At 66.1% G+C, this 42,700-nt stretch carries 38 protein-coding genes, 1 tRNA gene and 1 pseudogene; 9 read left to right on the top strand and 31 right to left on the bottom strand.

Features of this window, described 5'->3' with window-relative positions:
- Window positions 1-1,372, bottom strand: a pseudogene (locus Q0O97_RS11650) (excinuclease ABC subunit A); the annotation flags it as partial.
- Between the two features lie 100 nt (window positions 1,373-1,472).
- A complete protein-coding gene (gene moaA, locus Q0O97_RS11645) occupies window positions 1,473-2,483 on the bottom strand; it encodes a GTP 3',8-cyclase MoaA (RefSeq protein WP_294929204.1) in 1,011 nt (336 codons plus the stop codon).
- A gap of 128 nt (window positions 2,484-2,611) precedes the next feature.
- On the opposite strand from moaA, the gene Q0O97_RS11640 reads away from it, so the two are divergent.
- The gene (locus Q0O97_RS11640) at window positions 2,612-3,115 is read left to right on the top strand and encodes a hypothetical protein (RefSeq protein ID WP_294929195.1); all 504 of its coding nucleotides are present in this window, start codon (window positions 2,612-2,614) and stop codon (window positions 3,113-3,115) included.
- A gap of 96 nt (window positions 3,116-3,211) precedes the next feature.
- Window positions 3,212-3,841, top strand: a complete 630-nt coding sequence (locus Q0O97_RS11635) for a DsbA family protein (RefSeq protein WP_294929192.1) — start codon at window positions 3,212-3,214, stop codon at window positions 3,839-3,841.
- Here Q0O97_RS11635 and Q0O97_RS11630 read toward each other — a convergent pair.
- Window positions 3,830-5,551 (bottom strand): NAD(P)H-hydrate epimerase, encoded by a 1,722-nt coding sequence (locus Q0O97_RS11630; RefSeq protein ID WP_294929189.1) that lies wholly within the window; start codon window positions 5,549-5,551, stop codon window positions 3,830-3,832. The two genes, Q0O97_RS11635 and Q0O97_RS11630, sit on opposite strands and share 12 nt — an antisense overlap.
- Window positions 5,552-5,704: 153 nt before the next feature.
- Between Q0O97_RS11630 and Q0O97_RS11625 the strand changes: the two genes are divergently transcribed.
- Both Q0O97_RS11625 and glnA read left to right on the top strand, forming a co-directional pair.
- A complete protein-coding gene (locus Q0O97_RS11625; RefSeq protein ID WP_294929187.1) occupies window positions 5,705-6,043 on the top strand; it encodes a P-II family nitrogen regulator in 339 nt (112 codons plus the stop codon).
- 36 nt (window positions 6,044-6,079) lie between these two features.
- On the top strand, window positions 6,080-7,486 hold the full coding sequence (gene glnA, locus Q0O97_RS11620) for a type I glutamate--ammonia ligase (RefSeq protein ID WP_294929184.1): 1,407 nt from the start codon (window positions 6,080-6,082) through the stop codon (window positions 7,484-7,486).
- A gap of 51 nt (window positions 7,487-7,537) precedes the next feature.
- Here the strand turns inward: glnA and Q0O97_RS11615 are convergent, their stop codons facing one another.
- From Q0O97_RS11615 to coxB, 11 genes are all read right to left on the bottom strand, one after another.
- Window positions 7,538-8,443 (bottom strand): DMT family transporter, encoded by a 906-nt coding sequence (locus tag Q0O97_RS11615; RefSeq protein ID WP_294929181.1) that lies wholly within the window; start codon window positions 8,441-8,443, stop codon window positions 7,538-7,540.
- Window positions 8,444-8,518: 75 nt separating this feature from the next.
- On the bottom strand, window positions 8,519-9,913 hold the full coding sequence (locus tag Q0O97_RS11610) for an FAD-binding oxidoreductase (RefSeq protein WP_294929178.1): 1,395 nt from the start codon (window positions 9,911-9,913) through the stop codon (window positions 8,519-8,521).
- 5 nt (window positions 9,914-9,918) lie between these two features.
- Window positions 9,919-10,500 carry a GNAT family protein gene (locus Q0O97_RS11605; RefSeq protein WP_294929175.1) on the bottom strand — a complete coding sequence of 194 codons (582 nt, stop codon included), beginning with the start codon at window positions 10,498-10,500 and terminating at the stop codon, window positions 9,919-9,921.
- A gap of 1 nt (window position 10,501) precedes the next feature.
- Window positions 10,502-11,710, bottom strand: a complete 1,209-nt coding sequence (locus Q0O97_RS11600; RefSeq protein ID WP_294929201.1) for a pitrilysin family protein — start codon at window positions 11,708-11,710, stop codon at window positions 10,502-10,504.
- A 53-nt stretch (window positions 11,711-11,763) separates the two neighbouring features.
- Window positions 11,764-13,152 (bottom strand): threonine synthase, encoded by a 1,389-nt coding sequence (thrC, locus tag Q0O97_RS11595; RefSeq protein WP_294929173.1) that lies wholly within the window; start codon window positions 13,150-13,152, stop codon window positions 11,764-11,766.
- An 8-nt stretch (window positions 13,153-13,160) separates the two neighbouring features.
- Window positions 13,161-13,832, bottom strand: coding sequence for an SURF1 family protein (locus tag Q0O97_RS11590; protein WP_294929171.1), 672 nt, complete (start codon window positions 13,830-13,832; stop codon window positions 13,161-13,163).
- Between the two features lie 151 nt (window positions 13,833-13,983).
- Window positions 13,984-14,811, bottom strand: a complete 828-nt coding sequence (locus tag Q0O97_RS11585) for a cytochrome c oxidase subunit 3 (RefSeq protein WP_294929168.1) — start codon at window positions 14,809-14,811, stop codon at window positions 13,984-13,986.
- A 36-nt stretch (window positions 14,812-14,847) separates the two neighbouring features.
- Window positions 14,848-15,414 carry a cytochrome c oxidase assembly protein gene (locus Q0O97_RS11580; protein WP_294929165.1) on the bottom strand — a complete coding sequence of 189 codons (567 nt, stop codon included), beginning with the start codon at window positions 15,412-15,414 and terminating at the stop codon, window positions 14,848-14,850.
- On the bottom strand, window positions 15,411-15,653 hold the full coding sequence (locus Q0O97_RS11575; RefSeq protein ID WP_294929162.1) for a hypothetical protein: 243 nt from the start codon (window positions 15,651-15,653) through the stop codon (window positions 15,411-15,413). Before Q0O97_RS11575 ends, Q0O97_RS11580 begins: the two co-directional genes overlap by 4 nt.
- Window positions 15,653-16,570: a heme o synthase gene (cyoE, locus tag Q0O97_RS11570; RefSeq protein WP_294929159.1), complete on the bottom strand. Its 918-nt coding sequence runs from the start codon at window positions 16,568-16,570 to the stop codon at window positions 15,653-15,655. The genes Q0O97_RS11575 and cyoE overlap by 1 nt, the downstream gene beginning before the upstream one ends.
- Before the next feature lie 9 nt (window positions 16,571-16,579).
- On the bottom strand, window positions 16,580-17,476 hold the full coding sequence (gene coxB, locus Q0O97_RS11565; RefSeq protein WP_294929156.1) for a cytochrome c oxidase subunit II: 897 nt from the start codon (window positions 17,474-17,476) through the stop codon (window positions 16,580-16,582).
- 161 nt (window positions 17,477-17,637) lie between these two features.
- Between coxB and tldD the strand changes: the two genes are divergently transcribed.
- The 3 genes from tldD (at window position 17,638) to Q0O97_RS11550 (ending at window position 22,344) form a co-directional block, all read left to right on the top strand.
- Entirely contained in the window at window positions 17,638-19,059 is a 1,422-nt protein-coding gene (tldD, locus tag Q0O97_RS11560; RefSeq protein WP_294929153.1) for a metalloprotease TldD, read from the top strand.
- 87 nt (window positions 19,060-19,146) lie between these two features.
- The gene (gene dprA, locus Q0O97_RS11555) at window positions 19,147-20,238 is read left to right on the top strand and encodes a DNA-processing protein DprA (protein ID WP_294929198.1); all 1,092 of its coding nucleotides are present in this window, start codon (window positions 19,147-19,149) and stop codon (window positions 20,236-20,238) included.
- A 105-nt stretch (window positions 20,239-20,343) separates the two neighbouring features.
- Window positions 20,344-22,344 (top strand): OmpA family protein, encoded by a 2,001-nt coding sequence (locus Q0O97_RS11550; RefSeq protein ID WP_294929151.1) that lies wholly within the window; start codon window positions 20,344-20,346, stop codon window positions 22,342-22,344.
- Window positions 22,345-22,678: 334 nt separating this feature from the next.
- Here the strand turns inward: Q0O97_RS11550 and Q0O97_RS11545 are convergent, their stop codons facing one another.
- The 17 genes from Q0O97_RS11545 to metH all read right to left on the bottom strand — a co-directional run bounded on the left by Q0O97_RS11545 (window position 22,679) and on the right by metH (window position 41,082).
- The gene (locus tag Q0O97_RS11545; RefSeq protein ID WP_294929148.1) at window positions 22,679-22,951 is read right to left on the bottom strand and encodes a transposase; all 273 of its coding nucleotides are present in this window, start codon (window positions 22,949-22,951) and stop codon (window positions 22,679-22,681) included.
- A gap of 23 nt (window positions 22,952-22,974) precedes the next feature.
- Window positions 22,975-23,667, bottom strand: coding sequence for a phosphate regulon transcriptional regulator PhoB (gene phoB, locus Q0O97_RS11540; RefSeq protein ID WP_294929145.1), 693 nt, complete (start codon window positions 23,665-23,667; stop codon window positions 22,975-22,977).
- Between the two features lie 5 nt (window positions 23,668-23,672).
- Window positions 23,673-24,398, bottom strand: a complete 726-nt coding sequence (gene phoU, locus Q0O97_RS11535) for a phosphate signaling complex protein PhoU (protein WP_294929142.1) — start codon at window positions 24,396-24,398, stop codon at window positions 23,673-23,675.
- Window positions 24,399-24,412: 14 nt separating this feature from the next.
- Entirely contained in the window at window positions 24,413-25,210 is a 798-nt protein-coding gene (gene pstB / locus Q0O97_RS11530; RefSeq protein ID WP_294929139.1) for a phosphate ABC transporter ATP-binding protein PstB, read from the bottom strand.
- Window positions 25,211-25,230: 20 nt separating this feature from the next.
- Window positions 25,231-26,574 (bottom strand): phosphate ABC transporter permease PstA, encoded by a 1,344-nt coding sequence (gene pstA, locus Q0O97_RS11525; RefSeq protein ID WP_294929136.1) that lies wholly within the window; start codon window positions 26,572-26,574, stop codon window positions 25,231-25,233.
- Window positions 26,571-28,034, bottom strand: coding sequence for a phosphate ABC transporter permease subunit PstC (gene pstC, locus Q0O97_RS11520; RefSeq protein ID WP_294929132.1), 1,464 nt, complete (start codon window positions 28,032-28,034; stop codon window positions 26,571-26,573). The genes pstA and pstC overlap by 4 nt, the downstream gene beginning before the upstream one ends.
- Before the next feature lie 69 nt (window positions 28,035-28,103).
- Window positions 28,104-29,126 carry a substrate-binding domain-containing protein gene (locus Q0O97_RS11515; RefSeq protein WP_294929129.1) on the bottom strand — a complete coding sequence of 341 codons (1,023 nt, stop codon included), beginning with the start codon at window positions 29,124-29,126 and terminating at the stop codon, window positions 28,104-28,106.
- A 259-nt stretch (window positions 29,127-29,385) separates the two neighbouring features.
- Entirely contained in the window at window positions 29,386-30,489 is a 1,104-nt protein-coding gene (aroC, locus tag Q0O97_RS11510; protein ID WP_294929126.1) for a chorismate synthase, read from the bottom strand.
- Window positions 30,490-30,561: 72 nt separating this feature from the next.
- A complete protein-coding gene (locus tag Q0O97_RS11505; protein ID WP_294929123.1) occupies window positions 30,562-31,629 on the bottom strand; it encodes an FAD-binding oxidoreductase in 1,068 nt (355 codons plus the stop codon).
- Window positions 31,622-32,308, bottom strand: coding sequence for an ABC transporter ATP-binding protein (locus Q0O97_RS11500; RefSeq protein ID WP_294929120.1), 687 nt, complete (start codon window positions 32,306-32,308; stop codon window positions 31,622-31,624). The genes Q0O97_RS11505 and Q0O97_RS11500 overlap by 8 nt, the downstream gene beginning before the upstream one ends.
- A complete protein-coding gene (locus Q0O97_RS11495) occupies window positions 32,302-33,048 on the bottom strand; it encodes an ABC transporter ATP-binding protein (protein WP_294929117.1) in 747 nt (248 codons plus the stop codon). The genes Q0O97_RS11500 and Q0O97_RS11495 overlap by 7 nt, the downstream gene beginning before the upstream one ends.
- Window positions 33,045-33,977 carry a branched-chain amino acid ABC transporter permease gene (locus tag Q0O97_RS11490; RefSeq protein ID WP_294929114.1) on the bottom strand — a complete coding sequence of 311 codons (933 nt, stop codon included), beginning with the start codon at window positions 33,975-33,977 and terminating at the stop codon, window positions 33,045-33,047. The genes Q0O97_RS11495 and Q0O97_RS11490 overlap by 4 nt, the downstream gene beginning before the upstream one ends.
- Window positions 33,974-34,891, bottom strand: a complete 918-nt coding sequence (locus Q0O97_RS11485; protein WP_294929111.1) for a branched-chain amino acid ABC transporter permease — start codon at window positions 34,889-34,891, stop codon at window positions 33,974-33,976. The genes Q0O97_RS11490 and Q0O97_RS11485 overlap by 4 nt, the downstream gene beginning before the upstream one ends.
- Before the next feature lie 16 nt (window positions 34,892-34,907).
- Window positions 34,908-36,071, bottom strand: a complete 1,164-nt coding sequence (locus Q0O97_RS11480; RefSeq protein ID WP_294929108.1) for an ABC transporter substrate-binding protein — start codon at window positions 36,069-36,071, stop codon at window positions 34,908-34,910.
- A gap of 119 nt (window positions 36,072-36,190) precedes the next feature.
- Window positions 36,191-37,036, bottom strand: a complete 846-nt coding sequence (locus Q0O97_RS11475) for a hypothetical protein (protein ID WP_294929105.1) — start codon at window positions 37,034-37,036, stop codon at window positions 36,191-36,193.
- A 132-nt stretch (window positions 37,037-37,168) separates the two neighbouring features.
- Window positions 37,169-37,255: transfer RNA gene (locus Q0O97_RS11470), tRNA-Leu, on the bottom strand.
- A gap of 83 nt (window positions 37,256-37,338) precedes the next feature.
- Entirely contained in the window at window positions 37,339-41,082 is a 3,744-nt protein-coding gene (gene metH / locus Q0O97_RS11465; RefSeq protein WP_294929102.1) for a methionine synthase, read from the bottom strand.
- Between the two features lie 142 nt (window positions 41,083-41,224).
- Here metH and lipB point away from each other — a divergent pair, with 142 nt between their 5' ends.
- Both lipB and Q0O97_RS11455 read left to right on the top strand, forming a co-directional pair.
- The gene (gene lipB / locus Q0O97_RS11460; RefSeq protein WP_294929099.1) at window positions 41,225-41,872 is read left to right on the top strand and encodes a lipoyl(octanoyl) transferase LipB; all 648 of its coding nucleotides are present in this window, start codon (window positions 41,225-41,227) and stop codon (window positions 41,870-41,872) included.
- Window positions 41,873-42,018: 146 nt separating this feature from the next.
- Window positions 42,019-42,700: cbb3-type cytochrome c oxidase subunit I (locus tag Q0O97_RS11455; protein ID WP_294929095.1), on the top strand; the 682-nt coding region annotated here is incomplete at its 3' end.

Below are 42,700 nucleotides of genomic sequence, written 5' to 3'. Positions count from 1 at the left end.
TCTCGGCCTTTTGTTTCGAGAGGTTGGCGGGCACGGCCTCGATCCAGTCTAGCGCCTCGCGGATGGAACGCTCGACCACCTCGCCGACATGGTTGCCCGAGATTTTCACCGCCAGCGCCTCGGGTTTCAGGCGATAGCCGTGGCAGGCACCACAGGGGCGGTTGTTCTGGTAACGCTCGAACTCCTCGCGGACCCATTGCGAATCGCTTTCGCGCAGGCGCCGTTCCATGTTGGGGATGACGCCCTCGAAGGTGCGGCTGATCTCATAGATGCGGCCGGCATCGTCGAAGCGGAACTTGATCTCGTCACTGCCCGAGCCGCGCAGGAACAGTTCCTGCACCGCTTCGGGCAGGTTCTTCCACGGAGTCTTCTTGTCGAAACCGTAATGCTTCGCCAGCGCGTTGACGGTCTGGGTCAGATAAGCGGATTTCGACTTGGCCCAGGGCGCGATGGCCCCCTGCGCCACCGAAAGGCTTTGATCCGGCACCACCAGCCGGTCGTCGAAGAACAGTTCCACCCCAAGCCCGTCGCAGACCGGGCAGGCGCCAAAGGGTGCGTTGAAGGAAAACAGGCGCGGCTCGATCTCGGGGATGGTGAAGCCGCTGACGGGACAGGCGAAATTCTCGGAAAAGGTGATGCGCTCGGGCTCATCGCTGGCGGTTTCCAGCACGGCGATGCCGTCGGCCAGATCCAGCGCGGTGCGGAAACTGTCGGCCAGCCGCGTCTGCATGCCCTCGCGCACGACGATGCGGTCCACCACCACGTCGATGTCATGGCGGAATTTCTTGTCCAGCACGGGCGGCTCGTCCAACTCGTGGAACTGGCCGTTAACCTTGACGCGCTGGAAACCCTGCTTGCGCAGTTCCAGAAATTCCTTGCGGTATTCGCCCTTGCGGTCGCGCACGATGGGGGCCAGCAGATAGGCGCGGGTGCCCTCGGGCATCTCCATCACGCGGTCCACCATGTCCTGGACCTGCTGCGCCTCGATCGGCAGGCCGGTCGCGGGACTGTAGGGCGTGCCCGCGCGGGCGAAGAGCAAGCGCAGGTAGTCGTAGATTTCCGTCACCGTGCCGACGGTCGAGCGGGGGTTCTTGCTGGTCGTCTTCTGCTCGATGGAAATCGCCGGGGACAACCCGCTGATCCGGTCCACGTCCGGCTTGCCCGCCATGTCCAGGAATTGCCGCGCATAGGCGGACAGGCTTTCGACATAGCGGCGCTGCCCTTCGGCATAGATCGTGTCAAAAGCAAGGCTGGACTTGCCCGACCCCGACAGGCCGGTAATCACCACCAGCTTGTCGCGCGGAATGTCCATATCCACGTTTTTCAGATTATGCTCGCGCGCGCCGCGCACCTCGATGAACTTCTGTTCCATCGCCGCCTTCCAGTTCCGCCAAGCGCATCAGATAGGCAGCAATTGCGAAAACACAACCAAAAAATAAGAACGCATCGGGAACAGGCGCCCTTTTGCGGATTCAGCCGCCGGTATGGCTCATGTGGCGGGTCACCTGCCCGCCGATGCCGCGCGAATAGTCGAAGTCGTGCCCCTTGGGCTTGCGCGTGATCGCCTCGCGGATGGCGGCGGCCAGATCGGCATCGCCCGATGCGCGCAGGGGCGCGCGCAGATCGGCGCGGTCCTCTTGTCCCAGGCACATGAACAATTCGCCCGTGCAGGTCAGGCGGACGCGGTTGCAGCTTTCGCAGAAATTATGCGTCAGCGGGGTGATGAAGCCGATCTTCTGGCCGGTTTCCTCGATCCGCGCATAGCGGGCGGGGCCGCCGCTGCGCTCGGGCAAGGGCGTCAGGGTCTGGCGGCTTTCCAGCCGGGCGCGCAGGTCGGACAGCGGCCAGTATTGGTCCAGCCGATCCTCGCCGCCGATGTCGCCCATCGGCATGACCTCGATGAAGGTCAGGTCGTGGCCCTGATCGGCGCACCAATCGACAAGGGTGAACAGCTCATCCTCGTTGAAGCCCTTGAGCGCGACGGTATTGATCTTGACGCGCAGCCCGGCATCCTTTGCCGCACGCAGCCCGTCCAGCACCTGCGGCAGGCGGCCCCATCGCGTGATCGCCGCGAATTTGTCGGCATCCAGCGTGTCCAGCGAGACGTTGATCCGCCGCACCCCGCAATCGGCCAGCTCATGCGCGAATCGGGCAAGCTGGCTGCCGTTGGTGGTCAGGGTCAGTTCGTCCAGCCCCATCTCAGGGCCTTGGTCCAGATGCCGCGACATGGCACGGAAGAATCCCATGATGCCGCGCCGCACCAAGGGCTCGCCCCCGGTGATGCGCAGCTTGCGCACGCCAAGGCCGACGAAGGCCGAACACAGCCGGTCCAGTTCTTCGAGCGTCAGAAGTTCGGCCTTGGGCAGGAACTGCATGTGTTCGGCCATGCAATAGGTGCAGCGAAAATCGCAGCGGTCGGTGACCGACACCCGCAGATAGGTGATCGGTCTGGCGAAAGGGTCGATGAGCGGCGCGATCTTCATCAGCGAAACATAGGGCCGGGCCGGGCCGGGCACAAGTCGGCCCATTATCGCTTGCATTTTCGCGGTATTCTGGACAGCGCGGCGCGGCGCCGCTAGCCTTGCCCGAAATCACCGAAAACGAGGCTTGCATGGCATCCCGCATCCACCACCTTGCACCACTCGCGGCCCTGCTGGCGCTGGCGGCTTGCGGCGGCGATTCCGCATTGCTGCCCTCGCGCCCGGCGGATGCGCAGGCCGGGCAGGCAGCGGTTGCGGCGGCGACATCGGTCGCGCCAACGCTGACCGCGCCGGTTCCGCGCCCCACGGCGCGCACGGCGGACGAACTGAACACGACATCGCCCCAGCAGCGGGCCGAGGCCGCCGCCGCGCCTGCGGGCCGGCAGGAAAGGCTGGGCACCACCGTCGCCTCGCTTGGCGATCCGACACAGCCGGGTTTCTGGATCAAGACGCCGCTGGTCAGCGCCGCGGGCAAGGGCCGGATCGTGAACCCGGCGAACGGCAAATCCGCCAATGTCGAAATGCTGCCCCTGCCCGGTCCGGCCTCGGGGGGCAGCCAGGTCTCGCTGCCCGCGCTGCAACTGATCGGGGTCAGCCTGACCGACCTGCCCCGGATCGAGGTTTACCGGCAGTAACCCGCTGACAGCAATGTGACGCGCCTGCCCCGGTTGCGCGGTTCAGTTTCCCCGGATTTTCGCGATAATGCGGAAAATTTCCTGCCGGAGGCCGAAATGCTGAAACGCCGAACCTTCCTTGCCAGCGCCACGGCAACCGGCCTGACCCTTGCCGCAGCACACGCGCAGCAGCCCGACCGGCCCAATCCCATGCCCGAGGAATTGCGCCAGTCGCTGGAACGCGACCCGACCGCGCCGGTCCTTGCCAATGCCCAGGGCAACATCACCCTGACCGAGTTCTTCGATTACAACTGCCCCTATTGCCGCAAGGTGGTGCCGGTGATCCAGCGCCTGATCTCGGCCGATCCGCAGTTGCGCGTCGTCTATCGCGAGATCCCGGTCTTCGGCGAAGGATCATGGTTCGCCGCCCGCGCCTCGCTCGCGTCGCTGAAGCAGGGCAGATACTGGCAGTTCCACGCCGCGCTGATGGGGATGCGGGGCCGGGCCGAGGAACCTTCGGTCATGCGCATCGCCCGCCAGGTCGGGCTGGACGAGGCGCAGCTTCGCCGCGACATGGAGGCGGCCAGCGTGGCCGAGCATATCGAGACCTCGCAGGCGCTGGCCGATCACATGGGCCTGTTGGGCACCCCCACCTTCATCGCCGGAGACGAGGCCCTTTTCGGACATCAGAGCCTTGACGACCTGCAAGGGCTGGTGGCGCGGGGCCGCAGCGCGCTAGGCGTCTAGGACCTTGACCAGCAGGTCGGGCAGGTCGTCCGCGATCAGTCCCGGCCCGTGCAGCCGCGCCGCCTGCGCATGAAGCCGGACGCCCGTTGCCGCCGCTTCCGGCGCCGGCAGGCCGCGCGCCAGAAGGCCGGCAATGATCCCGGCCAGCACATCGCCCGCGCCCGCAGTGGCCAGCCAGGGCACGTCGAATGCGGAATGGATGAAGGCGCGCCCATCGGGCGCCGCGATCACGGTATCGGGACCTTTCAGCACGACCACGGCACCGCAGCCCCCCGCCGCCTCGCGGGTCGCATCCAGGCGCGAAAAGGCGGGGCCGCGCATCCCGGCAAGCGCGTTGCGGTATCCCTGCGATTGCGCATGGCGCGCCTGCGGCTGCTGCGGATCGGACAAATCGTCACGGCTGACCGGCGCCGGGGCTTGGGGCGCGCGCAGCCGGGCCGCAAGGTCGGGAAAGAGGCGCGCGAATTCGCCACCATGCGGGGTCAGCACGCAATCCTCGTGCAGCAGCGCGATCAGGCCGGGATCGCGGGACAGGGCGGTCAGGGCATCGGCGTCCAGCACCACCCCGCGCCGTGTCGCAAGGATCGCGGGCAACAGCGCGGCCGCCCGCTCGATCCCGCAGCCGGGGCCGATGCAAAGCGCGTTGATCCGATGGTCCTCAAGCATCTCGCGCAGGCTGGCCGGATCGTCGATCCCCCGCCGCATCAGCGCATCCGGCGGCCCGGCATGTTCGGCCAGCGCGCCGGTGGGCGGACCAAGCGTCACCAGCCCCGCCCCGATCCGCAGCGCCGCCCGCGCGGACAGCCGCGCAGCCCCGCCACGAGCCACACCGCCGGCAAGGACCAGCGCATGGCCGTGGCTGAACTTGTGGCCGCCGCCGGCCTGCTGCTTGCGCAGCCAAGGCGCCCGCTTGCCGTCCATGACCGGATCGCGGCGGGAATCGGGGATAGGGAACTCGGGCCATATGGCCTGGACGGCGGGGCGGCGGATGCTGTCCGCGGGCGTTCCGTCCCTGTTCGGATTGCAGACCCGCCAGGGGGCCAGGCCGATATCGGCAATCACCAGTTCGCCGCACAGGATCGGCCCGCGTTCCAGCAGATGGCCCGGTTTGGGGCTGTCGAAGGCCACGGTCAGCCGGGCATGGGAATCGAAGGCGCCACCCTCGCGCGGGCTGCCCAGCATGATCCCGCTGTCCATGCACAGCCCGCTGGGGCAATCCACCGCCACCAGCCTTTCGCGAAAGAACGCCCGATCACCGCCCGAGCCGCCGATATGGGCCAGCAGTCCGGCGATCTCGCCCTCGGGCGGGCGGGTCAGGCCGGTGCCGAAGATCGCATCGACGTAGACCTGGCTATCCGGCCCCTCGTGCAAGCCCTGGACCGTCAGCGGCGCGACCGGCCCCATCGCCGCCCATTCCGCGCGGACGGCCTGCGCATCCGGCCCGGCGCGGCCCTCGGCGCCCAGGACCCGCACCCGCCACCCGGCCAGGGCCAGTTCGCGCGCGATGACATAGCCGTCGCCGCCGTTGTTGCCCGGCCCGCACAGTACCACCGCCCGCCCCGGCACCGGCCAGCGCAGGCGGATATGGCCCGCCACCGCCTGCCCGGCCCGCCGGATCAAGGTCAGCCCGCTGACCCAACCGCTGGCCATGGCGGCAGATTCGATCCCCCGCATCTGCGAGGTAGTCAGGATTTCGCTGCCGCCTAACATAATTCTTGCCTATAATAAGGGCGACATGCACAATATTTGTGCATAATACCGGGATATGCCACGCCTTTGCCCCCTTTGATCCGGCCCATGATTTACGCCACGCATCAAAGCGGCCAATCAGGTGACAGACAAGCCGCGAGGAAGGATCAGGCGATGAAGAAAGTCGAGGCGATCATCAAGCCGTTCAAGCTGGACGACGTGAAGGAGGCCCTGCAAGAGGTCGGCGTCCAGGGTCTGTCGGTCACCGAAATCAAGGGTTTTGGCCGCCAGAAGGGCCATACCGAACTGTATCGCGGCGCGGAATATGTCGTGGACTTCCTGCCCAAGGTCAAGATCGAGGCGGTCCTGCCCGACGACATGGTCGATGCCGCCGTCGAGGCGATCGTCAACGCCGCGCGCACCGACAAGATCGGGGATGGCAAGATCTTCGTCTCGCCCGTCGAACAGGCCATCCGCATCCGCACCGGCGAAACCGGCGACGACGCGCTCTGATCCGCCCACGCGCATAGCTTTACCAAGGGAATACCAATGACAATCAACGACGTTCTGAACCTGATCCGCGAGGAAGACATCGCCTATGTCGATGTCCGTTTCACCGATCCCAAGGGCAAGTTGCAGCATGTGACGCTGGCGGCCGAGCTGGTGGACGAGGACTTCTTCGAGGAAGGCTTCATGTTCGACGGCTCTTCCATCGCGGGCTGGAAATCCATCGACCAGTCCGACATGAAGCTGATGGCAGACCCCGCCTCGGCCTATGTCGATCCGTTCTATGCCGAAAAGACGCTGTGCCTTCATTGCGACGTGGCCGAACCGGACACGGGCGAGCGTTACGCCCGCGACCCGCGCGGCACCGCCCGCAAGGCCGAGGCCTATCTGAAAGCCAGCGGCATCGGCGACGTGGCCTATTTCGGTCCCGAGGCCGAATTCTTCCTGTTCGACGACGTGCGCTATGCCGTGACGCCGCAAAAGGTCGCCTTCGAGATCGACAGCGTGGACGCCGCCTGGAACACCGACACCATCTATGAAATGGGCAACCAGGGCCACCGCGCGGCCCACAAGGGCGGCTATTTCCCGGTCAACCCCATCGACGCGGCGCAGGATATCCGCGGCGAGATGCTGACCACCATGAAGCGCATGGGCATGAAGATCGACAAGCACCACCACGAGGTCGCCAGCGCCCAGCACGAATTGGGGCTGATCTTCGGCCAGTTGACCGAACAGGCCGACAATATCCAGAAATACAAATACGTCATCCACAACGTCGCCCATGCCTATGGCAAGTCCGCGACCTTCATGCCCAAGCCGATGAAGGGCGACAACGGCTCGGGGATGCACGTCAACATGTCGATCTGGAAGGACGGCAAGCCGCTGTTCGCGGGCGACAAATATGCCGATCTGTCGCAGGAAGCCCTGTGGTTCATCGGCGGCATCCTGAAACACGCCAAGGCGCTGAACGCGCTGACCAACCCCTCGACCAACAGCTACAAGCGGCTGATCCCCGGTTTCGAGGCCCCGGTGCTGCGCGCCTATTCCGCACGCAACCGCTCGGGCTGCGTGCGCATTCCGTGGACCGAATCGCCCAAGGCCAAGCGCGTCGAGGCCCGCTTCCCCGATCCCGCCGCCAACCCCTACCTGTGCTTTGCCGCGCTGCTGATGGCGGGTCTGGACGGGATCAAGCACAAGATCGACCCCGGCCCCGCCTCGGACAAGGACCTCTACGACCTGCCGCCCGAGGAACTGGCCGAGATCCCGACCGTCTGCGGCTCCCTGCGCGAGGCGCTGGAGGAACTGGAGAAGGACATGGACTTCCTGCTGGCCGGCGACGTCTTCACCCGCGACCAGCTTGAAGGCTATATCAAGCTGAAATGGGAAGAGGTCTATGCCTATGAGCATACCCCCCACCCGGTCGAATACGCGCTGTATTATTCCGTGTGACATGGACAGGCGCCCCGCGGGGCGCCTTTTCCGTCCCGCCGCAGGCCCCGCTCATTGCCGCAAGGACAGGATTCCGGCGCCGACGATCAGCGCCATGCCAAGGGTCGAAATCGCGTCCGGCACCTCGGCAAAGAACACCAGCCCCCAGATGACCGCAAACCCGACATAGGCGAAGTCGAACGCCCCGATCATCGCAGGCGGCCCGTTTTGATAGGCGAAGGCCGCGCCGATGCTGCCGATCAGGATCGCGGCGGCCAGCAGGGTCATGGACAGCCATTCCGCCGGTCCCATGCCGGTCCAGCGGGCCAGCAAAAACCCCTGCCTTGCCGACTCGGGCAGTAGGGCGGCAAGCGCGGCGGCCAGCACCCCCGCCATGACGAAGGCCAGGTTCAGCGCAAGCGAAAGCATGATCGGATCCTGCTGGCGGCATCTGGTGCGGGTCAGGATCATCGCCCCGGCATAAAGCATGGCCGAGACCAGGGGCAGGATCGCATAGGCGTTGAAATCGCCTGCCTTGGGACGCAGGATCAGCAGGACGCCCAGAAAGCCGGTGAATACGGCTGCCCAGCCGGTGCGCGAAATGCGGTCTCCGATGAACAGGGCGGAGAACAGGGTGATGAAGATCGGCAGCGTGTAATAGGCTGCTGCCGCCGCCGAGAGCGTCAGTTCCGGCAGCGAAAGATAGTAGCAGACCCACATGCCGACCAGCATCAGGCTGCGCAGGGCGACCCACCGGATCGCATCCGGCAGCCGCAGCCGTGCTTTCGACGCCAGAACCACCAGCAGGACCGGGATGACGATCAGCGAGCGGATCACGAAGATCTGCCAGATGACGAAGCTGCCGCTGGTCAGTTTGATCAATGCGTCGCCCAGTGACAGCGCCAGCACGGTCAGGATGATGACGCCGACCGCAAGGGGGATGTTGTCATGTCGGCCCTGCGATCCGGTCGGGGGCATTCCGCCATCCTTCTGCGTTCACCGTAAGAACTTTACAAGAACATCCAGCGCCGGGCAATAGGCTGGCAAAAGGGTTCAGGACAGGACGGCGCCGGGGTTCATGATGCCTTGCGGGTCCAGCGCGGCCTTGATCCGGCCCATGACCCCAAGCCGCACGGGATCGGCCCAATGGCGCAGGTCATCGACCTTCAGCCTGCCGATGCCGTGTTCGGCGGAAAAGGAACCCTCGCGCTCCATCACCAGCGCATGGATACGGCGCGAGAGGTCGGCGGCGATGGCGCGATATTCGGCGCGGTCGTGGCCCGGCGGGGGAAAGACGTTGAAATGCAGGTTGCCGTCGCCAAGATGGCCGAAGCAGTTGATCCGAAACGGCCCGATCCCCGCCACCAGCGCCCGCGCCTGCCCGATGAAGCCCGCGATCTGCGTCAGCGGCAGGCTGATGTCGTGGCTGGCGATGGTGCCGATGCGGCGGTTCGCCTCGGGCAGGCTTTCGCGCAGGGTCCAGAAGGCTTCGGCCTGTGCGCCCGATTGCGCGATGACGGCGTCCTGGATCAGGCCACGCTCGAACGCCTCGGCCAGCAGCCCTTCCAGCGCGGGATCGGCGCCAAGACCGGCGGGCAGGCCGACCTCCAGCAGCACGCTCCAATCCGCGGCGGGGAAGGGCAGGCGGATCTCGGGCATGGTCTCGGCCAGAAAGCGCAGCCCCTGCCCGGCGATCAGCTCGAAGGCGGTGACGCCGCCCGCCAGATGCCCCTCGGCCAGCGCCAGCAGTTCCAGCGCGGCGGCGGGATCGGGCACGACCAGCATCGCCACCCCCTGCGAGGCGGGCGGCACCACCATCCGTAGGCTGGCCGCGGTCACGATCCCCAGCGAGCCTTCGGCCCCGATCAGCAGGTCGCGCAGGTCATAGCCGGTGTTGTCCTTGCGCAGGCGCTTGAGATCGCGCAGGATTTGCCCGTCGGGCAGAACCGCCTCGATCCCCAGGCACAGCGCCCGCGCGGTGCCGTGTCGCAATGCGCTGACCCCGCCCGCATTGGTCGAAAGACAGCCCCCGATGGTCGCCGTCCCCTGCGAGGCCAGCGACAACGGAAACAACCGCCCCTGCCCCGCCGCCGCGTCGCGCATGGATTGCAGGGTCATCCCGGCCTCGGCCACGGCGACGTTTTCCTGCGGCCAGATGGCACGAAGGGCGGTCATGCGTTCCAGCGACAGGATCAGCGGCGCGGGACCTTCGGGCAGGACCTGCCCCAGAACCAGCCCCGTTCCGCCCCCGCGCGGCACGATCCCCACGCGGCGCGCGGCGCAAAGGCGCACGATCCGCGCCACCTCTTCGACGGTGCGGGGGGCGGCGACGATGCCCGCGACGCCGCGCAGCCTGCCGCGCGGTTCCTCGAAATAGGCGGGGGCAGGCGGGCGCAGGGTGCCCGGCGGCAGCGCGCGGGCCAGATCATCATCGGCTGGGTTCAGCATCTGCCCTATCCCGCCCAAGTCCGCCCCCGCCGGTCGTGGCGCAGGTTGGCGTAAAGCACATGGTTGCGCCAGCGCCCGTTGATCTGCAAATAGCTTTGCGCCACGCCTTCATATTTGAACCCCGTCTTTTCCAGCACCCCGCGCGAGGGCGTATTCTCGGGCAGGCAAGCCGCCTCGATCCGGCTGAGATCCAGCGTCGTGAAGGCGTAATGCACCAGCGCCCCGATCGCCTCGTGCATATAGCCGTTGCGGGCGAAGGGCTGGCCGATCCAATAGCCAAGCGTGCCGGTCTGCGCGGGACCGTGGCGGATGTTGTCCAGCGTGATCGCGCCCACCAGAACGCCGTCGCGGCGCACCATGAACAGGGGCAGCGCCGTCCCGCCCCGGCTGGCGCGCTGCGCCCAATAGACGCGATTGGTAAAGCTTTTGCGCGTCAGGTGGTCGGGCGCCCATGTCGGTTCCCACGGGATCAGGAAATCGCGGCTTTCGTCGCGCAGCGTCACCCAGGCGTTGCAATCGCTGTGCATCGGCAGCCGCAGCACCAGCCTTTCGGTCTCAAGGCGCAGCGGGCGACGACGCGAGAACATCTTACGCGGCCAGCCTGCGGCCCAGTTCCTCGCGGTCGGGCGCAAGCGAGACGGGACCGTAAAGCGCCAGCGCCGGGCGGGCGGTTTCGATCAGGCGGACGGCATGTTCGCGCACATCGGCCAGGGTGACGGCATCCAGCCGCTGCGCCAGTTCCTCGGCCGGGGGGATGCGGTCCCAGATGGTCAGCGACCGGGCCATCCGCTCGGCCTGACCCGAAGGGCTTTCCAGCCCCATCAGCATCCCGGCCTTCAACTGGGCCTTGGCGCGGGCGACCTCGGCCTCGGTCATGTCCTCGGCGCTGCGGCGGATTTCGTCGATGGTGATGGTCGCCAGATCGCCCACCTTGTCGCCCGAGGTGCCCGCATAGACCGTCACCATCCCGGTGTCGTCATGAAACCCCGATTGGGCAAAGATCGTGTAGCACAGCCCGCGTTCCTCGCGCACCTTCTGGAACAGCCGCGAGGACATCCCGCCCCCAAGCGCCGAGGACCAGATCTGGGTCGCGAAATAATCCGCGTCGCGGTAACCCGGCCCTTCCAGCGCCAGCGCGAAATGGGCCTGTTCCAGGTCCTTGACGCGGCGGGTTTCGGCACCCTGCCAGCGGGCGGGTTCGCGCCGGGCAAGGGCGCGGGGCTGGCGGTCGCCGAAGATCTCGCCCGCCTGCGCGACCAGCAGGTCGTGATCGACCGCACCGGCGGCGGCGACGATCATGTGGCCGGGGCTGTAATGTTCCTGCACGAAACCGGCCAGCGCGTCGCGGTCGAAGCTGTTCACACGCTCGGCCGGGCCCAGGATCGTGCGGCCCATCGGCTGGTCGGGATAGGCCGATTCCTGCAACCAGTCGAAAATCACGTCGTCGGGCGTGTCCAGCGACTGGCCGATTTCCTGCAAGATGACGCCGCGCTCGACCTCGATCTCGCGCGCGTCGAAGACCGGGTTCAGCACGATGTCCCCGATCACGTCCAGCGCCAGCGCCACGTCGCCCGATAGCACGCGCGCGTAATAGGCCGTCACATCGCGCGAGGTATAGGCGTTGATATAGCCGCCCACATCCTCGATCGCCTCGGCGATTTGCAGGGCGCTGCGCCGCGCGGTGCCCTTGAAGGCCATATGTTCCAGAAAATGCGCGATGCCGTTCTGCTCGGCCCGCTCATCCCGGCCACCGGCGTTCACCCAGATGCCGACGGTCGCGGAATGCAGCCCGCCCATCGGTTTCGAGACGACGCGAAGCCCGTTCGGCAGCGTCGTGATCCTGATATCGTTCAAGCCGTCCTCCGTTCAAGGACCAGCGATTTAAGCGTTTCGACGTCGTTTTCAACCTGGGTCACACGCTCGGCCCGATTGAGGAGGTCGGCCATATGGGGCGGCAGGGCGGGACGGATGCCAAGCGCGGATTCGACCGCATCGGGGAATTTCGCGGGATGGGCGGTGGACAGCGACACCATCGGCACGCCGTCGCGCCGGTGTTCGCGGGCGACCTTGATCGCGACGGCGGTGTGGGGGCAGATCACCTGCCCGGTTTCGCGGTGGACCTGCGCGATCATCTCGTTCGTCTCGGCCTCGGACGCGCGGCCCGAACCGTAGATCTCGCGCAACTGCTGCAAGGCGCCCTGGCTGATGGTGAAGCCGCCGCCTTTCAACTCGTCCATCAACTGCCGGATGGCGCCCGCATCCTTGCCATAGGCCAGCCACAGCGCGCGCTCGAAGTTGGAACTGACCTGGATGTCCATCGAGGGGCTGATCGAGGGCGCGACCTCGCCCACCCGGTATTCGCCCGTGGTCAGCGCGCGGTGCAGGATGTCGTTCTGGTTGGTCGCGACGACAAGCTGGCCCACCGGCAGACCCATCGCCCGCGCGACAGACCCGGCAAAGATATCGCCGAAGTTGCCGGTAGGCACCGTAAAATCGACCTGCCGATGCGGCGCGCCAAGGCTGACGGCGGCGCTGAAGTAATAGACGACCTGCGCCAGCACCCGCCCCCAGTTGATGGAATTGACCCCGGCCAGCCCCACGCGGTCGCGGAATGCGTGGTCGTTGAACAGGTCTTTGAGCCGCGCCTGGCAATCGTCGAAATGCCCGTCCAGCGCCAGCGCGTGGACATTGGCCTCGGTGGGCGTGGTCATCTGGCGGCGCTGGACATCGCTGACGCGCCCGTGCGGGTAAAGGATAAAGACATCGACATTCGGCAGGCCCCGGAACGCCTCGATCGCGGCCGAGCCGGTATCGCCCGAGGTCGCCCCGACAATCGTGATGCGTTGCCCCGTCCGTTCCAGCGCGATCTGGAACAACTGGCCGATCAACTGCATCGCAAAGTCCTTGAAGGCCAGCGTCGGGCCGTGGAACAGTTCCAGCAGGTGATGACCGGGCGCAAGCTGGGTCAGCGGCGCACGGGCAACATGGCGAAACCCGCGATAGGCGCGGTCGATGGCCCCGCGCAATTCATCGGGCGAAAAGCTGTCGCCGGTAAAGCGCGAGACGATGCGGAAGGCCACCTCTTCATAGGGCAGGCTTTCCAGCGCGGCGATCTCGTCCCTGCCGATGGCGGGCACCTCGGCGGGAACGTAAAGGCCGCCGTCGCGGGCCAGCCCGGTCATCAGCGCCTGGTCGAAGGTCAGCGCGTCCGCCTGACCGCGGGTAGAGACATATTGCATGATCTATCCTAGAATTTCCGTTGCCTGATACGCCAGATCAGCGCGACTGTCATCCCCGCCCATACCGCAGCGATCATGAACCATGTCGCGGCATATTGCAGGTGGTTGTTGGGAATGCCCTGAATGCTGATCGGCACGGGCAGGATGTCCTGCGCGTCACCCTGAACCTGCGCGGCGATGACCAGCAGCGGCTCGGTATCCATATGCTGCGCCATGCGCGGCACCTCGCGCGCGAACCAGATGGCTTCGTCAAGGTTCGGCTCGGGGGTGGAGGAGTTCCTCTCCTCGGGCCAGTGCAGGTTGCCGGTGATGCGCAGATCGACCGGCGGGCGTGGCTGGCGGCGTTCGTCCTGCGTGATGAAGCCGCGATCCACCAGGATGCGCCGCCCGTCCTCGGTCTGGAAGGCCGAGATCACCTGATAGCCGCCCCCGTAATCGCGCATCCCCGACATGACCAGGATTTCCTCGCCCGTGGTGCGGCCGGCGACCGCGACGGGCTGATATTTCATCTCGGGGCGGTAGGCATCGGGGATGGGAACGGGTGTGGCGGTAATGCGGGCCTCGATCTCGTCCAGCATGCCCTCTTTCCAGCCGAGGCGCTGGACCTGCCAGAAGCCCAGGCTCAGCAGGATCGCGACGCCGAGGACGCCAGAGATGACGGGAAACAGGTAGCGGCGCATGGCGGTCTCGGGATCACGCGGTTGGGACGGTTGGACGCAAGGCGTCGGGCATCCGGGCGGGATCGTCAAGGGGCAAGCGCGCCCCGGTCCCGAAATGGCGAAGGGCGCGCGGAACCCATGCCCCGCGCGCCCCCTGAACCAAGGCGGCCCCTTAGCGCCCCCAGACGTAGATCGAGGCGAAAAGGAACAGCCAGACCACGTCCACGAAGTGCCAATACCAGGCGGCGGCCTCGAATCCGACATGGGCCTCTTGCGTCATCTGGCCGCGGATCATGCGGATGAGGCAGACGAACAGGAAGATCGTGCCGATGATGACGTGGAAACCGTGAAAGCCGGTCGCCATGTAGAACACGCCGCCATAGGCCGTATCGGCAAGGCCGAATGCCGCGTGGCTGTATTCGTAGGCTTGCAGGAAGCTGAAGGCGACGCCCAGGAACACCGCGACGGCCAGCCCGTTGATCGCGGTCTTGCGGTCGTTTTCATGCAGGAAGGCATGGTGCGCCCAGGTCACGGCAACGCCCGACAGAAGCAGGATCAGCGTGTTGATGAAGGGCAGGTGCCACGGGTCGAAAGGCACGATCCCCTCGGGCGGCCAGACGCCGTCGCGCAGCGGGCTTTCGGGTCCCATCGGGTAAAGGGCATGCTTGAAAAAGGCCCAGAACCAGGCGACGAAGAACATCACCTCGGAAATGATGAACAGGATATAGCCGTATTGCAGGCCGATCCGCACGACGGGGGTGTGATCGCCGGTCTCGCCCTCGCGGACGACGTCGGACCACCAACTGAACATCACGAACAGCACCCCGGCCAGCCCCATCAGGAACAGCCACGGCCCTTCGATCGAGAAATTCTCGGTCATGGACATGGGCCGCATCCAGGCCACGCCCCCGAACAGCATGAAGAAGGTCGAGACGGCCCCAAGCAGCGGCCAGATGGACGGTGGCAGAATGTGATAATCGTGGTTCTTAGCGTGCGCCATTGTCAGATCCTGGCTGTTGGTTCGTCTTGATTTGGCTCAGTCGAGGGTCGTCCCGCCAGCCGTGGCGGAACGCGCGTCGGCGGTCTTGTCGGTGCGGTGGAACGTATAGGAAAGGGTGATGTTGCGGACACGGCCCGCATCGCGGTCGTTGACCAGTTCGGGGTCGACGAAGAAGCTGACCGGCATCTCGATCCGTTCACCCGGTTGCAGGGTCTGCTCGGTGAAGCAGAAGCATTCGATCTTGGCGAAGTAGTAACCGGCGACCTCGGGGGCGACGTTATAGCTGGCAGTGCCGGTAATGGGCACGTCGCTGGTATTGATCGCCTCGTAGAAGGCAAGGCCGTTCTCGCCGATCTTCAGTTCGATCTCGCGCTGAAGGGGGCGGAAGGACCAACCCATGTTGCGGTCGACATTCGCGTCGAAGCGCACGCGGATGGTTTCGTCCAGCACGACATCCGAAGCGGCCTCGGCAACCATCGTCGTTCCGCCGAAGCCGGTGACGCGGCAGAACCAGGAATAGAACGGAACGGCGGCCCAAGACAGCGCGCCCATGACCAGAACGATGCCGACGAGTTGCAGCACGGTGCGATTGTTGCGGTTCATTGCCCCTCCTCCTCATCCTCGGCGGCAGGGATATCGCCTGCCGGTGCGTCGCCGTCCCCTTCGGCCGGGATCAGCGAGGTTCGCGGCTGATGGTCGAATCCCTCCATCATGTGCCCGTTGCTGATCTTGACGACCGTCATCCCAAAGATCAACGCGACAAACAGCGCAAGGACCACCAGCAGCCCGGTGTTCCGGCCGCGGCGGCGGCCATGCAGCTCATGTTCGGGACGCAGCGCCATCACCATCCCCCGACCCAGCCCTGCGCCAGCAGCGCCAGGAAATGCAGGAAGGTGTAGTAGAGTGAAAAGCGGAAATAGCGCTTCTCGACCGTGTAGCCGTCGGCCTCTGCCGCAACCTCGTCCCGGCGCAGGATACGCCAGCCGCCCAGGATGAACAGCGCGTTCAGCACCGCCGAGACCGCCAGATACAGCGGCCCGCCGACCGAGGTCAGCCCCAGCCAGATCGCGAAGGGCGCCAGCACCAGCGTATAGGCGAAGATATGGCGCCGGGTCGAGCGGCGACCGTTCGTCACCGTCAGCATCGGCACCCCGGCCTTGGAATAGTCGTCGCGCATGAACAGTGCCAGCGCCCAGAAATGGGGCGGCGTCCAGAAAAAGACCAGCGCGAACATCAGCAGCGATTCGATGCCGATGCCGCCGGTCACGCAGGCCCAGCCGATCATCGGCGGGAAGGCCCCCGCGGCGCCGCCGATCACGATGTTCTGCGGCGTCGAACGCTTCAGCCAGATGGTATAGACCACCGCATAGAAGAAGATCGTGAAGGCCAGGAACCCGGCGGCAAACCAGTTCGCGGCCAGCCCAAGCATCATCACCGACAGGATCGACAGGCCGATGCCAAGGGCCAGCGCCTCCTCCCGTCCGATCAGGCCGGCGGGAACGGGCCGGTCCTGCGTGCGGCGCATCACGGCGTCGATGTCCGAATCGTACCACATGTTCAGCGCGCCCGAGGCCCCGCCGCCTATGGCGATGAACAGGATCGAGCAGAAGGCGAGGAACGGGTCCATCTGGCCCGGCGCGACCCACAGCCCGACGAAGGCGGTAAAGACCACCAGCGACATGACACGCGGCTTCAGCAGGGCGATGTAATCGCCGAACTGCGCCTCGACCGGGCCTTCATATGCATTCGCTTCCGTCACATCCGGGCCTTATCGTGCCGACGCAACCTGGACGGGCTGCGCGGGAAGATGATCGGCGGCATCGACCGCAAAGGTCTGCTGCGCCCCGGCCAGCCATTCGTCATAGACCTCCTGGCTGACGACCTTGACGACGATGGGCATATAGGCGTGGTTGATCCCGCACAGTTCGGAACACTGCCCGAAATAGACGCCTTCCTGATCCGCCGCGAACCACAGTTGCGCGATACGGCCCGGAACGGCGTCCTGCTTGACGGCAAAGGCCGGGATCGTCCAGCTGTGGATCACGTCCGAGGCGGTGACCTGCATCAGCACGGTCTGCCCCACCGGCACCACGACGGCATTGTCGGTGGCCAGCAGATATTCGTTCTCGGTATAGCCCGCGTCGGCCAGTTCGTCCTGTTGCAGCATCAGCGCGTCGAAGGCGATCCCGTCATCGGGGTATTCATAGGACCAATACCACTGGTGGCCGGTCACCTTGATGACCAGGTCGGGATCGTTGGGCATTTCCTGGCTGCGGAACAGGATCGGCAGCGAGAAGGCGCCGATGGCCACCAGGATCAGCACCGGCACCAGCGTCCAGGTGATTTCCAGCGGCGTGTTGTGGGTGAAGCGCGCCGGAACCGGGTTGGCGCGGCTGTTGAAGCGGAAGATGCAGAACAGCAGCAGCAGGCAGACCACCGCCGTCACGAAGGCGATGATGACCAGCACGAAATCGTCCAGCCATTGCTGGTCGACCGCCAGCGAAGACGCTGCGGGATGGAAACCCATCCCCCCATCGACCGGCACCCCGACCCTCGGCAGATCGCGAAGCGCATCCTGCGCACTGGCCGGAATCGCCATCAGGGCCGCCACGCCGGTCGCTGTTACTGCCGCGAACACGCGGCGCATCAGAGCAATTGCCATCATTCCATCCCGTTGCCTACTGTCAGTCCAGCGGGCGCCGCCTCTGCGTCCACTGGTATCGGTTGGCCCTCACAACCATATCTTGGTGCAACGAGCAAGCCATACCTATCGACTTTGGGCCAAAAAGCTCATAGTCGCGGCGGTGTCCCGGCGGGAAGGATGACATGACAGACACGCGATTCGACCCTTTCGATCAGTTGCTTGACCAGGATCGGGCAGTTGGGATCCTGCGCTCGGCCCTGCAAGGCGGCGACGACGGAGAGCTGTTCATCGAGCGTTCGCGCGCCGAAAGGCTGGTCTTCGACGACGGGCGGCTCAAGAACGCCGGCTACAGCGCCGAACAGGGCTTCGGCCTGCGCGCCGTCAGGGGCGAGGTCACGGGCTATGCCCATTCCAACGACATCAGCGACCGCGCGCTGCGCGAGGCGGCGCAAACCGTGCGGCTGGCCGTGGGCGGCGGCGGCGGCGCGATGGCCCCCGCCCCGACCGGCGCGACGCCCCCGCTTTACGCACCCATCGACCCGGCGGCCACGGTGCCCTTCGGCCAGCGGGTCGAGGTCCTGCGCGAGATCGACGCCTATGCCCGCGGGCTGGACCCGCGCGTGGTGCAGGTCGGCGCCTCGATCGGGTCCTCGGTGCAGGAGGTGGCGATTCTGCGCCCCGAGGGCGGGCTGGCCACGGACATCCGCCCGATGGCGCAGGTCAATGTCTCGGTCACGGTCGAATCGAACGCGCGGCGCGAATCCGGCAATGCGGGCGGCGGCGGGCGGATCGCGCTGGACGGGCTGGTCTCGCCCGATCATTGGCAGCCACTGGTGCGCGAGGCGCTGCGGATCGCGCTGGTCAACCTGCGCTCGGTCCCCGCGCCCGCGGGCGTGATGGACGTGGTGCTTGGCCCCGGCTGGCCTGGCATCCTGCTGCACGAAGCCGTGGGCCACGGGCTGGAGGGCGATTTCAACCGCAAGGGACATTCCGCCTTCGCCGGGTTGATGGGCAGCCGCATCGCCGCACCCGGCGTCACCGTCGTCGATGACGGCACCATCCCCGACCGGCGCGGCAGCATCACCGTGGACGACGAGGGCACGCCCCCCGCCCGCAACGTGTTGATCGAGGACGGGATCCTGACCGGCTACATGCAGGACCGCCAGAACGCCCGGCTGATGGGGGTGGCGGCCACCGGCAACGGCCGCAGGCAAAGCTATGCCCATGCGCCAATGCCGCGCATGACCAATACCTTCATGCTGGCAGGCGATGCCGAACCCGGCGCAATCCTGGCCGATCTGAAGGACGGGATCTATGCGGTAGGCTTCGGCGGCGGGCAGGTGGACATCACCAACGGCAAGTTCGTGTTCAGTTGCACCGAGGCCTACCGGGTCAAAAACGGCACCGTCGGCGATCCGATTCGCGGCGCGACCCTGATCGGCGACGGCGCGACCGCGCTGCAAAGGATCCGCGCCATCGGCAATGACATGGCGCTGGATCCCGGCATGGGCAACTGCGGCAAGCAAGGCCAATGGGTACCGGTGGGCGTCGGTATGCCGACGCTGCTGATCGGCGGGCTGACGGTCGGCGGCGCGGCAGCCTGAACTACGATTCCGCTAACTCAAAATTAACCCCCGATGTGCAAGGCTTGCCGAAAGGCAGAATCGGGGGACCGTGTTTTGAAAATTCCCATGAACGGCGCGGGCGATCCGTTCGATATCCTGCGGCTCATCCGCTCGCGCCGGGTGGGTCCGGCGACGTTTCACAGGCTGATCGCCGAACATGGCACGGCAATGGCCGCGCTGACGGAACTGCCCTCTGTCGCAAGGGCGGCGGGCATGACGGATTACGCCCCCTGCCCGCCCGGCGTCGTCAAGGCCGAACTGGCCGCCGGGCGGCGTGCGGGCGCGCGGCTGGTCACATGGGGCGCGCCCGGCTACCCCGCCGCGCTGCACGACATGGCCGACGCCCCGCCCGCGCTGTGGCTGCGCGGCAATAGCGCGGTGCTGGAACGGCAGGCCATCGCGGTGGTGGGCGCGCGGAACGCCTCGTCCCTGGGGTTGCGCATGGCCCGCAGCATGGCGGGCGGGCTGGCGCGGGCGGGCGTCGCGGTGGTGGCGGGGCTGGCGCGCGGCATCGACACCGTGGCACATGAAGCGACGCTGAAAACCGGCACCATCGCCGTGATGGCGGGCGGCATCGACGTCGTCTATCCGCAGGAAAACACGGCGCTGGCGGCCTCGATCTGCGAAACCGGGCTGCTGGTCAGCGAACAGCCGCCCGGCACCGCCCCCACCGCCCGGCATTTCCCCGCGCGCAACCGCATCATCTCGGGCCTGTCCCGCGCGGTCGTGGTGATCGAAGCGGCAAACCGCTCGGGCAGCCTGATCACGGCCCGCAACGCGCTGGACCAGGGGCGCGAGGTAATGGCCGTGCCCGGCCATCCGCTGGATGCCCGCGCGGGCGGCTGCAATGCCCTGATCCGTGACGGCGCGGTACTGGTGCGCGATTCGGGCGACGTCCTGCGCGCGCTGGAACTGCCGGAAGGCATGGCGCAGGCGGAACCGGCGCCCGAACCCGCGCCGCCCCCACGGCCCCCGGCCGGGATCGGCGGCGATCTGCTGACGCGGGTCGTCGGGCGGCTTGGTCCCAGCCCCACCGACGAGAACCTGCTGATCCGCGATCTTGGCCTGTCCCCCGCCACCCTGGCCCCGGTCATATTGGAGCTTGAGCTGTCCGGGCGCGTCCAGCGCATGCCGGGCGGAATGCTGGCGCTGACCTGATCCGCGGGCGGCTCACGCCCCCGTCACGACAAATTTGGGGAACCAAAGGCAAGAAAAGGGTATTTTCCTGTCAGCGCCATTGGCGGCATGTCGAAAGGAAAGACAATGAATCGCATGTTCAAGACCACGACCGCAATCGTCGCAAGCCTTTCCCTGCTTGCGCCCGGTCTGGCCGTCGCACAGGACGCAGCGACCGAGGCTGAAACCACCCTGCCCGACCAGATCATCCCGCCGCAAGAGGGCGCCGAACCCGAGGCCGTCCCCCTGGCCGACGAGGCCGAGGCCCCCGAAACCGATCCGGTCGAGCTTGCTCCGGCAGAAGAATCCCCGATGCAGCCGGAAACGCTCGATGCCGCGCCAGAGGCGGAAACGCTTCCCGGCAGCGATGCGGTGGACGCACCAGCCGAGCCTGCGCAAGACGCCGATATGCCGCAAAGCGACACCCCTGCCGAGGCCCTGCCCGCCGAAGCAGTCGAGGATTCCCCCGCCGAGGCGCTCGAAACCCCGGTCGATCCGCAACCCGAGACGGAAGGCACCGACCCGACCGCACCGCCGGAAAGCGACACGCTGGTCGAAACGCCCCCTGCCGAGGCGCCTGCGGAAGCCCCCGCCGAGACGACCGAGGCCCCAGCTGCCGAGGAAACCGATGCCGACGCCCTGCGCCGCGCGCTACAGGAACAGGAGGACGCAGCGGCAGGAACCGAAACCACTGCCGAAGAAGCGGATTTGCCTGAGGATTCAAGCCCCGCCGACGCAGCCGAACCGCAGGACGATCCTGCCGCGGACGAAGCCCTGGAACCTGCCACGGGCGACGCACCCCTGGCTGAAGACGCAGCCCCTGCCGACGAAGCCGGTCAGGACGACTCCACCGCGGATGAGGTCCAGGATCCTGCCGGCTTGGATGTGACGCCGCCGCTGGATAGCGACGAAGCCGTGACGCCCGACACCGACCTTGAAGACGCCGCGCAGGACGGCGCCGAGGCCGCGCCCGAAGCGGACGCCGCCGAAACCGATCTGTCGCGCGAGGCCGCGAACCCCGCCGCCCCCGCTGAAAACGAGGCGCTCAAGGCACTGCTCGAATCCGACGCCAGCGGCGGGGAACGGGCCGCAGCCGAGGTCAGCGACGTCGAAGTCACGGCCGAGGACCTGCGCAGTTCGGATGAGGATTTCCTGACCTCGGTCGTCGAAAGCGTGACCGGCACGCAAGAGGCCGGCGACAGCAGCCGCAACCGCGACCGCGACATCGCGCGCATGGCGCTGGCGGGCATGGCCGGTTTCGCGGTCGGCAACATGCTGTCGAACAATCGCGAGGTCGCGCTGAACACCGGCGACCGCGTGGTGGTTACCCTGCCCGACGGTTCGCAGCAACTGATCAAGGACGACAATGCGCTGTTGCTGCGCCCCGGCTCGAACGTCCAGACCGAGCGTTATGCCGACGGCTCGACCATCACCACCGTCCTGCGCGACGACGGCAGCCGCGTCGTGACCATTCGCGACGCGGAAATGAATGTGTTGCGGCGGACCGTGCAATGGCCCGACGGACGCTCGACCATGCTGATCGACGAAACGGCGGTGGTCGAACCCGTGCGCATCTCGGAATTGCCGCCGCCCGCGCGTCCCATCGACTACACCGACCGGATGGACGAGAATGCGCTGCGCGAGGCCCTGATGCGCGAATCGAATGCCGACCGGCGCTTTTCGCTCAGCCAGATCCGCAATATCGCACAGGTTCGCGCGCTGGTTGCGCCGCTCGACATCCAGTCGATCACCTTCGACACCGGATCGGCCGCGATTTCGCCCACGCAGGCCGAACAGCTCAGCCTGCTTGGCCGGGTGATCGCCGACAGCATCCGCGACAACCCCAATGAGGTTTTCCTGATCGAGGGACACACCGACGCCGTCGGCTCGGACATCTCGAACCTGGCGCTTTCGGACCGGCGCGCCGAATCGGTGGCGCTGGCGCTGACCGAATATTTCGACGTGCCGCCGGAAAACCTGGTCGTTCAGGGCTATGGCGAACAGTTCCTGCGCATCGAAACGCAAGAGGCCGAGCGCGCGAACCGGCGCGTCGGGATCCGCCGGATCACCGAGCTGATCGCGCAATAAGCGCGACCAAAAGGACGGTTGAAGGCTGCGGGGTTCCCTCGCAGCCTTCGGCATTTAGCGCCCGTGCCGCGCATCGGGTTGTTCCCGCCATTGACGCATTATGACCCTGCGGTCCTTCCAGCACGGTTTGCATTTAATCGGGCCCGTATCCAGCGGCCTTGAAGTAGTTCCAACATTTGTCGGGATCGAAGAGATCGCAGATTTTACCGTTGGCACGCCGCACGGCGTCGATGGTGCGGGTTCCGACGCACCGCAGACAGGCCTTGAGCTTGGAGAATATGAGGGGGCGAACGCCATGCGTCCGAGAGAGCCCCCCGATTGATCTCGATGGGGTTCAGGTCGGGGCTGCCGGGGGGGGGAACCGGAACAAGGCGTCGAGGCGGCGCAATGCGGCCTTGGCCTTCTCGCTCTTGTGGGCGGCAAGGTTGTCAAGGATGACCATGTCGCCAGCCCCAGGTGCCGGGGCGAGTTGGGTCTCGACGTAGGTGTCGAACATCTCGCGGGTCATGGCGCCGTCGATCAGCCAGAGGGCGGCCAAGCCATCATGTCGCAGCGCAGCGACGAAAGTCTGGGTCTTCCAATGGCCGAAGGAAGTGTCGGCTTCCAAGGCCGCGCCGCAGCCTTCGGCATTCAGCCAAGCGCGTAGCCCGTGCCACGCACGGTGCGCACCGGGTTGTCGCCGCCGTTGACCATCAGCGCCTTGCGCAGCCGCCCGACATGGACGTCGATGGTGCGGCTGTCGACATAGACGTCGCGGCCCCAGACCCGGTCCAGCAACTGCTCTCGCGTCCAGACGCGGCCGGGTTTTTCCATCAGCGTCGACAGCAGGCGGAATTCGGTCGGGCCGAGGTGCAGCGCCTGGCCGGCGCGAAAGACGCGATGCTCGGCCGAATCCAGGATGATATCGGCATAGCTGAGGCGCTCGCCCATCGTGGCGGGGCGGGTGCGGCGCAACTGGGTGCGCAGGCGCGCCATCAACTCGACCACGGAATAGGGCTTGACCATATAGTCGTCGGCGCCGGTTTCCAGGCCGCGGACCCGGTCGACCTCTTCGGATCGCGCGGACAGCATGATGACCGGAATCCGCCGCTTGCCGGGATCGGCCTTGATGCGGCGGCAGACCTCAAGCCCGCTGATATTGGGCAGCATCCAGTCCAGAAGGATCAGGTCGGGCTGCTCCTCTTCGACCAGCAGCATCGCCTCGTCGCCGTTTTCGGCCTGGACGACCTGGAAGCCCTCGGCTTCGAGGTTGTAGGTCAGGATCTCGCGCTGCGCGCTTTCGTCCTCGACCACGAGCACGCAGGGTTTTTGCAGCGAAGCCATGACGCTCATCCCTTGTCCCCGTCCAGATCGACACGGATGACGCTGTCGCTCTTGGGGCGCGCATCGTCGGGCATCTCGCCCGTGGCAAGATAGATGACCTGCTCGGCGATGCTGGTCGCGTGATCGCCCATCCGTTCGATGTTCTTGGCGATGAAATGCAGGTGCATGCAGGCGGTGATATTGCGCGGATCCTCCATCATGTGGGTCAGGAATTCGCGGAACATTGCGTTATACATCTGGTCCACTTCCAGATCGCGGGCGCGCACGTCGGCGGCCAGCGCGGCGTCGCGCTGGATGAAGCTGTCCAGCGCGTCCTTGACCATCTGCTCGACCGTGTCGGACATGCGCCGCAGCGCGATCCCCGAACCGCCGATCAGCGGCATGTGCATCAGCACATGGCTGCGCTTGGCGATGTTCTTGGCATAATCGCCCACCCGTTCCAGGCTGGCGGCGATCTTCATCACGGTCAGGACAGTGCGCAGATCCGTGGCGATGGGCGCACGCAGCGCGATCAGGCGGGCCGATTCCTCGTTGATCTGCGCTTCCAGCAGGTCGATGGCCTTGTCGCGGCGGCGGGTGTTTTCGGCCAGTTCCTCGTCGCGGGTTTCAAGTGCGCGGCCCGCGTCGTGGATCGCGGTTTCCACCATGCCGCCCATCTTGACGACCAGCGCCTGGACGGTTTCCAGGTCGCGGTCGAAGGCGGTCGAGATATGCTTGTCGTTGTTGCTCATGTCTGACGTCCTCCTCAACCGATCTTGCCGCTGATATAGCTTTCGGTCCTTGGGTCCTGCGGGTTGGTGAAGATGTCGTCGGTATCGCCATGTTCCACAAGGTTGCCAAGGTGAAAGAAGGCGGTCTTCTGACTGACGCGGGCGGCCTGCTGCATCGAATGCGTGACGATCACGACCGAGAAATTCGCGCGCAGCTTGTCGATCAGGTCCTCGACCTGGCTGGTCGCGATGGGATCCAGCGCCGAGCATGGTTCGTCCATCAGCAGCACCTCGGGCTGGGTCGCGACGGCGCGGGCGATGCACAGGCGCTGTTGCTGGCCACCCGAAAGGCCGGTGCCCGGCTCTTGCAGGCGGTCCTTGACCTCGTTCCACAGGGCGGCGCCGCGCAGGGATTTTTCCACGATTTCATCGGTCTCGGCCTTGTTGCGGACCAGCCCGTGGATACGCGGACCATAGGCCACGTTGTCATAGATCGACTTGGGGAAGGGGTTGGGTTTCTGAAACACCATGCCGACCTTGGCGCGCAACTGCACCGGATCGACACGGCGGTCGTAGATGTCCTCTCCGTCCAGCGCGATCAACCCCTGCACGCGGCAGATGTCGATGGTGTCGTTCATGCGGTTGATGCAACGCAAGAAGGTCGATTTCCCGCAGCCTGAGGGGCCGATGAAGGCCGTCACGGTCTTGTCGAGAATGTCGATGTTCACGTCCTTGATGGCATGTTTCTCGCCATACCAGACCTGAACGTCCCTGGCCGAGATCTTGATGTCCGTCTGGCTCACCGCGCGCTCCATAATGCTCATGTCGTTCATAAGGGTCTTTCCTTTCGCGATCACCACCGGCGTTCAAAGCGGCGACGCAGATAGATGGCCAGCAGGTTCATGCACAAAAGCAGGACCAGCAGCACGATGATGGCACCCGAGGCGCGCTCGAAGAATGCCGGGTCGGCGCGTTGGGTCCAGTTGTAGACCTGCACGGGCAGGGCCGAGGCCGGGTCGAACAGCCCTTCGGGCGGCGCGGCGGGAAAGTTGCGCACGAAGGCCACCATGCCGATCAGCAGAAGCGGCGCGGTTTCGCCAAGCGCCTGCGCCAGCCCGATGATCGTGCCGGTCAGGATGCCGGGCAGCGCCAGCGGCAGGACATGGTGGAATACCGTCTGCATCCTGGACGCGCCCACGCCAAGCGCCGCATCGCGGATCGAGGGGGGCACCGCCTTCAGCGCCGCGCGGGTCGAGATGATGATGGTCGGCAGCGTCATCAAGACCAGCACCAGGCCGCCCACGATGGGCGCCGATTGCGGCAGGCCCGCGAAGTTGATGAAGGCCGCCAACCCCAGGATGCCGAAGACGATCGAAGGCACGGCGGCAAGGTTGGCGATATTCACCTCGATCACGTCGGTCAGGCGGTTCTTCGGCGCGAATTCCTCCAGGTAGATGCTGGCCGCGACGCCGATGGGCACCGCCAGGAACAGGACGACCAGCATCATGTAAAGCGATCCCAGGATCGCGATGCCGACGCCCGCCGCCTCGGGACGCTGATCGGATGCGTCGGGATTGGTCAGGAAGGCCCAGTTCCATTTCGTCGCCAGCAGGCCGCGTTCCTTCAGCGCATCGGCAAGGGCAAGCTGCTGGGGCGAGGTATTGCCGTCATTCGCCGCCGAAGCCAGCGAGACGCGGCCCTTGTAATAGCCGTCTACGCGGCCATTGGTCAGCACGGCGACCTCGACCGTCTGGCCGACCAGATCGGGGTTGGCCAGCACGCGGTTGCGGATCTGCGCAGGCGCGTCCTTCGAGATCAGGTCGTCGATGTCGCGGTCGGTCAGCCCCTCGACCTCGATGCCGGCACCTTCGATGGACTGGCGCAGCGACTGGTTCAGCAGGCCGCCATAGGCCAGGGTCAGGACCCCGCTCATTTCGCCGCGGTCGCGGTTTCCGGCGGGGTCGAGTTGCTGCGCATCCAGCGTGACGGGAATGGTCACGAAGGTCTGGCGAAAGGCGCCGACGCCATTGCCCACGATGGTGACCAGCAGGATCGCCAGCGCCAGCGCGGCGGTCGCGATGGCCGCGACCCCATAGGCACGGAAACGCCTTTCGGCGGCGTTGCGGCGGCGCGTGCGGTCGTCAAGCGTGACCAGCGAGGATTTCCGGGCCGCCCCGGATGCGGAAAGATCGGTCATTCATACTGCTCGCGATATTTGCGCACGACGTAAAGCGCGACGATGTTGAGGATCAGGGTGATGACGAACAGCGACAGGCCCAGGGCAAAGGCGACCAGCGTCTCGGCCGAGTTGAAATCGGTGTCGCCGGTCAACTGGCTGACGATCTTGACGGTGATCGTCGTCATCGCCTCGAACGGGTTGAGGTCCATCTTCGCGGCGGCGCCCGCGCCCATGACGACGATCATCGTCTCGCCTATGGCGCGCGAGGCGGCCAGCAGCACCGCGCCCACGATACCGGGCAGCGCGGCGGGCAGCACGACCTTGCGCACGGTTTCGGATTGGGTCGAGCCAAGGCCAAGCGCCCCGTCCCGCAGGCTTTGCGGCACGGCGTTGATGATGTCGTCCGACAGCGAGCTGACGAAGGGGATCAGCATGATCCCCATGACCAGCCCCGCCGTCATCACCGACGAACCCGACGAGCCAAGGCCAAGCGGTTGCGCGAACCAGTCGCGCAGCATCGGCCCGACCGTCATCAGCGCGAACAGGCCGTAGACGATGGTGGGGATACCCGCCAGCACCTCGATCGTCGGCTTGACGAAGGAACGCACGCGGTTCGACGCATATTCCGACATGTAGATCGCGGCGAAAAGCCCGATGGGCACGGCAACCACCAGCGCGATGGCCGAGATATAGAGCGTCCCCCACAGCAGGGGCAGGATGCCAAGCTGCGATCCGCCACCGAAACGCGGCGACCATGTGGTGCCGAAGAAGAAATCCGTCCAGGCGTATTGGCGGAAGAACTGCGCGCTTTCAAAGACCATCGACAGCACGATGCCCGCCGTGGTCAGGATCGCGATGCTGGAACAGGTGATCAGCGCGGCCTTGACGAAACGCTCGACCAGGTTCCGCGCGCGCGTCTGTGGCTGCGACTGGCGATGGCCCAGCACAAGCCCGCCCACGGCCAGCAGCAGCACGACGCCCGTCATGGCCCAATGGCCGGCGACCTGCCTGGCACGATATTCGCCGCCCGCGCCCAGCATCGCTGGCTCGGATGCGGCGGGCGGCAGGCGGATGCCCGCCTCGGTCAGCCTCGGACGCAGGGTTTCGGCCTGGGCGGCGGCATCGGCAAGATCAGTGCGGGTCAGCACGCCCTCGCGGAGGCCTTGCGACAGCGCGGTGGCGGTGCGGCGCACGTCCTGCACGACGATGGCGGGGTTGACCCCTTCGCGCATGACGGACGGGGGCAGGTCGGCGGCGATGCCACGGTCGATCACGACCGGCTGCGCGGCCATCCACGCGGCCAGGACCAGCAGCGCAGGCGTGGCCACCAGCAGCGCGCCATACCAGCCGTAATAGACGTGACGCGAATGCAGGCGGCGCGAATCGCCGCCCGCAAGCTTCAGCACGCGCGCCTTGGCGGCCACATAGCCGGCGACGGCAAGGACCAGGACGATCGACACGATCCAGAAAACAGGCATGAGGGCCTCGGACTAAGCGGGTTAACCCTGAAAGGCGGACGGGACCCGCAGGCCCCGCCACCGTTTCGCTTATTGCATGGTCGCTTCGTCGGCGACGGTCTGCTGGACCTGCGCCAGTTCGGGATCGGCGACCAGGCCGTATTGCGCCAGCGGACCCGAGGGACCGGCCACCGCGTCCGAGACGAAGAATTCGGCGAATTCCTTCAGGCCGGGGATGGTGCCGATATGGGCTTTCTTGAGGTAGAAATAGAGCGGACGCGAGACCGGGTATTCGCCCGAGGCGATGGTTTCGGTCGAAGGCGTGACGCCCGAGATGGTGCCGACCTTCAGCTTGTCGGTGTTGTTTTCGTAAAACGACAGGCCAAAGACGCCGATGCCGTCCTTGTCCGACTGGATGCGGGCCAGCGTCTCGGTATAGTCGCCGTCGATATCGACCGAACGGCCATCGGTGCGCAGCACGGTGCAGGCATCCGCGCCATCCTCGCCACGGGCGGCGGTGAAGGCGTCAGAGGCGCCCGATTCCTCGCAGCCGTCGGCGATGACCTTTTCCTCGAACACTTCGCGGGTGCCGTGCTTGGTGCCCGGAACAAAGGCCAGGATCGCCTGGTCGGGCAGTTCGGGGCGGATCTGGTTCCAGCGGGTATAGGGGTTGGCTGCGATCTCGCCATCGACGACGACCTCGGCGGCCAGCGCGTTATACCAGTCGGCAGGGGTGAATTCGAAATCCGGGCCTTCGATGTCGCTGGCAAAGACGATCCCGTCGTAACCGATCTGGACCTCGATGATGTCGGTGACGCCATTGGCGCGGCAGGTTTCGATCTCGCTTTCGCGGATCGGACGCGAGGCGTTGGCGATATCGACGGTGTTTTCACCCACGCCCTGGCAGAATTTTTGCAGACCTGCCGAGGATCCGCCCGATTCGATCACCGGGGTCGGAAAATCGGTGTTTTCGCTGAAGGCCTCTGCCGCGATGGTCGAATAGGGCAGCACCGTCGAGGAGCCGGACACCTGGATCTGTTCGCGGGCATGCGCCACCGAGGCGGTCGCGGCGATGACGGCAAGGGCCGAGACGGTGAGTTTGGCGGAAGTCATGGATCTCTCCTGAATGTCTGTGGGGCCAGCTTTGACCTTGCCTTGTGACCTAAGGCCCCCGCGTATCGCTTTTGCGACATTCATGTGACAGATTCATGACAACGGCCTGCGGTGGGGCAGATCTGCGTTATAGCACTGTTTTCAATAGATTATTTTTCAGGATTCGATCCGGAAACAGGCCCCGGTCCGGCGTGGGAATCCGCATGGCAAGCCGTTTTGTTACATGCGCAAAGCCCGCGCCGGGGGGATTCGCGCCCTCTCAGCCGCCGATGCGGCCCCGCTGGCCGCCCGTCTGCGCGCGGTCCAGCAGCAGGTGGTCCAGCAGCACGCAGGCCGCCATCGCCTCGGCGATGGGAACGGCGCGGATACCGACGCAAGGGTCGTGGCGGCCCTTGGTGACCAGTTCGATATCCTTGCCGTTCCGGTCGATGGTGCGGCGCGGTGTCAGGATCGAACTGGTGGGCTTGACCGAGAATCGCAGCACGATGTCCTGCCCCGTGCTGATCCCGCCAAGGATGCCGCCCGCGTGGTTCGAGGCAAAGACCGGCCCGTCGTTGCCCATGCGGATCTCATCGGCGTTCCCGGTGCCGGTCAGGGCGGCGGCACCCATGCCCTCGCCGATCTCGACGCCCTTGACGGCATTGATCGACATCATCGCGGCGGCAAGGTCGGTGTCCAGTTTCGCATAGACCGGCGCGCCAAGGCCGGGGGGGCAGCCCTCGATCAACAGTTCGATCGCGGCGCCGACGGAATCCTGCGCCTTGCGGATGCCGGTCAGATAATCCGACCACGCCGGAACCGCCGAGGCATCGGGCAGGAAAAACGGGTTATCCGCAATGGCCGAGGAATCGAAGCGCGCCCGGTCCAGGTGCATGGCGCCCATCTGGATCATATAGCCGGTGATACGCAGATCGGGCACCAGTTCGCGCAGCACCGCCTGCGCCACGCCACCCGCCGCGACCCGCGCCGCCGTTTCGCGCGCCGAGGACCGCCCGCCCCCGCGATAGTCGCGGATACCGTATTTCAGATGATAGGCGATATCGGCATGGCCGGGGCGAAAGGCTTGCGCGATCTCACCGTAATCCTTGCTGCGCTGGTCGGTGTTCTCGATCATCAACTGGATCGGGGTGCCGGTGGTGCGCCCCTCGAACAGGCCCGACAGGATGCGCACGGCGTCGGGTTCCTTGCGCTGCGTGGTGTGTTTCGAGGTGCCGGGGCGGCGGCGGTCCAGGAATTGCTGGACGAAGCCTTCGTCCAGCGCCACACCCGGCGGGCAGCCGTCCACCGTCACGCCAAGCGCGGGGCCGTGGCTTTCGCCCCAGGTGGTGAAGCGGAAAACGCGGCCGAAGGTGTTGTAGCTCATGTGCCTGATGTCCTGAATGCTGCCGGGCTGGCCCTTGGATAAAGAAGCGCGGCCCGTCGGGCAAGCCGCCGCTCAGCGCGAAAACCGCGCGGGGTCCATCAACGCGGCCAGCCGGGCGTCGGTCGGACGGCCTGCCACGGTGTCGGCGATGAACCGCGCCGCCGCGGCCGAGGACTGGAACCCGTATCCCCCCTGCCCCGCGAACCAGACGAAATCCGGCTGCCCTGCATCGCGCCCATAGGCAGGGCTGCCGTCGGGGGCGAAGGTGCGCAGACCGGCCCAATTGGCCAGCATCCGCCGGACGGGATGGCGGGCGACTTCGGCGTAGCGCGCCAGCCCTTCGGCCAGCACCATGTCGTCGGCCCATGCGTCATGGGGCGGGACAGGTTCCGCATCGGCGGGCGAGACGATCAGCGCGCCCGCGTCGGGCTTGGCATACCAGCTTTCCCCCAGCCCCATCAGCATCGGCCAACGCGACACGTCCACCCCCTGGGGCATCGCGATCCGCGCCACGGACCGCCTGTGCGGCTGCAAGCCAAGCGGACGCACCCCCGCCATTTCGGCGATCCGGTCCGCCCAGGCCCCTGCCGCGTTGACCAGCAGGGGCGCGGCATGTTCGCCAGCTTTCGTGCGCAGGTGCCAGCGCCCACAGCTACGCGAGATGGCGGTGACACCGGCCCCGGTCAGGATCTGCGCGCCTCGGCTGCGGGCGGCGCGGGCATGGGTCTGGATCAGCAGATCGGTGTCGATATCCTGCGCCGCCGTGCTGTGGGCGGCGCGTGCGATCCGCGCCGGGTCCAGCCCCGGACAGATCGTCACAGCCCGGTCCGGGTCGATCTCTTGCAGGCCCATCTGGTCACGCTCGGCGTCAAAGCCCCGGTCGGCCCCGACGGCGGCGACCAGCATCATGCCGCGCGGCGAAAGCACGCCCGCATCGGCCAGTCCCGGACCCGAAAGCCGCGACAATTCCAGGATCGCCGGGGGACCATAGGCAGGCTCGTAAAGCGCCGCCGAACGGCCCGAGGCATGGCTGGCCAGCGCATCCTCGGCCTCGAGCAGGGTGACACGGCCCAGGTGCGACAGTTCGGCGGCGGCAGAGACGCCCGCGATCCCCCCGCCGATCACGACGATATCAGACATGCAAGAACCGTTCCTGAACAGTGGGATCGGCGGCAAGGGCGGCGCTGTCGCCCTGCCAGACGGGCTGGCCGCGCTCGATCACGACAAGGCGGTCGACCAGCGCGGACAGCGCGCGCAGGTCCTTGTCCACGACCAGGATCGCCATGCCCTCGGCCCGCAGGCGCGAGAGACAAGACCAGATCTCGGCCCGGATCAGGGGGGCAAGGCCCTCGGTCGCCTCGTCCAGCACCAGCAGGCGCGGATTGGTCATCAGCGCGCGCCCGATGGCCAGCATCTGCTGCTCGCCCCCCGAAAGCTGGTTGCCGGCGTGGCGGCGGCGCTCGGCAAGGCGGGGGAACAACTCATGGACCCGCGCAAGCGTCCACGGGCCGGGGCGCGCGGTCGCGATCAGGTTTTCGTCCACGGTAAGGTTGGGGAAGATCTGCCGCCCCTCGGGCACCAGCCCCAGCCCGGCGCGGGCGACGGCAAAGGGGGCGGCGCCGGTCATGTCGCGGCCTGCCACCGTGACGCGGCCCTGCGCCGCGCGCAAAAGGCCGAAGATCACCCGCACCGTCGTCGTCTTGCCCATGCCGTTGCGGCCCAGAAGCGCTACGGCCTCGCCCGGCGCGACATGCAGCGACATGCCCTGCAACACGGTCGAGCCGCCGTAACCGGCCACGATGTCTTGCAGATTCAGCATTCGCTCTCACCCAGATAGGCGGCGCGGACCTGGCTGTTTTGCCGGATCTCGGTGGGCGAGCCGGTGGCGATCAACCGGCCATGCACCAGCACGCTGATGCGGTCGGCCAGGGCAAAGACGGCGGCCATGTCATGCTCGATCAGCACGATGCCAAGCTGCCCCTTGAGCGAGGCGATCAACCGGCCGATCCGCGCCGCCTCGTGCTGGCCGGTGCCGGCAAGGGGTTCGTCCAGCAGCAGCAGCCGGGGACGCATGGCCAGCGCGATGGCGATCTCAAGCTGGCGCTTTTCGCCATGCGACAGCGTGCCCGCCGCGCGCCCGGCGATGCCTGCCAGCCCGACCGCCCCAAGGCTGGCCCGGGCCTGTTCGTTCAGCGCGCGTTCCGCCGCCGCCCGCCGGAAGAAGCGAAAGCTGGAACCGCTGCGCGCCTGCACCGCCAGCGCGACGTTTTCCAGCACCGAGAAGCCCGGCAGGATCGCCGTGATCTGGAAGGACCGCGCCAACCCCCGGCGCGCGCGGGCGGGAACGGGCAGGCGGGTGATGTCGCGCCCCTCCATCAGGATGCGGCCCGCGTCGGGGCGGATGCTGCCGGAAAGCTGGTGGATCAGCGTGGTCTTGCCCGCGCCGTTGGGACCGATGATGGCGTGGATCTCGCCCGCGCGCAGGTCGAAGCTGATGGCGTCGCTGACCTTGAGCGCGCCGAAGGACTTGGTCAGCCCCTGCACCGACAGTACCGTCATTTCCGCCCCCGCAGCAATGCGCCCAGCAGACCCCCGCGCGTGAACAGCACGATCAGCACGATGGCCGCGCCGAAGAACAGCCGCCAATGGGTGGTGAAGCGGGCCAGCGTTTCCTCGGCCAGCACGAAGGCGATGGCGCCCAGGACCGGGCCGGTCAGCGTTCCCATGCCGCCAAGGACGACCATCGCGATCATCTCGCCCGAGCGGCCCCAGCCCATATAGGACGGCGCGACGAAGCTGGCGTGATTGGCCAGCAGCACCCCCGCCATCGCGGCGATCATGCCCGCGACGACATAGGCGATCAGCCGGAAGGGAAAGGGGGAAAAGCCGATGGCCTGCATGCGCGCCTCGTTCTCGCGGGTGCCGGACAGGACACGCCCGAAGCGCGAACGGGTCAGCGCGCGCAGAAACAGCCAGACCAGCGCCAGAAGTGCCAGCACCAGGTAGTAAAACCCGCTGTTGCCCGCAAGCACATCCGCCCCGAACAGCGTCGAGCGTGCGCGCAGCGCCTGCCCGTCGTCGCCGCCGAAAGCGGACAGCGAACTGGCGAAATAATAGGCCATCTGGCCGAAGGCCAGCGTGATCATGATGAAGTGAACCCCGCGCGTGCGCAGGGAAATCGCGCCGGTGACCAGCGCGAAAAGCCCGGCAGCGGCAAGGGCGGCCGGCAGTTGCAACTCCAGCCCTGTCACGCCGCGCCCCGACAGGATCAGCGCGGTATAGGCCCCGATCCCCAGAAACGCCGCATGGCCGAAGGACACCAGCGCGCCATAGCCCAGCAGTAGGTCCAGCGACAGCGCCGCGATGGCAAAGATCAGCGCGCGGGTGACGATCACGGTCAGGAACGGTTCGCCCAGCAGTTGCAGCACCGGCGGCAGCGCGGCAAGCAGGGCGACCAGCGCCAGCATGACGGCGTCGCGCGCGCTCATTGCCGCACCGGGAACAGGCCCGCGGGGCGAATCGCCAGGATCAGCGCCATCAGGATATAGATCAGCATCGGCGCCAGGACGCGGCCCATCTGGCTTGCCGCGTCCGGCTCCATCACCGTGCGCAGCAGGACCGGGCCGAAGCTGCGGCCCAGCGTATCGACCAGCCCGACCAGCAGCGCCGCGACGAAGGCCCCCCGGATCGAGCCGATGCCGCCGATCACGATGACGACGAAGGTCAGGATCAGGACGGTATCACCCATCTGCGGCTCGGCCGAGACCAGCGGCAGCATCATCGCCCCGGCGAACCCGGCAAGCATCGCACCAAAGCCGAAGACCAACAGGAACAGCCGGTTGATATCCGTGCCCAGCGCGGAAACCATGTCGCGATTGCTGGCACCCGCCCGCAAGAGCATGCCCAGCCGCGTGCGATGGATCATCCAACCCAGCAGCCCCGCCGCGCCCAGCCCCGCCGCCAGGATCACCAGCCGATAGACCGGATAGCGCAGGTTGCCATAGACCGGCACCGATCCCGACAGCACCTGCGGCAGGTTGACCGAGATCGGCGCGGACCCCCAGATCATCCGCACACCCTCGCCGATCATCAGCATCAGGCCGAAGGTCACCAGCACCTGGTCCAGGTGACTTCGATCATACAGCCGCCGGATCACCAGCCTTTCGGTCAGCAGGCCGAAGGCCAGCGCCACGGGCAACGCCGCCAGCAGGCCAAGGGCGAAGCTGCCCGTCAGCGCGGTAAAGGCGGCGGCCAGGTAGGCGCCCAGCATGTATTGCGCGCCATGCGCAAGGTTGATGACGTCCATCACGCCGAAAACCAGCGTCAGCCCGGCCGCCACCAGAAACAGCAGGATGCCGAATTGCAGACCGTTCAGCGTTTGCAGGATCAGAAGATTTGTCATCGGCCTTGGCGCGGGATCAGTTCATCGCGCATTCCGCCGCATAGGCATCGACGGGCTTTTCCAGCACCTTTTCGACGACCTGCGTCTGGAACCTGCCATCCTCGCGCTGGGCAACCTGGGTGACGTAGAAGTCCTGCAAGGGGAAGTGGTTGTCGTTGAACGAAAACTCGCCCCGGACCGATTCGAACTCGGCGGCCTTCAGCGCGGCGCGCAGGGCATCCTTGTCGGACAGATCGCCGCCCACCGCACGGATCGCCGCATCCATCAGATAGGCCGCGTCATAGGCATGGGCCGCGTAAGAGGCCGGCACGCGGTCATATTTCGCCTCGAACGCCTGGACGAAGGCGCGGTTGCGTTCCGTGTCCAGATCGGGCGCCCAGTCGGAACCGGAATAAAAGCCGACCGCATCCTGCTGCTGGGCAGGCAGGGTGACCTCATCGACGGTGAAGGTCGAATAGACGGGAATCGCATCCAGCCCCGCCTGCCGGAACTGGCGCACGAAGTTCACCCCAAGCCCGCCCGGCATGAAGGCAAAGACCGCATCGGGCGAGGCGGCGGCGATCTGCGCCAGCTCGGCCGAGTAATCCATCTGGGTCAGCGAGACATAGACCTCATCCGCGATCTCGCCGGTGAAGGTGCGCTTGAAGCCGGTCAGGTGATCCTTGCCCGCCTGGTAGTTCGGCGCGATCAGGAAAACCCGCTGCGCCTTGTCGGAAACATAGGCGCCCACGACCTCGTCGGGCTGGTCGTTCTGATAGGAGACGGCGAAGAAGTTCGGGTTGCATTCCGCCCCCGCCAGCGCCGAGGGGCCGGGGTTGGGCGACAGCACGAAGACGCCCGCCTGGGTCAGCGGGCCGGTCACCGCCATCTGGACGTTGGAATACATCGCGCCCATGACGAAATCGACACCTTCGGATTCGATCAGCTCGCGCGCGCGGTTGACGGCGACGTCGGGCTTTTGTTCGTCGTCCACGATGGTGACCTTGGCATCAAGCCCGCCCAGCTTGCCGTCCAGTTCATCGAGCGCCAGCAGGAAGCCGTCGCGGCCCTGTTCGCCCAGCACCGCCGCCGAACCGGAAAGGGTCAGCATCACGCCCACGTTCACCTCATCGGCGGCAAGGGGCGCGGCGCCCACCATCGTGCCAAGCGCCAGACCCGAAATCGCCAGTGATGCCTTCATCTTGCATTCCCCGTTGTTCGTGTTTTCGTTGTGCCGCCGTTTGCGGTGGCCTGACGGGGATTGTTCTTCATCGAACCGCTCGGTGCAAGGCGCAATCCCCTGCCCGAACGGCATGGACATTATTTTTCGGCCTCGGCCTGTGCGACGGCGGCCTTGATGCGGCGGGCGACCATCGCCTCGATCATGGTGTTCACCTGTTCGCGCCGTTCGGGGCCGGGACCGGCCTTGCCGATCAGCCTGGCCGGGGGATCAAGCTGGTAGGTGCGGCTGATGCGGGTCATTTCCAGTTCGGTCCAGTCGGGCGAGACGTTCCTGACCTCGACATCGCGCAGATCGACCTGGCGGTCCAGCCGCTCGACGAAGGCATCCAGCAAGGTGCCCGCGCGGGCGTGTTCGTCGAAGTCGATGATGCCGACATTGCCAAAGACCTTGCGCCAGATCTCGGCCTGGCGCGCGGTGTCCGAGCGGACGACCTCGCGCTTGAGAAAGCCGTCCAACTCGTCCTCGATCGACAGCGAGGGGCGCTGCAACACCTTCAGGTGCTGCTTGAACAGGGACTTGAGATAGGCCGTCCGCTCGCGCACGCAATAGATCACCTTGACCCGGCGCTGCGCCAGCCGGTCGCGGATGCCTTCCAGGATGGTCTGCTTGCGCGCCCAGTATTGCGCGGCGGTTTCGCGCGGGGCCAGCGGGGGCCAGTTGCTCAGCGCCTCGGAGGACAGAAGGACGTCGCCCTCGATCCCGTTCACCCGCGAGATGAAGGCATCGGTGTCGGCGATCTGGTCCTTCTGCCGGGTAAAGAAACCGCGCAGGGAATTGTAATGGCTGACCTTGTTCTTGTCGTCGGCCTGCACCTCGGGATAGGTCAGCCCGGCCCGCAGCAGCGCCCCGCGGTTGCGATAAAGCGCCTCCTGGATGGTGGTGCTGCCGGTCTTTTGCGCCCCGATATGTAGGTAGAGTGTCATGTCCTGATCTTCCGAAAGACGGGTCGCCTGCGGTTTAATGCAATGCGCCCCGAGTTCAAGCGGCATCGCCGTCCCTGTGGGCGCGCGACGGCGGGCGGGCGGCCTGCCGCCCATATGGATCGGGGGATATGCTGGTGCGGTCGAGAAGACTCGAACTTCCACTCCGGTTAAGGAACAGCGACCTCAACGCTGCGCGTCTACCAATTCCGCCACGACCGCATCGTGCCAGTGCGGGTCGTTTAGACTGTTGCGGGGCGGATGAAAAGAGGGATTTCACACCCGCCCGGCAGATTTTCACGCCCCTATTCGGCGGCCACCGCGGGGGCCGGGATATAGTTCAGGATCGGCGCCAGCCAGCGTTCGGCATCACGCATCGACATGCCCTTGCGGGCGGCGTAATCGGCAACCTGATCCTGTTCGACCTTGGCGACGCCGAAATAATAGGCGTCCGGGTGGCCGATATAGATGCCGCTGACGGACGAACCCGGCCACATCGCCATCGATTCGGTCAGTTCGACCCCGGTGGCCGCCGTCGCGTCCAGCAGATCGAACAGCGTCACCTTCTCGGTATGGTCGGGCTGCGCGGGATAGCCCGGCGCGGGGCGGATGCCCTTGTAAGGCTCGGCGATCAACTCCTGCGGCGCGAAGGTTTCATCCGCCGCATAGCCCCAGTAATCGCGGCGGGTGCGCTGGTGCATCAGTTCGGCCAGCGCCTCGGCGAAGCGGTCGGCCAGCGCCTGCACGATGATCGCGGAATAATCGTCGTGATCGGCCTTGAAGCGTTCGGCGATGGCGATTTCCTCGGGGCCGGCGGTCACGACGAAGCCGCCGACGTAATCGACCAGCCCCTCGGGCGCGACGAAATCGGCCAGCGCGACATTGGGTCGGCCATCGCGCTTGGCGACCTGCTGGCGCAGGGTGTGCAGCGTCGCCAGCGACGCGCTGCGGCTTTCGTCGGTCCACAGGCGGATGTCGTCGCCCACGCGATTCGCGGGCCAGAAGCCGACGACGGCGCGGGGCTTGAACCAGCCCTCGGCGATGATCCGCTTCAGCATCGCCTGCGCGTCGGCAAACAGCGCCCGCGCGGCCTGCCCTTGCTTTTCGTCGTCGAGGATGCGGGGATAGACGCCCTTCATCTCCCATGTCTGGAAGAAGGGGGTCCAGTCGATATATTCCGCGATTTCGGCCAGATCGAAATCCTCGATCACGCGCGCGCCGAGGAACTCCGGCGTCTTGGCCCGGAAACCGTCCCAGTCCACCTTGAAGGCATTGGCCTGCGCGGTGGCCAGCGGCAGGCGGCGCTTGTCGGCCTCGGCACGGGCGTGCTTGTTGGCGACCTCTTGATATTCCACGCGAATATCCTCGACATAAGCCGCCTTGCGCCCCGACAGAAGCGAGCTGACCACGCCCACGGCGCGGCTGGCGTCGGTGACATAGACCGCCTGTCCTTTGGCATAGCGCGGATGGATCTTGACCGCCGTATGCACGCGCGAGGTGGTCGCGCCGCCGATCAGCAGGGGAATGTCGAAACCTTCCCGCTCCATTTCGCTGGCCACATGAACCATTTCGTCCAGCGAGGGGGTGATGAGACCGGAAAGCCCGATGATATCGACATTCTCGGCCTTGGCGGTTTCAAGGATCTTCGTCGCCGGGACCATCACGCCAAGGTCGATGATCTCGTAATTGTTGCAGGCTAGGACGACGCCGACGATGTTCTTGCCGATGTCGTGAACGTCGCCCTTGACGGTCGCCATCAGCACCTTGCCCGCCGTGTTGCTGCCGCCGGACGCGGCCTTTTCGGCCTCCATATAGGGCAGCAGATGGGCGACGGCCTGTTTCATCACGCGGGCCGATTTCACCACCTGCGGCAGGAACATCTTGCCCGCGCCGAACAGGTCGCCGACGACGTTCATCCCCGCCATCAAGGGGCCTTCGATGACATGCAGCGGGCGTTCGGCGGCTTGGCGGGCCTCTTCGGTGTCTTCGGTGATATATTCGGTGATGCCGTTGACCAGCGCATGTTCCAGCCGCTTTTCGACCGGCCATTCGCGCCATGTCAGGTCCTTTTCACGGGCCTTGGCGCCGCCCTCGCCCCGGTAACGCTCGGCCAGGTCCAGCATCCGCTCGGTCGCGTCGTCCCGGCGGTTGAGGACGACATCCTCGCAGGCCTCGCGCAGTTCGGGGTCGATCTGGTCGTAGACCGCCAGTTGCCCCGCGTTGACGATGCCCATGTCCATCCCCGCCTGAATGGCGTGATAGAGGAACACGGCGTGCATCGCCTCGCGCACGGGTTCGTTGCCGCGGAAGCTGAACGACAGGTTCGACACCCCGCCCGAGACATGAACATGCGGCAGCGATTGCGTGATGCGCCGGGTCGCGCCGATGAAATCGACGCCGTAATTGTTGTGTTCCTCGATCCCCGTGGCGACGGCGAAGATATTGGGATCGAAGATGATATCCTCGGGCGGGAAGCCGACTTCGTTCACCAAGATCTCATAGGCGCGGGTGCAGATCTCGACCTTGCGGTTCTCGGTATCGGCCTGGCCCACCTCGTCAAAGGCCATGACGACCACCGCCGCGCCGTAGCGGCGGCAGAGGCGGGCCTGATGCAGGAACTGTTCCTCGCCCTCTTTCAGGCTGATCGAGTTCACGACCGGCTTGCCCTGCACGCATTTCAGGCCCGCCTCGATCACCTCCCATTTGGAACTGTCAATCATCACCGGGACGCGGGCGATATCGGGTTCGGATGCGATCAGGTTCAGGTATTCGATCATCACCTGTTTCGAATCGATCAACCCCTCGTCCATATTGATGTCGATGATCTGCGCGCCGTTTTCGACCTGATCGCGGGCCACGTCCAGCGCGGTCGCGTAATCGCCCGCCGTGATCAGCTTGCGGAATTTGGCGGACCCGGTGACATTCGTGCGCTCGCCCACGTTCATGAAGGGGATATCGTCGGTCTTGGTGAACGGCTCCAGCCCCGACAGGCGCAGGCGGGGCGTGATCTCGGGGACCCGGCGCGGCGGGAAGCTGGCCACCACCTCGGCGATGGCGCGGATATGCTCGGGGGTCGAGCCGCAGCAGCCCCCGACGATATTGATCAGCCCGCCTTCGGCGAATTCGCGGATCTGGGCGGCCATCTGCTCGGGCGATTCGTCGTATTGGCCCATCTCGTTGGGCAGGCCCGCGTTGGGGTAGGCGCAGATCAGCGTATCGGACACGGCGGAAAGTTCCGCCAGATGCGGGCGCATCGCGGATGCCCCAAGCGCGCAGTTCAGCCCGATGGACAGGGGCTGCGCGTGGCGCATCGAATACCAGAAGGCGATCGGCGTCTGCCCGGTCAGGGTGCGGCCCGACAGGTCGGTGATGGTGCCCGAGATCATCACCGGCAGGCGGATGCCCTTTTCTTCAAACATCTCTTCACAGGCGAAGATGGCGGCCTTGGCGTTCAGCGTGTCGAAGATGGTCTCGATCAGGATCAGGTCGGCGCCGCCGTCCATCAGGCCCCGGACCTGCTCGGCATAGGCGATGCGCAGGTCGTCGAAGGTGACGGCGCGATAGCCGGGGTTGTTCACGTCCGGGCTGATGGATGCCGTGCGGTTCGTCGGCCCAAGCGCGCCCGCGACGAAACGCGCGCGCCCGTCCTTTGCGGTGGCGCGGTCCAGCGCGGCCCTTGCGATCTGCGCGCCGCGCAGGTTCAGGTCGTAGACGGCGGCCTCCAACCCGTAATCGGCCTGCGCGATGGTGGTCGAACTGAAGGTGTTGGTTTCCACGATATCGGCACCCGCCATCGCATAGCGGTAGTGGATTTCCTCGATCGCCTCGGGCTGGGTCAGGTTCAGCAGGTCGTTGTTGCCCTGCTGGGGGTGGTCGGTATGGTGGCCGCAGCCGCAACCGCCCCTGTGCCCCGTGAAATCGCCCTCGCCAAAGCCAAGCTGCTGGATCTGCGTCCCCATCGCGCCGTCCAGGATCAGGATGCGTTCGGCGGCGGCCGCGCGCAAACGGTCGAAAACGGGCGAGGGGGTCGGCTGGACGTGCTTGGTCATGGTCAATTCCGCGAATGTCTGGGCTGTTCTTATAGCCTGCCCCGCCCATTTAGTGAAATTCATCATCCGCACAATGATTATGAATATGTTTCAGCTTGGCAGCCCTCTTGCGGGGCACCACGGGGCGGGGATATGAACGGCCATGCCCGAATGGATCACCGAACCCGGATTGCTCGATTACGACCGCGCCGTCGCCACGATGGAGGCGCGCGTGGCCGACATCCATGCGGGCCGCGAGGGCGAACTGATCTGGCTGGTCGAGCATCCCCCGCTTTACACCGCGGGCACCAGCGCGCGGGCGCAGGACCTGCTGTCGGCGCGCTTTCCGGTCCATCCGGCGGGGCGCGGGGGGCAATACACCTATCACGGGCCGGGCCAGCGCGTCGTCTATGTCATGCTTGACCTCAACCGGCGCGGCCGCGACATCCGCGCCTTCGTCGCCGCGATGGAGAACTGGGTCATCGACGCCCTGGCCGAGTTCAACCTGAAGGGCGAGATCCGCGAGGGTCGCGTCGGCGTCTGGATCGCCCGCCCCGACAAGCCCGCCCTGCCCGACGGCTCCATGCGCGAGGACAAGATCGCCGCCATCGGGGTCAAGCTGCGCAAATGGGTCAGCTTTCATGGCATTTCGATCAACGTCGAGCCGGACCTGAGCCATTATTCCGGCATCGTGCCCTGCGGAATCTCGGGGCACGGCGTCACAAGCCTTGTCGATATGGGCCTGCCGGTGGGCATGGGCGATCTGGACAATGCGCTGATCGCCTCTTTCGCGCGACGCTTCCCCGGCTGAATCGCGGGCAAAGCGCAAAAACAGCCCCCCGACCCGCCCTGAACGGCTTTGGGATGCATTGCCGCGACGAATAGAGTAGTCTAGAAGTTGCCCGAGTCCGCCGATCCGCAGGGATTGGCCAGCCGAATTTCGAGGGAGATCGCCCAATGGCAGACGCAGCCGTTCATGGCACGGATGGCCACCACGACACCCGCGGGTTCTTCACCCGCTGGTTCATGTCCACCAACCACAAGGATATCGGGATCCTTTACCTGTTCACCGCAGGTCTCGTGGGGCTGATTTCGGTCTGCTTCACCGTCTACATGCGGATGGAGCTGCAAAACCCCGGCGTGCAATACATGTGCATGGAAGGCGCGCGGCTGATCGCCGACGCGACACAGCCCTGCACGCCGAACGGCCATCTGTGGAACGTGATGATCACCTATCACGGCGTCCTGATGATGTTCTTCGTGGTGATTCCCGCGCTGTTCGGGGGATTCGGCAACTATTTCCTGCCGCTGCATATCGGCGCGCCGGACATGGCCTTCCCGCGCCTGAACAACCTGTCCTACTGGATGTTCGTCTGCGGCGTCGCGCTGGGCCTTGCCTCGCTCTTCGCGCCGGGCGGCTCGGACCAGCCCGGTTCCGGGGTGGGCTGGGTGCTTTACCCGCCGCTGTCCACCAATGAGGGCGGCTATTCGATGGACCTGGCGATCTTCGCCGTCCACGTCTCGGGCGCATCCTCGATCCTCGGCTCGATCAACATCATCGCGACCTTCCTGAACATGCGCGCGCCCGGCATGACGCTGTTCAAGGTGCCGCTGTTCGCATGGTCGGTCTTCATCACCG

Source organism: uncultured Paracoccus sp. (genome assembly GCF_945915435.1).
GTDB lineage: Bacteria > Pseudomonadota > Alphaproteobacteria > Rhodobacterales > Rhodobacteraceae > Paracoccus.
Note: the sequence above shows the minus strand (reverse complement) of the source record. Positions and strands in the feature narration are given on the sequence as shown.

What these genes read in the sequence shown, in the direction of transcription:
- moaA (WP_294929204.1), bottom strand. Translation starts at nt 2,483, where the DNA reads ATGAAGATCGCGCCGCTCATCGACCCTTTCGCCAGACCGATCACCTAT.
- Q0O97_RS11640 (WP_294929195.1), top strand. Translation starts at nt 2,612, where the DNA reads ATGGCATCCCGCATCCACCACCTTGCACCACTCGCGGCCCTGCTGGCG.
- Q0O97_RS11635 (WP_294929192.1), top strand. Translation starts at nt 3,212, where the DNA reads ATGCTGAAACGCCGAACCTTCCTTGCCAGCGCCACGGCAACCGGCCTG.
- Q0O97_RS11630 (WP_294929189.1), bottom strand. Translation starts at nt 5,551, where the DNA reads ATGTTAGGCGGCAGCGAAATCCTGACTACCTCGCAGATGCGGGGGATC.
- Q0O97_RS11625 (WP_294929187.1), top strand. Translation starts at nt 5,705, where the DNA reads ATGAAGAAAGTCGAGGCGATCATCAAGCCGTTCAAGCTGGACGACGTG.
- glnA (WP_294929184.1), top strand. Translation starts at nt 6,080, where the DNA reads ATGACAATCAACGACGTTCTGAACCTGATCCGCGAGGAAGACATCGCC.
- Q0O97_RS11615 (WP_294929181.1), bottom strand. Translation starts at nt 8,443, where the DNA reads ATGCCCCCGACCGGATCGCAGGGCCGACATGACAACATCCCCCTTGCG.
- Q0O97_RS11610 (WP_294929178.1), bottom strand. Translation starts at nt 9,913, where the DNA reads ATGCTGAACCCAGCCGATGATGATCTGGCCCGCGCGCTGCCGCCGGGC.
- Q0O97_RS11605 (WP_294929175.1), bottom strand. Translation starts at nt 10,500, where the DNA reads ATGTTCTCGCGTCGTCGCCCGCTGCGCCTTGAGACCGAAAGGCTGGTG.
- Q0O97_RS11600 (WP_294929201.1), bottom strand. Translation starts at nt 11,710, where the DNA reads ATGGGCGGGCTGCATTCCGCGACCGTCGGCATCTGGGTGAACGCCGGT.
- thrC (WP_294929173.1), bottom strand. Translation starts at nt 13,152, where the DNA reads ATGCAATATGTCTCTACCCGCGGTCAGGCGGACGCGCTGACCTTCGAC.
- Q0O97_RS11590 (WP_294929171.1), bottom strand. Translation starts at nt 13,832, where the DNA reads ATGCGCCGCTACCTGTTTCCCGTCATCTCTGGCGTCCTCGGCGTCGCG.
- Q0O97_RS11585 (WP_294929168.1), bottom strand. Translation starts at nt 14,811, where the DNA reads ATGGCGCACGCTAAGAACCACGATTATCACATTCTGCCACCGTCCATC.
- Q0O97_RS11580 (WP_294929165.1), bottom strand. Translation starts at nt 15,414, where the DNA reads ATGAACCGCAACAATCGCACCGTGCTGCAACTCGTCGGCATCGTTCTG.
- Q0O97_RS11575 (WP_294929162.1), bottom strand. Translation starts at nt 15,653, where the DNA reads ATGGCGCTGCGTCCCGAACATGAGCTGCATGGCCGCCGCCGCGGCCGG.
- coxB (WP_294929156.1), bottom strand. Translation starts at nt 17,476, where the DNA reads ATGATGGCAATTGCTCTGATGCGCCGCGTGTTCGCGGCAGTAACAGCG.
- tldD (WP_294929153.1), top strand. Translation starts at nt 17,638, where the DNA reads ATGACAGACACGCGATTCGACCCTTTCGATCAGTTGCTTGACCAGGAT.
- dprA (WP_294929198.1), top strand. Translation starts at nt 19,147, where the DNA reads ATGAACGGCGCGGGCGATCCGTTCGATATCCTGCGGCTCATCCGCTCG.
- Q0O97_RS11550 (WP_294929151.1), top strand. Translation starts at nt 20,344, where the DNA reads ATGAATCGCATGTTCAAGACCACGACCGCAATCGTCGCAAGCCTTTCC.
- phoB (WP_294929145.1), bottom strand. Translation starts at nt 23,667, where the DNA reads ATGGCTTCGCTGCAAAAACCCTGCGTGCTCGTGGTCGAGGACGAAAGC.
- phoU (WP_294929142.1), bottom strand. Translation starts at nt 24,398, where the DNA reads ATGAGCAACAACGACAAGCATATCTCGACCGCCTTCGACCGCGACCTG.
- pstB (WP_294929139.1), bottom strand. Translation starts at nt 25,210, where the DNA reads ATGAACGACATGAGCATTATGGAGCGCGCGGTGAGCCAGACGGACATC.
- pstA (WP_294929136.1), bottom strand. Translation starts at nt 26,574, where the DNA reads ATGACCGATCTTTCCGCATCCGGGGCGGCCCGGAAATCCTCGCTGGTC.
- pstC (WP_294929132.1), bottom strand. Translation starts at nt 28,034, where the DNA reads ATGCCTGTTTTCTGGATCGTGTCGATCGTCCTGGTCCTTGCCGTCGCC.
- Q0O97_RS11515 (WP_294929129.1), bottom strand. Translation starts at nt 29,126, where the DNA reads ATGACTTCCGCCAAACTCACCGTCTCGGCCCTTGCCGTCATCGCCGCG.
- aroC (WP_294929126.1), bottom strand. Translation starts at nt 30,489, where the DNA reads ATGAGCTACAACACCTTCGGCCGCGTTTTCCGCTTCACCACCTGGGGC.
- Q0O97_RS11505 (WP_294929123.1), bottom strand. Translation starts at nt 31,629, where the DNA reads ATGTCTGATATCGTCGTGATCGGCGGGGGGATCGCGGGCGTCTCTGCC.
- Q0O97_RS11500 (WP_294929120.1), bottom strand. Translation starts at nt 32,308, where the DNA reads ATGCTGAATCTGCAAGACATCGTGGCCGGTTACGGCGGCTCGACCGTG.
- Q0O97_RS11495 (WP_294929117.1), bottom strand. Translation starts at nt 33,048, where the DNA reads ATGACGGTACTGTCGGTGCAGGGGCTGACCAAGTCCTTCGGCGCGCTC.
- Q0O97_RS11490 (WP_294929114.1), bottom strand. Translation starts at nt 33,977, where the DNA reads ATGAGCGCGCGCGACGCCGTCATGCTGGCGCTGGTCGCCCTGCTTGCC.
- Q0O97_RS11485 (WP_294929111.1), bottom strand. Translation starts at nt 34,891, where the DNA reads ATGACAAATCTTCTGATCCTGCAAACGCTGAACGGTCTGCAATTCGGC.
- Q0O97_RS11480 (WP_294929108.1), bottom strand. Translation starts at nt 36,071, where the DNA reads ATGAAGGCATCACTGGCGATTTCGGGTCTGGCGCTTGGCACGATGGTG.
- Q0O97_RS11475 (WP_294929105.1), bottom strand. Translation starts at nt 37,036, where the DNA reads ATGACACTCTACCTACATATCGGGGCGCAAAAGACCGGCAGCACCACC.
- metH (WP_294929102.1), bottom strand. Translation starts at nt 41,082, where the DNA reads ATGACCAAGCACGTCCAGCCGACCCCCTCGCCCGTTTTCGACCGTTTG.
- lipB (WP_294929099.1), top strand. Translation starts at nt 41,225, where the DNA reads ATGCCCGAATGGATCACCGAACCCGGATTGCTCGATTACGACCGCGCC.